Source organism: Ruegeria marisrubri, assembly GCF_001507595.1.
In the GTDB taxonomy this organism is placed as follows: Bacteria; Pseudomonadota; Alphaproteobacteria; order Rhodobacterales; family Rhodobacteraceae; genus Ruegeria; species Ruegeria marisrubri.
Genome location: NZ_LQBQ01000001.1, coordinates 169,689 through 225,086 on the forward strand (window position 1 = coordinate 169,689; position 55,398 = coordinate 225,086).

Here is a 55,398-nt window from a genome sequence, read left to right on the forward strand (position 1 = left end):
CTTTCCTTGATGTCACAGACGAAGCGGTCGATGCGGGTGATCGCCTCGGCGGTGCTGGTGGCCTGATCCAGCCCCAGATCGGCCTCGAGCCCGATGGCCTGCGCCTCATCGCGGATATCGGCCTGCAGCCGGTCGCGCCGCTTGGGGTCCAGCCCGTCGGCGTTCGAGAACTCGTCCAGCAGAGATTCCAGCCGTACCAAGCGGTCGGGCGTGCTGCTTTGTTTGATCGGCGGCGGGATGTGGCCCAGCGTCACGGCCCCGATCCGGCGCTTGGCCTGCGCGGCCTCTCCCGGGTCGTTCACGATGAACGGATAGATCACGGGAAGATCGCCGATCAGCGCCTCGGGCCAGCATTCCGCCGACAGGGCCACCGATTTGCCGGGCAGCCATTCCAGCGTGCCGTGGGCGCCAATATGGATCAGCGCATCCGCCCCCAAGCCGTGACGCAGCCACAGGTAGAAGGCCACATAGCCGTGCCGCGGCGTGCGCGACAGGTCGTGATATTCGTCATCGCGGAATTCCGGCGTGCCGCGTTCGGGCTGCAGCGCAACCAGCGCCTTGCCGCGCCGCAGGGCGGTGAAGTGGAAGGCCTCATCGGCGCAGGCCGGGTCATCCTCGGGCGCGCCCCAGACGGTGTCCAGATCGGCGCGCAACGCCTCGGGCAGTTGTGCCAGCGCCGCGCGGTAGGCCGAGACCGGCCAAGAAATCCGGGCGTCCAGCAGCGTGTCTGCAATCGGCTCGGCGGGGGCGGTGTCATACCCCGCGCCCTGCAGGTCGGACAGGATCGCCTCGGCCGAGGCCAGCGCGTCCAGCCCCACCGCATGGGCCATCTGCCAGTCCTTGCCGGGATAGGTGGACAGGACCAGCGCGGGCACCTGTTGCGCCTTTGGTTTCTCGGCCAGGTCCACCCAGGCCATCGCCCGGTCGACGATGGCGGCGATCCGGTCGGGCTCGGGCCGGTGGGCGAAGCGGGAATATTCCAGGTGCGGGTCGCGCTTGCCCGGTTCCTTGAACGAGGCGACACCGGCCGAGATGCGCCCATCCACCTCGGGCAGGACCACATGCATGGCCAGATCGGCGGGGGACAGGCCCCGTTCGGCCTCGGCCCAGGCCTTGCGGCGCGAGGTCGCCAGAGCGACCTGGAACACCGGCACGCCCGCCACGTCCAGGGGCGATGTGCCCGACGCGCCTTTGCCCGAAAACGAGGTGGCGTTGATGATCGCCGAGGGTGCCATCGCGGGGATGTTCTCGGCCAGCCATTCCGCCGCCGCTGGTGCCTTGAGCGAGGGTGCGAACAGCCCCACCGCCTGATGACCCCGCGCACGGATTTCCCGGATCAGGGCCGCGACCGGCGCGGTATCGGCCGAGGTCAGGTAGGCGCGGTAGAAGGTCACGATGATGCGCCGGCCTTCGCCTGCGAAGGCGTCCTCGGGCGCGATCACGCCGCGGTCGGGGCACCACGCGCCGCAATCGGGCAAGGTCTTGGCCCCCATCACCGGCCCGGCATAGAGCCCCGCCGCCAGCGCCATCTGCGCCAGCGCCGCCTGCGCCGCGACCTCGCCACCGGTGTCGCACAGATGCGCCAGCCGCCGCAGGGTCGAGACCGGCAGGGTCGAATACTCGTCCAGCCGCGTATCCTCGCGCCCGTCGGCGGGCAGCACCGCCAGCGCGATGCCCTTGGCCTGCGCCAGCGCCAGCACCTGCTGCAACCCGTAGGACCAGTAGGGCACGCCGCCGATCAGCCGTATCAGGATGCCCTTTGCACCCTCGAGCGTCTGTTCGACATAGGTATCGACCGACAGCGGGTGCTTCAGCGCCGTCAGGTTGGCCAGCCGCAACGAAGGCATCCGCCCTTCGGGCCCGCCGCCGCGATGCCAGCCGGCCGCGAAAGCACCCAGATCGCTGTCCGAAAAGGACAGCACCACCAGATCCGCCGGGCTCTGGCCCAGATCGGTCGGGGTCTCGGTTTCTTCGAGCCCGTGGCTTTCGCGGAAGACGACGTGCATCGGAGCTTACTCGGCGGCCTCGGTGACGCCCGTCAGGATGCCCCGGATCGCGTCGGCGTCGATGTCGTCATGCTCGGCGATGACCACAAGGCGCGAGCGGCGCTCCTCTTCCGGTTTCCACGGGCGGTCATACTGATGTCGGACCCGCGCGCCGACCGCCTGGACCAGCAGGCGCATCGGCTTGCCCTGAACGGCGGCATAGCCCTTGACCCGCAGGATGTTCAGCTCGTTCGCCAGACGCTCGATATTGGCGACCAGCCGCGCCGGGTCGGTCTGTTCGGGCAGCTCGACCACGATGCTTTCGAAATCGTCATGTTCGTGGTCGTCATGGCCGTCGTGATGCGAGGGGCGGGCGTCCATGTCGTCCTCGGCCGCCGCCTCGAGCCCCAGCACCACGCGCACGTCCACCGCGCCTTCGGCCACTTCGACCACGGGCAGGGGGCGGGGTGCCTCGGCGGCGATGATCTCGCGCGCCCTGGCCACGCCTTCGGGACCGGCCAGGTCGGGCTTGGTCAGCAGGATGATGTCGGCGCACGAGATCTGGTCCTCGAACACCTCGGACAGGGGCGTTTCGTGGTCGATCGAGTCATCGGCCATGCGCTGGGCGTCCACCGCCGCGACATTCGGGGCGAAGCGGCCCGCGGCCACGGCCTCGGCATCGGCCAGCGCGATCACGCCGTCCACGGTGATCTTGGAACGGATATCGGGCCAGTCGAACGCCTTGAGCAGCGGTTTCGGCAGGGCCAGACCGCTGGTTTCGATCAGGATGTGGTCGGGGCGCGGGTCCAGCGCCATCAGCGCCTCGATGGTGGGGATGAAGTCATCGGCCACGGTGCAGCAGATGCATCCATTGGCCAGCTCCATGATGTTCTCCGCCGGGCAGTCGGGGATGGCGCAGCTTTTCAGGATCTCGCCATCGACGCCCACATCGCCGAATTCATTGACCACCACGGCCAGGCGTTTGCCCTGCGGGTTCTGCATCAGGTGGCGGATCAGCGTGGTCTTGCCCGAGCCGAGAAAGCCGGTGATGACGGTGACGGGAAGTTTTTCGAGGGTGCTCATGCTCAGGCTCCAATCGGGGGAATGCGGGCGGCGCAGTTCTTGCGGAAATGTTCGGGGCGGTCGCGCCATTTCACAAGGCCATCTTCGGTGGCCAGGTACTTGGTCGCGCCTTCGACGATGATCTCGACATGGTCGGATTCGTTCAGGTTCTCATAGACGAAGGTCCAGCGAGACGGCCCGCCGCGCAGCACGATCGAGCAGCCCTGATCGCAGTTCGACAGGCATTCGACCGGCTTCAGGGTGATGCCCTCGGGCAGGTCGGCTGCGGCCAGCGCCTTGTGCAGCAGCGTGCCTGGACGCTGGGCGTCGTCCTCGACGGGCAGCCCGCGGCGGCAGGTGGTGCAGACCAGCAGTTCGACTGGTGCGGTCTCGGTCACGTCTCTCATCCCCCTTTGCAGGTTCTGGGGAACGGGGTCTCATTCGGGCCGCGGCCCGACACCGGAACACCCCGTCCGGTTCGTCTTCGGGCGTTGGCAGGTCTCCCGGCTTGCGGATGTTAGAGCGGGGCTCTGTCGGATGTCCCGCCTTCCCGGCCATTGGCCAGTGGCATTTGGGCACCCTCTCCGGTCACGGTCGCGGGGGCGGCTGCGTTTGACGGAAAACCGCTGACGCATTCCCTTTTCATCTGCTTTCGCAGACACCAACGGGCCGGACATGCGGCATGGGCAGGGGCCTTGTCAAGCACGGCAGCGGCGCAGAAGCGAGCCAGACAGGAAAAGCGACCCGACGCGGTCAATCCGCGGCATCCGCAGCCAGGCGATCGCGCAGCCAGGCCTCGAACAGGCGGGCCGATCCGGTCGGGGGCTGGGCGCCTTGCGGGCGGATCAGGTAGTGCGACTGGGCAAAGGGAATCGGCGGCCCTGCGATCTGCAGCGGCGCGCCCTGCGCGATGGCGTTTCGGGCAAAGCGGCTGAGCACGGTCGCCAGTCCCGCCCCGGCCATCACCATTTGCAGGGCGGCGACCGTCGTGTCGGCCGAGTGGCGAATGGCATTCTGGTCATGGGTCAGCCCGTGCGCCTCGAAGTATCGCGCCCAGTTGTCCTCGTAGCCGAGGATGTGGATCAAGGGGGCCGAGGGCATCCGGTTGAGGTTTGGGGCAGGGCAGTCTGCCCGGCAGACCGGAACGATGGTTTCGTCGCATAGTTTCTCGGCGATCACGCCCGGCCAGTCTCCGTATCCAAGGCGGATTTCCACATCCACATCTGCGGGGCCGGGTCTGTCGTTCCAGATATGCGAGACCAACCGCACCGGGATGTCGGGATAGAGGCGACTGAACTCCGGCAGTTCGGTGGCGATCCAGTAGGTCGCCGTGGAAATCGCCGCGCGAATGGTCAGGGTCTGGTGCGTTGCGGGGCCGAACAGGCTGTTGGTGCTGAGAGCGATATCCGCCAGGGCCCGCCGGACCGTCAAGCCATAGGACTGGCCCAACTCGGTCAACTCGATCCGCCGGGCCGCCCGGGTGAACAGCTTTGCGCCAAGTTCCTCCTCCAGCGAGCGGATGTGGAGGGACACCGCCGTCTGGGTCAGCCCCAACTCGCGCGCGGCCGAGGTGAAGTTCAGATGCCGGGCTGCCGCCTCGAAGGTGCGCAGCCAGGTCGGGTTGGGCAGGCGGTCCATGTATCATCAAATATTTTTGACCATAATTTCCGGTTTTATTCATTTCTCTTTGATTGGTCCAAGAGGAATACTTTCGCCGTGAATCATTTTCGCGGGTATCGGACCTGCAGGGGAGGAGACAGCCATGAAAGTCGGCTTCATCGGTCTGGGCAATGTGGGCGGGAAGCTGTCCGGCTCGCTATTGCGCAACGGCATCGACCTGACCGTTCACGACCTGAACGAGGAATTGGTCAATGCCTTCGTCGAGCGCGGCGCGAAACGGGCCGAAAGCGCGGTGCAGATGATGCGCGACTGCGATGCAATCATCACCTGCCTGCCGTCGCCCGCCGCCTCGGACGCGGTGATGCAGCAGATGCTGCCCGAGGTTGGCCCCGGCAAGATCTGGATGGAGATGTCCACCACCGACGAGGCCGAGGTCAAGCGGCTGGGCGCCGAGGTCATCGCGCGTGGCGGCGCGGCGGTGGATTGCCCGGTATCGGGCGGGTGCCACCGCGCGGCAACCGGCAATATCTCGATCTTTGCCGGGTGCGACCGCGCGACCTTCGAGCGGATCCTGCCCTTCCTGACGACCATGGGACGCCGCATCCTGCACACCGGCGAACTGGGCTCGGCCTCGGTTCTCAAGGTTCTGACGAACTATCTGGCCACAGCCAACCTGGTGACCTGCTGCGAGGCGCTGGTCGTGGCCAGGGCTGCGGGCATGGATCTCAACACCGCGTACGAGGCGATGAAGATTTCCTCGGGCACGTCCTTCGTGCATGAGACCGAAAGCCAGGTGATCCTGAACGGATCCCGCGACATCTCCTTTACGATGGACCTGGTGAAAAAGGACATCGGGCTGTTCCAGGAGGTCGCCGACCGGGCCGACGTTCCGCTCGAGATCAACCCGGTGCTGATCGACATCTTCAATGACGGCATCGCGCGCTATGGCGAGCGCGAGCTTTCCCCGAACATCATCCGGCGGCTCGAGGATGCGACCGGCCTTGATATCCGTGCGCCCGGCTTTCCGGCAGAAATGTCGGATGACGAACCCGAAGAGCCGGGCTATGAGGTCATACCTCAGGGCAAGGAACTGGAAGCGGCAGAGTGATCGGCGCTGGAACCGGAGCGATCCGGGGTGTTGCGGTGACTTCGAGGCCGCGTCTTCTTCCATGTTCACGGTTGGCGATGTCAGGAGCAGGAGGCGTTTGATGACATGCTTTCGTTTGATTGCCGGTCTGCTGCTGGTCTCCTGTCTGGTCGCATGCGAGCAAGTCAAACCCGGTGCAGGAAATTCCGAAGTGTTGCAATCGGACTACGAAAGGCACAAGGCCAATCGCGAGGCTTACATGTATCAGGGCCTCTGAGACCGGCAGGAGCTTTCCGGCTTGGCAAACGCTCCGGTAGGTGCGGTGGCGGCGGCCGGGGACAGGCTTGTCAACGCTGGGCTCCTGACGCTTCGATTCGGAGGCGAACTGCCGGGGCGCTATGCCACAATCTGTCTGGCGCGCGGACGCGGGTGTCGAGGGGGTGGCGTGGGTCGCCTGGAATTTTCAGGCAGATAACTGGTTGAATTTGGTTTGTTTATTTTCGCGACCATGGCTGTTGCCCGGCCCGCTTCATGCCTGCGGCAAGGCTGGTTGAAAACCGCTGCGGCTGGCCGGTGGGCGATTTCGGCGTTGCCAGTGGCCCGCTATTTCGCAACCGGATCCGGGGCGGGCTGACCGCGGCTGGCCCGGCGGCGCAGGCTCTCCCGCCTGTCCTGTCGAGTGAGACGCCAAGAGGCGCGCGCCTTCCCGCCACAGGACAGATTCATTCTTGCTGCTTTAGCATGGGTTGCGAAACCAATTTTCACAACCCTATCGGGAAATCGCGCCCGAAGTGGTATGATGAGGAACAAGCTGCTGAAATAGCAGCAATAAACAATTCTTGATTAGAAACACCTCAAGTGCAGCCCCATGTATTCGTATGGGGGTCCAGGAGCGCAACGAACACAGGAAGGAGCGGTGCACGCCAGGACTGAAGACCGGCTTGAACAGGGCAGGAGGGGCCCAAAGATGGAGATTTTCAACCAGTTCACAGAAGCATACGAACGCAAAAAAGTCGTCGAGATGAGCTTGCAGGACTACCTGCTGGGCTGTCGGGATGATCCCTTGATGCGCGCCACGGCGGCCGAGAGAATGGTCGCCGCCATCGGCGAGCCGGAACTCGTCGACACCAGTCAGGATCCAAGGCTCGGCCGGATCTTTCTCAACCGGACCATCAAATGCTATGAACCGTTTCGCAACCTCTACGGTATCGAGGAAACGGTCGAGCGCATTGTCGGTTTCTTCCGGCATGCCAGCCAGTGGCTCGAGGAAAGCAAGCAGATCCTTTATCTTCTGGGCCCCGTCGGCGGCGGAAAATCCACGCTGGCGGAGATTCTGAAGCGGCTGATGGAAGAACAGCCGATCTATGCGCTCAAGGCGGGCGATACGATCAGCCCGGTCTTCGAGTCTCCCCTCGGGCTGTTCGACCGGCGGCGGATGGGCGACGTGCTGGAAAACAAGTACAACATTCCAAGACGCCTGCTGACCGGACTGATCTCGCCATGGGCAGTCAAGCGGTTGGAGGAATTCGAAGGCGACATTTCGAAGTTCTCGGTTGTCAGGCTGTATCCCTCGCAGCTGAACCGGATCTGCGTCGCCAAGACCGAGCCCGGGGACGAGAACGTTCAGGACATATCCTCGCTTGTCGGCAAGCTCGACATCCGCAAGCTCGAGGATTTCAGCCAGGACGACCCGGATGCCTACAGCTACTCCGGCGCACTGAACCGGACGACCCAAGGCCTGATGGAATTCGTCGAAATGTTCAAGGCGCCGATCAAGGTGCTGCACCCTCTGCTGACCGCGACGCAGGAAGGCTCTTATGTCGGCACCGAGAACATCGGCGCATTCCCCTATCAGGGGATCATCGTGGCCCACTCCAACGAGGCCGAATGGCGCCAGTTCAAGAGCAACAAGAACAACGAGGCGTTTCTTGACCGGATCAGCGTGGTCAAGGTGCCGTACTGCCTGCGGGCGACCGAAGAGGCCATGATCTATGACAAGCTGCTGCGGGAAAGCACCCTGAGCGACGCGCCCTGCGCCCCGGAAACGCTCGAGACCTTGGGGCGTTTCAGTGTTCTGACACGGCTGCGCGAGCACGAGAATTCGCCGCTCTACTCCAAGCTGCGGGTCTATGACGGTGAAACGCTGAAGGACACCGACCCCAAGGTGCGCTCGGTGCAGGAATATCGTGATGCCGCCGGTGGCGATGAGGGCATGACCGGCACTTCGACCCGTTTCGCCTTCAAAGTGCTGGCGGAGACGTTCAACCACGACACCGAAGAACTGGCGGCCGATCCGGTTCACCTCTTCTATGTGCTCGAACAGACGATCAAGCGTGAGCAGTTCGACGAAGAGACCGAAGGCCGGTATCTGGGCTTCATCAAGGACGAGCTGTCGCCGCGCTACGCCGAATTCATCGGCAACGAGATCCAGAAGGCCTATCTCGAATCCTATACGGATTACGGACAGAACCTCTTTGATCGCTACATCGCCTATGCGGATGCGTGGATCGAGGACCTGGACTACAAGGATCCGGACACGGGCCAGATGTTCGACCGGGAAATTCTCGAGAAGGAACTCGCCAAGATCGAGAAACCGGCCGGTGTCGCCAATCCCAAGGACTTCCGCAACGAAGTGGTGAAATTCGTCCTGCGTGCGCGGGCGGCAAACGACGGCAGGAACCCGGATTGGCGCAAATATGAAAAACTGCGCCGGGTGATCGAGAAGCGCATGTTCGGTCAGATCGAAGATCTGCTGCCGGTGATCAGCTTTGGCGCGAAGCGCGACAAGGAAACTGACGCCAAGCACGAGGAGTTCGTCGATCGGATGGTCGAGCGCGGTTACACGCGGCGGCAGGTCCGGCGGCTGGTCGAGTGGTACATGCGTGTGAACAAGGCGGGGTGATTCAAAGGAGGCGACGAGCAGAATGGGCCATTTCGTCGACCGGCGGCTGAACCCAAAGGACAAGAGCCTCGGCAATCGTCGCCGTTTTCTCCGACGCGTTCGCAACATTGTAAAGCAATCCGTCCTGGAAAGCGTGCGCCGGCGGGCCATTGCGGATGTCGATCAAGGGGAACAGGTCAGTGTCCCGGCAGGCGGAATTTCCGAGCCGAGTTTCCGTCACGCGAGTGAAGGCGGCCGGCGGGAACGGGTTCTACCCGGCAACAAATCGTTCCGGGTCGGGGACCGGATCGCCAAGCCCAAGGGCGGCGCCGGGCAGGGCGGTCGTGAGGGCTCCGCCGAAGGCGAGGGCGAAGATGACTTCGTTTTCATGCTTTCGCGCGACGAATTCCTCGATATCTTTTTCGACAATCTGGAACTGCCCGACCTGGTCAAGCGGAACCTCAAGGAAATCCACTCAACCAGACCCCGCCGGAAAGGGTTTGCCGTTACCGGCACCCCTGCGACCCTGAGCGTCGAAAGGACGATGCGGACCGCGCTCGGGCGGCGCATTGCGCTCGGGCGGATCGGCAACAGGAAGATGCGAGAACTCGTGGCGCGGATCCGCGAACTCGAAGCGCTGACGTCGCCGACACCCGCGCAGCTGGCGGAGTTGGCGGAATTGCAAGGGCAACTCAAAAGGGTCCGTCAGCGCCGCAGGCTGGTTCCCTTCGTCGATCCGCTCGATGTCCGCTACAAGCACTATGTTCAGGAACCCGAACCGTCCGCCAATGCGGTCATGTTCTGCCTGATGGACGTGTCCGCTTCGATGGGCCAGCGCGAAAAGGATCTGGCCAAGCGGTTCTTCGTGCTGCTGCACCTGTTCCTGCGCCGGCGTTACGAGCGGACCGACCTCGTGTTCATCCGTCACACTCAGGTTGCCAGTGAAGTTGACGAGGAAACGTTCTTTCACTCGCGGGAAACCGGGGGAACGGTCGTCAGCTCGGCGCTGGTCAAGATGAAGGAGATCATCGAGGAAAGGTATCCGCCTTCGGATTGGAACATATACGCCGCCCAGGCCTCTGACGGAGAGAATTTCGGCGGTGACTCAAAGACTTGTGCAGAGATCCTTGATTCGCAGCTGATGCGGCTCTGCCAATATTTCGCATATATCGAGATCATCGACGAAAAAGAGGCCGAGTTGCTCACCAGCGAAGACAACGGGATGGAGCTGTGGCGCGCCTATCTCGGCGTGTCGAAGCTCTGGCCGCAATTCGCGATGAAGCGCATTGCCGGGCCGGCGGATATCTATCCGGTATTCCGCGAGCTTTTCGAGAAACAGCGCGAGAAGGGTCATGGCTGAGGTGAGAAACGAAAAAACCCTCTTCGAAGGGACCGAATGGGACTTCGATACGCTGCACCGCACCTATGACGCGATCGAACGGGTCGCTCTCGATGACCTCGGGCTGGATGTCTACACCAACCAGATCGAGATCATCTCCTCCGAGCAGATGCTTGATGCCTATTCCTCCACCGGCATGCCTCAGATGTACCGCCACTGGTCATTTGGCAAGCATTTCATCCAGCACGAGCAGCTCTACCGCAAGGGCGCCCGCGGTCTCGCCTACGAAATCGTCATCAATTCCAACCCCTGCATCAGCTATTGCCTTGAGGACAACACGATGGCCCTGCAGGCGCTGGTGATCGCGCATGCCGCCTTTGGCCACAATCATTTCTTCAAGAACAATCACCTGTTCCGGCAATGGAGCGATGCCGAGGGTATTCTGGACTACCTGGAATATGCGCGTGACTTCATCGCGCGGTGCGAGGAACAGTATGGCGAGCGCGAGGTCGAAGAACTGCTCGACGCCGCCCATTCGCTCATGCCGTCCAGCGTTTTCCGTCACCGACGTCCGATCGAGCCCTCGTTGCGGGACAAGACCAGGCGCCTTCGCGAGAGGCAGGCCGAAGAGGAGCGGGCGGTGTATTACCTGTGGGAATCCATTGACCGCGACCGACCCACGGCCCAAGCCGACGAAGAGGTCCAGACCCGCAAGCGCCAGATGGGGCTGCCCGAGGAAAACATTCTGTATTTCGTCGAGCGCCACAGTCCGAGCCTGAAACCATGGCAGCGCGAGATCCTGCGTGTTCTGCGCAACATCGCCCAGTACTTCTATCCTCAGCGCCAGACCAAGATGATGAACGAGGGCTGCGCCTGTTTCGTGCACTATCACATCATGCAGACGCTGCATGCGGCCGGTCGGATCAACGACGGCGCCATGTTCGAGATCCTGCACAACCACACCAACGTGCTGACCCAACCCGATTTCGACGATCCGCGCTTTTCCGACCTCAATCCCTATGCCATCGGGTTCGCCATCATGCAGGATATCCAGCGGATCTGCGACGATCCCACCGAGGAAGATCGGGAATGGTTCCCCGACATCGCCGGGTCTCGCGACTGGCGCAACGTGCTCAAGGATGCGTGGGCGAACTACCGGGATGAAAGTTTCGTGCAGCAGTTTCTGAGCCCCAATGTCATCCGGCGGCTCAAGCTGTTCTCGCTCGTCGACGAGGAGGGATCTCCTTACTATACCGTCGACGCGATCCACGACGAACGCGGCTACAGGAAGATTCAGGAAGTTCTCTCCCAGAACTTCAGCGTATCCATGATGGATCCCGACATTCAGGTCGTCGATGTGGATCTGGCGGGGGACCGGTGCCTTCGGCTGCGTCATTTCAAACGCCATGGCATTCCGCTCGATGAAAAGACACGCGAAAAAACCCTTGCCAATCTCAGGCACCTCTGGGGCTATGACGTCGAGATTGACGATGCCGATGCTGACGGATGACGCTGTGACGACGGTATTCGCCACCATCGCAACTGCGCTGTACGGATTGCCTCAGAAACGGACGCTTCGGGCTTCGTGACGAGCACGTGTGTTGCATCAAAAGAGGGCGCCGAGAAACGGCCGTCACGATGGCGTCACTTATTCCGATCTGGCCCCGCCATTCCTTGCGGCAAGCTGTGCAAAAGGGGATCCTCATGCCATGCATAGGGAAACCGTCGGACCACAGTGCAAAAAACACATGCAAGTCTAGGCGATGCGATCTGGCTGAGATGTTGGAGGCGAGTACCGGACCCGCTACCATTTTTCTAAGCCATTGAATAGGCCGGACAATCAAGAGCGAGGTTGGCTCGTGTGTCTCACTTTCTGTCACACAACGTGGAGAAAGCCGCCACGACTGTCAACTGTATCCGATACCGATAAATCGGAAATAGCGTAGACACCGGCACCGATTGGGCGTCAAACCCAGTGGTTTCTCTGTGTAGGAGGGGATAAGGAAAGCCGCAAAGGTGACGGCGGAGGCAGAGGGCCTATGGGGGAAAATGGGAACACGGCACATGTAGATGCCCGCTCGAAAAAATGTACCGGATTTTTACGATGACATTCGAGAACGAATACCTCTCCAGCTTTCTGAGTGACGAGCAAATCGTTGCACTACCGGATCAGGGCGCGGGCCAGACTTGGGCCTTTGAGCCTTTCTTGCGACTGCGACACAAGAGCACGCAGGCCAAGCTAGACCTTGCACTAGATGACTTTGCGTGGCTTGGCAAGCAAGCTATCAACGTAAACGCAGTTCGGACGAGCAAGAGCGGTTCATGGCGTGCTGTCGCGTCGTCTTGGTTAACCTGCTTAGGGCACACGTCAAGCGCAACGGCATGTCAGTTGGCATAGGAAGGCAAAAGCAACGCCTTGACCGCGAAAGCCGCTATAGGCCGGAATACATGACGGCTCACCTGGAGTTGCCCCCTGAAAGTGGTCCACCAACTGGGATAGATTTGTCCCGCAATTGGAGGATCAGCGATGGCTGGAAAACGAGAGAAGGCCGAAGAGATTGTATCGAAGCTTCGGCAAGTTGAAGTTCTGCAGGGACAAGGCGCGACGGTCGCCGAGGCCGTGCGCCAGATCGGTGTGACGCAGCAGACGTTCTATCGATGGCGGAAGCTCTATGGCGGGATGGGGCGATCTCAGCTCACCCGCCTGAAAGAGCTGGAGAAGGAGAACCAACGGCTTCGGCGGGCGGTGTCGGACCTGACGCTGGACAAGCTCATTCTGACAGAGGCAGCAAAGGGAAACTTCTGAGCCCTTCGCGTCGCCGCAAGTGTATCGACCATGTGCGGCGGGCGCTTGGCGTATCGGAACGCCGCGCCTGCCGCACGCTCGGGCAGCACCGGTCCACGCAACGCAAAGCTCCGCAAGGACGTGCCGACGAAGAGCGTCTGACCGACGACATCATCGAGCTGGCCCACCAATACGGGCGCTATGGATATCGCATGGTGACCGGCTTGCTGAACAATGCAGGCTGGCATGTGAACCACAAGCGGGTCGAGCGCATCTGGCGACGTGAAGGGCTGAAGGTTCCGCAAAAACAGAAGAAAAGGGGGCGGCTTTGGCTGAATGATGGCTCCTGCGTGCGTCTGCGGCCGGAACGTCCCAATCATGTCTGGTCTTATGACTTCGTCCAGGATCGCACTGCAGACGGGCGCGTTTATCGGACGCTCAACATCATCGATGAATACACGAAGGAGGCACTTATGATCCGCGTTGATCGAAAGCTCAATTCCACGGATGTGCTCGATGCTCTGACGGATCTGTTCATCCTGCGTGGCCCGCCGAAATACATAAGGTCGGACAATGGGCCGGAATTTATCGCCCGGAAAGTGCGGAGCTGGATCACGACCGTCGGCGCCAAGACGGCTTACATCGAGCCAGGATCACCTTGGGAGAACGGATACTGTGAAAGCTTCAACGCCCGCTTCCGCGACGAGCTGTTGAACGGCGAAATCTTCTACAGCCTAAGGGAGGCGCAAATCCTGATTGAGCAATGGCGTATCCACTACAACACCGTCAGGCCGCACAGCGCTCTGGGCTACCGCCCGCCCGCGCCGACAAGCATCGTCCCGGTGGACCAGAGACCCACGAGGCACTAACAATCAAATTGGACCACCTAATAGGGGCAGACCAAAGTATTCGACAAGGATATTCAGGTATGCACGGTTCTGGCCGATCGTTTTGCCAGCCCATTGGCGGGAATGCTCTGCGATGAAATCATCTACCGCCGCACCCAAGGGCGATGAGGCTGATAGAACGGTCGCAGGAGTAGTTGAAACCACGGCAGGGGCTTCTCCATAGGAGTAGTGCTCAAGGCGCTCAGCGGCCTTCAGAATGGCTCTGAGCAAGTCGCGCCGTCCCTTGCGGAGTTCAATGCCAATGTTGGGGCTGCTGTCTTCCCAGTCTTCCTTGGAGACGCCCATCTTTCGTTGGAACGGCCCAATCGGTAGCCATTGCGGATGATCAGACGGCGGGTCGAGGAATGTCTCATGGTCCAGCATTTCGCTTCGAGCATCTTCAAGGGCGTTGGGGGAAAGCCCATGATTGTCTAGCCATGCCATGTACCGGTCGAGTTGGGCTTGGAAGTACGCCCCGACGAGTTCCCGAATTTGATCTTGCCTGAGCCTTGCCAACGCTCTGTTGTCCCGAGTTACTTGGCCGCAAGATGCAAGATGGCGAGCGAGAACGCCAGCCCGATCCGGGCAGCGAGTACGTAGCGACAACCGGATGGTCTTGCGGGGTTGGCCTTTTTCGTGTGGCAAGGGCCAACGGAAGTAGAAAACGCCGTGGCGAGAAAGGCTTAGGTAGGCTGACAACTTCATGGGCTTGTGCTCCACTTTGTGTCGCACTTGACCGTCCAGATGCTAAGCCGCTGATTTAGAAAAAAATGGAGGCGAGTACCGGAATCGAACCGGTGTACACGGATTTGCAATCCGCTGCGTCACCACTCCGCCAACTCGCCTTTTCAAGTGAAATCAATCACTTGTTGTGGTGTGGGCGGTTTTCTATCAGCTTTCGCCGGGGACGTCCAGAGGCCCGTTTCAGAAATCTGCGCCAGCTCTGCGGAAAGCGAAGCTGGCCGCCCGACGGCCCCAGGCAAATTTGCCCCCGCGACGGGATTACGCGCCAAGGGACGTTGCCGGGCTGTGCGGGATGTGGCAAAAGCCGGATAACCGAGGGAACATCAAGAGCGATCAAATGAACGATTTCGCAACCCGCCGCCGTGTAATGGTCGATACGCAGATCCGGCCTTCAGACGTGACCAAGTTTCCGATCATCGACGCCATGCTTTCGGTGCCGCGCGAGCGGTTCGTTCCCGACGCGCAACGCGAGGCAGCCTATGTCGGCGACCTTATGGACTTGGGCAATGGCCGCTACCTGCTGGAACCCCGGACGCTGGCCAAGATGCTCGACGGCCTGAATATCTCGAGTGACGAGGTCGTGCTCGACGTCGCGCCTGGGCTGGGCTATTCCACGGCGGTGGCGGCACGGATGGCGCAGCTGGTCGTTGCCGTCGAAGAAGACGAGCAGATGGCGGCAGAGGCGCAGGAGCTGCTGCTGGAATCCGGGGCGGACAACGCGATCGTCCATACCGGCCCTCTTGCCGAGGGGGCTGCGGAACACGGCCCTTATGACGTGATCATGATCCAGGGCGGGGTCGAGCGTGTGCCGCCGGCGCTGTTGGATCAGTTGAAGGAGCATGGCCGCATCGCCTGCCTGTTCATGGAAGGCGAGTTGGGAACCGTGCGTATCGGCCGCAAGGTCGGCGACCGGGTGACGTGGCGCCACGCGTTCAATGCAAGCGCCCCCGTCCTGCCCGGCTTCGAAGCGGAACGTGCATTTTCGCTATAGTTGCGCATCGGGTGCGCCCAATGTCTTGATTAGTTGAAAACAAAGGCGCAAACTGTCTCCGAGGCAGGAAAAATTAATTTGAGGGGAATAGTATGCGCACAGCCACGCGAGGCAAACTGGCGCGGGCGCTTGCACTGACGGTCGGAGTTGCTCTGACATCGGTGGTGGCCCGGCCTGCATCCGCCGACAACCTGACCGACGCCATGATTGGTGCCTACAATACCAGCGGCCTGCTGGAACAGAACCGCGCGCTGCTCCGCGCCGCCGACGAAGATGTGGCCATCGCCCTGTCGGCGTTGCGTCCGATCATCGACTGGACCGTGCGGGTCACGCAAGACTACAACAAATCCCGAACCAGCGGAGTGGTCACGGACAACAGCCCGTCCAGGTTTTTCACGGGCGTTTCGCTGAGTCAGTTGATCTATGACGGGCGTGCCAGCCTTTTCGGCAAGCAATCCGCCCAGGAAACGGTGCTGTCGACCCGCCAGGCGCTGCTGCAGGTCGAGCAGCAGGTTCTTCTCCGCGCGGTTCAGGCTTATCTGAACGTGCTCCTGGCCGAGGAAACCGTCGCCATTCGCGAAAACAACGTGCGCCTTCTGGGTGAAGAACTGCGGGCGACACAGGACCGTTTTGACGTGGGCGAAGTGACGCGCACGGACGTGGCCCTGTCTGAATCGCGTCTGGCTCAGGCCCGCGCAAACCTGTCGGACGCGCGTGGCAACCTGAGCACCGCGCAGGCCGAGTATGTCAATGCGGTCGGCAGGCAACCGGGGCGGACCGCGGGGCAACCCAGCCTGCCGAAACTGCCGGCGTCGGAGAACGAAGCCGTCAACCTGGCCGCACGCAATCACCCGTCGATCCTGTCGGCGCAACATCAGGTCAAGGCACTTGACCTCTCGGTCGCGCAACAGCGAGCCGGGCTTGGGCCATCGGTGCGGTTGTTTGCGGATGTGGGCATCGTCGAGGATTTCGATGACGATGACTATTCCAATGATGCAAGGCTCTCGCTGGAGTTCCGCCAGAACATCTATGCCGGCGGACGGTTGGCCGCGCAGGTCCGCAGGGCCATGGCGCAGCGTGATGCGTCCCGCGCCAACCTGCTGAACGTTCAGAAGGACATCAGGCAGGGTGTCGCGGATGCCTACGCCAGATTCCAGACTGCAACTGCCAGCCTGACCGCTTCAACAGAGCGGGTGCGCGCCGCGCAGGTCGCCTTTGACGGTATCCGCGAAGAGGCCACTCTGGGCGCACGGACGACGCTGGACGTTCTGATCGCCGAGCAGGATCTGCTGGATGCGAAGCTGTCGGAAGTCGGGTCGCGGACCGAACGTTCACTGTCGGCCTATCAATTGCTGGCGGCACAAGGTTTGTTGACGGCAGAACGGTTGGGTCTGGCGGTTCAGATCTATGATCCGACGCTGTATTACAACCTGGTCAAGAACGCGCCTGCTCAGCTTAGCAAGCAGAGCCGCGACCTTGATCGCGTTTTGAAAGCTCTGCACAGGGACTGAGACGTCGCTCTGTCTGTTGTGGGAAGGCAATAGTTTGGCTACACTCGATCCCGAGGGCAAGAGCGGTAGAAACTAATGTCAGATCGAGTCGCAAAATCTGAAATCGAGGACGTTTTGTCCTCGATTCGACGCTTGGTGAGCGAGAAGGGCCACAAGCTGCCGCTGAAGCAGATGGCCACCTCTGTTGCCAAGCCTGATCGTCTGGTTCTGACACCCGCGCTGCGTGTGGGCGAAACTGCCGAAACCGCTGACAAAGAGCCTCCGATGCACGGGGCGGTCGCGCGTGATCCGGAAAAATCCCGCGAACTGGAAGCAGGGAAAACCCCGGGCGCGCCCGCCAACATGGATGCGGAAGCGGCGCCCAAGGAGTCTGGCGGCGCCCAGGCGATGGTTCTGAGCTCGAACCATCTGGTGAAGTCCGAGAGCGCACCGGCACGGGGTGCGGCGAATGTCGAACCCGAAGTTGCGTCTGCCCCAAAGCCGGTAACTGCCGGCGGGATTGGCAAATCAAGAATCGAACCGCTGAAAGAAGAGCTGGCCGACAGTCTGAGTGCCAAGATCGAAGCACTGGAAACGGCGATCGCGCAGACCGAAGACCAATGGGAACCGGACGGCGACAGCGATGACGCCTATGCGGGAACCCGGGTGCGCAGGATCACTCTGCGCCTGACCGATGAGCCGCCCGAGGTCGCCACGGATCCTGAGGGCGCCGACCAAGAGGCGCTGAAGCAGGGCGAAGAATCCGGGGCCGGGGCCGAGGATGCGCCGCACGTGGCAGAGGAGGCGGACGCGCCGCAATTCGTGCACATGCCCTCGCCAGAGGAACGCGCGGCGCCCGCGGGCGCCGATCGCGAAGGCGGTCAGAAAGGTGTGGAAGGCGCACCTGAAACCGGCGAGAATGATCTGGACCTGCAAGAAGCAGGTCTCGACGAAGAGGCGCTGCGCCTGTTGGTGGCCGATATCGTCCGCGAAGAGTTGCAGGGGGCTCTGGGCGAGCGGATCACGCGCAACGTGCGCAAGCTCGTCCGCCGCGAGATTCAGATCGCGCTGGCCGCCCGCGACCTGAAATAGCACTCAGCGCCGGCAGGGCTCTTCCGCCAGAGACAGGATCAGGTCCAGATCCATGTGCCGTTCGAGGTGATCGGCAAGCGCGTCCAGCGCATTTTCCACGCCATCATCATACGCTGTCGTCGAGGCGACCCCCAGGCTCGCCAGGTAGCTGGCTCGAAACGGATCCGACGTGAACAGGCCATGCAGATAGCTGCCACGGATGCGCCCGTCTGCGCTTGCCGCGCCCTCGGGGCGTCCGTCGATCTCCAGCCAGGCGCGCGCGCAGTCGGGGCCTTCGGTGCGGCCCATGTGGATCTCGTAGCCCGACACCGGCTCGCGGCCGGGCAGGGCGGTCGCGTGGCGCAGCGTGACCTGCTTTTCACCCGCCATGACCGTCGAGACATCCAGCAGGCCCAGCCCGTCCACCTTGCCGGGTTTTCCGTCCACGCCCTCGGGGTCCGAGATCGTTTTCCCAAGCATCTGGTAACCACCGCACAGGCCCAGAACGTGCCCGCCGCGTCGCACATGGGCATAGAGGTCGATATCCCAGCCCTGCGCCCGGAAAAAGGTCAGATCCCCGATGGTGGACTTGCTGCCCGGCAGCAGGACCAGATCCGCGTCGCCCGGCAGGGGACGTCCGGCGGCAACGATCTCGACGCTGATACCGGGTTCGGCGGCCAGCGGGTCGAGGTCGTCGAAATTCGCCATCCGTTCCAGTTGCGGCACGACGACCTTGCATGCACCGCCGGTATGCGAGCGAATGTCCATCATGTCCTCGGCGGGCAGCTTCCACGCGTCGTTGAACCACGGCACGACGCCAAGGCAGGGCCAGCCGGTGCGCAAGGCGATGTCGTCGCGGCCTTCGTCGAACAGGGACACGTCGCCCTTGAAGCGGTTGATGGCAAAGCCGCGAATGCGGGCGAGGTCGGCGGGGTCCAATACGGCCTGCGTTCCGACGATCTGCGCGATGACGCCGCCGCGATGAATGTCACCGACCAGAACCACCGGCACACCCGCCGCGCAGGCAAAGCCCATATTCGCGATGTCGCCCTTGCGCAGATTGGTCTCGGCCGGGCTGCCCGCGCCTTCGACCAGCACCAGATCGGCATCCGCGCAAAGCCGGTCGAAGCTTTCCAGCGCCGCGCCCAGGAGTTTCGATTTGTCCTTGCGGTAGTCGCCGGCCCTCATCGTGCCAGCGCGGTGGCCTTGAACGATGATCTGCGCGCCGGTGTCGGTTTCGGGCTTGAGCAGGATCGGGTTCATGTCGGTATGACTCGGGCGTCTGGCGGCCCGCGCCTGCAGCGCCTGCGCACGTCCGATCTCGCCGCCGTTTTCCGTCACGGCGGCGTTGTTCGACATGTTCTGCGGCTTGAACGGGGCAACCCGCAGGCCGCGCCGCGTGTAGGCGCGCGCAAGCCCTGCGACCAGAATCGATTTTCCGACATTGCTGCCGGTGCCCTGAATCATGATGGCGCGCGCCATGGACTTCCTCCTGCTTTCGCGCGCAGATGACCCGATTTGCACTTGGATGGAAAGTCCCCGACGGTCCGATTTGATCGCGAAACCGACATGGAACGGGCCATTGCAACGTCATGCGGGCAACAAAAAAAGCGCGCCGCCAAACGGGACGCGCCTTTTTCAGAGGTTGGAAACGGTGTCAGGCCGCTTCGGCCTGCTGCGCAGCGTTGCGGCGCTCGCTTTCCTCGCGCGACAGCGCAACCGAGGTCCGCACACCGCGGCCCACGAATTCCATCAGGCCCTGAACGACACGCTCGTTCGGGTCGATACCGGCACAGGTCAGCACTTCGCGGCCGTCGCGCGAGCGTGCCCAACGGGCGATCTGTTCGGGGCCGTTGCCGTATTTCTTGTCATCGGCAATGGCGTCATCCAGCGCGGCCAGTACGACAGCCGCAAAAAGCTTACGAGCGCGGTTGCCCTGCTCGTTGTTATAGGCGGTGCCGTCAACGAAATCTCTCATCTCGTCTTCCTTGTTTTTCTTGCTCTTGCAATTTTCGGCGTGGCGGTCCTTATGACCGATATGGCGCGATTCGGATACACCTAATTTGCATATTTGCGTTGCGTCAGGTGCATAGCTTTCTGCGATTGCAGCACTAGGTGTCGTTGTCTTGCCAGGTTCGGTCCCGCCAGATATAGGGTCGCCGAACGGTGCATCAACCCAGTGTGAAGGAATAATGTCATGCCCAAGATCAATGGGAACGAAATCCGCCCAGGCAATGTTCTGGAGCACAATGGCGGTCTTTGGGCTGCAGTGAAGGTGGAACATGTGAAGCCGGGCAAGGGCGGAGCGTTTGCGCAGGTCGAACTGCGCAACCTGCGCAACGGCACCAAGCTGAACGAACGTTTCCGTTCGGCCGACAAGGTCGAGCGTGTGCGGCTGGAGCAAAAAGACCAGCAATTCCTGTATGAAAGCGACGGAATGCTGGTGTTCATGGACACCGAAACCTACGAACAGATTGAATTGCCGGCAGAATTGCTGGGCGATCGTCGGCCCTTTTTGCAGGATGGCATGACCATCGTGGTCGAGTTCTATGAAAACGAGGCGCTGAACGCGACGCTGCCGCAGAAGGTGACCTGCAAGGTGGTCGAGACTGAGCCGGTGGTCAAAGGGCAGACCGCGGCCAACTCGTTCAAGCCGGCGATCCTGGACAACGGCGTCAAGATCATGGTTCCGCCCTTCATCGCGCAGGACGAGATGGTCGTGGTGAACACCGAAACCATGGAATATGCCGAGCGCGCGTGACGTGACGTCCTAAGTCGGGCGCAGCTGCCGAAACAGGGAAATGGGCCGTTTTGTACTGGTGCAAAGCGGCCCTTGTTCCGTTTTGTACAACGGCCTTCAGCCCGGCGCCCGGCGGCGAGCGGGCTGATCGCCGAAGATTTCCAGCAGCAATTCGTACTTGATCCGGTTCGCGCTGACCTGACGGTAGAACGCGATGAGGAAGGCGGTCGGGCCCTGGATGCGGCCAAGGCCGCTGGTCGCCGCCACGACCGTGCCGACATCCGTCTTGCCGTTCAGAACCAGCCACCCGCCCAGCATCAGGACGCCGACCGTGCCGGCCCCGTTGATGGTGCTGAGAAGAAACTTGGCGGACAGTTTCCAGATGAACATGCGGCGGCGGGTTTCATAGATCTCGTCGAACTTTGCGTTGACCGCCTCGGTCACGGCTTCGATGTCCTGCATCGCCAGTTCATCCGTGGCCGAGCGCAGCACGCGGACGCGCTCGGCGATGAACACGTTGACCTTGCGCTGTGACACCAGAACGATGACGATCTGTGGCACGATCATCGAAATCGCGATCAGGCCCAGCCCCGGCTGGGTCGCCGAGATGTAGCCGATCACGCTGATGAGCGTTCCGATCTGCACGACCGGATCGGAGAAGGCGCCGCCGGCGAATTTTCCCAACTCTTCGGCCTCGGCCGATACGGCGGTCGTCAGGGTGCCTCGGCGGACATCCTGGCCTTGCTCGTCCACCTCGACGGCGCGGGTCAGCAATCTGCTGCGGATCATGCGAATGACGTCTTCGCCCAGGGTTCCGGCGCGGAAGCCCAGAAGCCATTTCAGAAACAGGCTCAGCAGGATGACAGCCATCATTCCGCCGCCCAGGGCAAAGAGATAGTCCTTGTCCAACTCCTCTTCGGTGAGCAGGTTGATGATGTCGCGCTGGAATTCCAGTGGAACCGCGGCGAGGGCCGCAATGGCCAGCGACAGAAGGATCAGGATGATCTGGCGCCCGGAACTGACGCGCCAGATTGCGGCATAAAGCTGAAACATTACGGCCCCGTCACTGGTTTAGCAGAAGCCTTGCGCGGAGAAGGGGGCAAGGCAATCACAAAAATGGATTTCACATCCGGTCCCGTGCCGCCCGGGTCACAGGGTCAGGGGCTGCGCAGGCGAGGGTGGACGGTAATCCGCATCCCGGGGCGCAGAAGTTCGTTGGGATTGTCGACCCGGGCGCGAACCGTCAGAGTTCCGGTTTCCGCGTCCACCTCGGCCGACACGTTTGTCGGGCGCGCCGGCAGGGGGTAAACCCAGTCCTCCGATATCCGGAGTTGCAATTCGACGCTTTCCAGAAGGCTCTCGGGAAAGCGCATGTCCTCAAGGTTCAACTCGTCCAGCCGCTGAACATAGGGGATCTCGTAGCTGAGCCCGATGGGATCAAGCTGCACGATCTCGGCCAGCGGGTCGCGGCCTTTCTTGACATACTCTCCGACGCTTACCATCGGTGCGCCGATCACGCCGGAAATCGGTGCGTGGATCCGGGTTCTCTCCATGTTCAGTTCCGCGGCGCGCAGCTTGGCCTGGGTTTCGGCCCGCACCGCATCGGCAAAGGCCTGCGCCACCTCGGCCTTAAGCAACTGCACCCCGGTCGCCGATCCGCGTGACTCCAGGTGCTTCAGCCGCTCGTAGTCCGAGCGGGCCGAGGTCAGCGTGGCCTCGGCCCGCAGCACGTTGGCCCGTTCGGTCGCCAGCGCCAGTTCGAAATCGGTCGCATCCAGCGTGAACAGCAGATCGCCCTCGCGCACCCTCTGGCCCGGCTCGAAATGGATGCCGATCACGGTGCTGGCGATGGCGTTGGAGACGGCGGCCTTGTTGAGCGCCTCGATCCGGCCCGAAAACACAGGGGCATCCTGCGCCCGGAGCGGGGGCGCGACCAGGGTCAGAAACAGGAAAACGACAATGCGCAACATGATGACCCAATGCTCGGGTCCGGCGCGCGCAAAGTCAATTCCCGGCGGACACCTTGGCGTCGCCGGCAACCATGTCCTCGCCCGCGCGGTCAAAGCGCAGATAGGCGATGCCCCGCCCGCCATGCTGGGTATAGAGCACGCCCGCGGGTTTGCCGCCCGAGGTGATCTGGGTGCCGACGGGGGCCTCGCCCTCGACGGTGACGCGGCGCAGGCCCTTGCGTAGCTCGGTCTTGTGCTTCATCCGCGCGGTGACTTCCTGACCGACATAGCAGCCTTTCTTGAAGTCCACGCCGTTCAGGGCCTCGAAGCCCGATTCCAGGATGTAGCTGTCGGGTGTCAGCTCGATGCCGGTTTCGGGGATGCAATGGGCGACGCGGATCGCGTCCCAGTCGGTGCCGTCGTCGCTTTCGGGTTCCGGCGAGTAGCGGCGCCAGCCCAGTTCGGGGTGGCGCGGGTCGGGCAGGGCGCCGTCGGGGGCGGGGCCGGTGCCGCGTTGCAGGTGCAGCCCGCTGTCCGCGATCGTCACGTCGGCGCGCAGCTTGTACATGCTCAGCCGTTTGATCAGGGTATCGGCCAGGCCTTCGGCCACGTCCAGCAGCACCGAGTCGCCGTCGCGCAGCAGGAAGAAATCCGCGATATACTTGCCCTGCGGCGTCAGCAGGGCGGCATAGACAAGGCCCTGATCCAGACGCTTGACGTCATTGGTCACAAGCCCCTGCAGAAAGCTTTCGGTATCCTTGCCGGACAGTCGCAGAACGCGGCGGGTGGGCATTTCGTGGTCCTCGTCAATTCACCTGGCACCGTGATATAGGAGATCGTACAGGCAAGACCAGAGGTGAGATAGGTGCCCGCCCCGATCAGCATCGTCATCCCGACCCTGAACGCGGGCGACAGCCTGCCCGAGACGCTGGCCGCGCTGTTCGAGGGGCTGCAGGCGGGGCTGATCCGGGAACTGGTGCTCAGCGATGGCGGCTCGGCCGATCACACGATGAAGATCGCCGAGGAGGCGGGGGCGGTTGTCGTCTTTGGCCCGGCCTCGCGCGGGGGGCAGCTGCGGCGCGGCTGTGCCGAGGCAAAGGGCGATTGGCTGCTGGTGCTGCATGCCGACACGGTGCTGGAGCCGGGCTGGAGCGAGGCGGTGGCGGCGCATCTCGAGGCCGGGCAGCAGCCGGCGGCGTTCCGGCTTGGGTTCCGCGCCTCGGGCTTCTGGCCCGGCTGGGTCGCGGGCTGGGCCAACCTGCGCAGCCGGCTGTTCGGGCTGCCCTATGGCGATCAGGGCCTGCTGGTGCCGCGCGCCGTCTATGACGCGGCCGGAGGCTATCCCGACATACCGTTGATGGAGGACGTGGCGCTGGTGCGCGCCCTGCCGCGGGTGGCGCTGCTGCGGCCGCGTGCGCTTACGAGTGCCGATCGCTATCTGCGGGCGGGCTGGCTGCGGCGGGGGGCTCGGAATCTGTGGACTCTGCTGCGGTATCTTCTGGGGGCCGATCCGGAACGGCTGGCGCGGGACTATCGGCGCTGAGGCTGTTGCGCAGTTCGACCAGCGACCGGCCCAGCCGGAAGGGCGCGGCAAAGCTGACGAGGCAGAGCGCGAGCACCTGATAGGCCAGGATCCGGGCATTGGCCTGGAGATATTCCCACTCGGTCTTGAGCTTGCCGACCTGTTCGATCAGGTCGTCATAGCTCTGGGCGAGGATCAGGTAGTCGCCGGCGATGGCGGCCACCTTGCGGCGCATGTTGTCGATGGCGGCCTGCGTCTTGGCGTCGAGCGTGGTGAAGACGAGGAACTGCTCGATCTCGAAGGCGTCCGCCCGGGCGGCCATCTTGCGCATCTCCTGCTCGCTTTCGCGGTCGCGCCCGCCGAACAGGAAACGCAGGCCCTGCAGCGGCGCGACCTCGCCGGTGACGGCGATGAACAGGGGCAGGTCGGCATTGCTGGCGGTCGAGGCCGAGAGGAACTCGACCTTTTCGCACAGCACGGCGGTGTCGGGGTCATAGGCCGGGTCGCAGAAGCGCAGCCGGAACCGCGCGGCGTCGCGGTCAAAGGCCTTGGTGGCGGCATAGGCCAGGTCGATCTGCCGGTCGAGCCGCGAGCTGTCGGTGGTGTAGAGCCCCGCGATGATCGCCACCAGCGCGCCGACGCCGCCCAGCACGACCCAGACGAGATCGGCCAGTTTCCACGCCGGATTGTCGGCGGGGAGGCGGAAGAGAAAGGCGGTGCCGATGCAGCCCGCCGCGAAGAACAGCAGGATCAGCGGAAGCTGGTGGTCGGCGATGAAACTCATGCGGCGAGTCTACGGGGCCGGGGGGCGCAGGCAATGGGGCTCACGAAGATGTAGGGTTGGGTGATTTGGGGGCGGTTTGTTCATCCTAATGCATGATGCAGAGCATCATGCATGCGCCCGACCCGCCCCCATGGGCGGGCGCGTTCTGCACCCACCCTCGGGCCGGGCGCGAGGACTATTTTTGCGCTTGATCGTGAACCTTTTTTGATGTCTGGAAACAGACAGAAACAGCGAAAACCAATCGCCAAACTGGCATTTGGCGAACTTGCATTTCACCATGCCACATAGGTAGCCAGATACTCGTGAATAACAGTTTTGACTGTTACACCGCCTTCGAACTCCAAACGGTAACGATAAACACCCGGTTGAAGAACATAAAAGCCGTCGTTGTCAAAACATGGCTCTCCGACCATTCTCTGCATCCATCTGCTTCCCACTTCTGGCCATACAGCGAGCCCGTCTAAACCGTTAAAGAAAGAGCCCAATTGCTCATCTGAGGCTGTTGCAAGGGGAAACACGGCTACCGCTCTGGGCTCGTCAAACATAGGCTCACCGTTTTCATAAAACGCGTGACCTTTGGCGTTCTTGATAACGACTGAATGGATACGGTCAAGTTCTGGGTTCCAAACCACATTGGTTTGACCACCATAAGTTTGATACTCACGCTTGTTGCGTTCTACGCGCCGCCTAAGTGCTTTGTTGCGGGCAAAGATACTTGTTCCAGCTTTCAAAACTTGTGCATTCGGATCAGTTGAGCCAGTCAATACCGCTGACAAAAAAGCGATGAAGTATTCTTCGTCTAGTGAATGCTGTTCATTGCATCTGGCGCACACTTCTGCGACAGGCAAATTCGCAGGATAAGGCTTAGCAAGAATACTCTTCGTCGGAATATGTTCGCGGTTTGTTGAGTTTACGCCGAGAGTTACTGTGCAGTGGTAGCACCATGTCTTATTTCTTTCGTCGCTGAAATCATGAAAGAACTGCAATAGAATTCCACCTCAAACATCCAACTCCTCCACGAACCGGGCGTTCTCCTGAATATACTGGAACCGCAGTTCGGGTTTCTTGCCCATCAGGCGCTCGACCAGGTCGCCGGTCTCGCCGGGTTCGTCCTCGTCGATGGTCACGCGGATCAGTTTGCGTGACTTGGGGTCCATCGTGGTTTCTTTCAGGTCCTTGGCGTCCATCTCGCCCAGACCCTTGAAGCGGCTGACGTCGATCTTGCCCTTGCCACCCAGTCCCTTTTCCAGCCACATGTCGCGTTCGGCCTCGTCCAGGCAATAGACGCGCTTGGCGCCTTGGGTCAGGCGGTAGAGCGGCGGGCAGGCCAGGTACAGGTGGCCCGCGTCGATCATCGGGCGCATCTGGGTGAAGAAGAAGGTCATCAGGAGCGAGGCGATATGCGCGCCGTCCACGTCGGCGTCGGTCATGATGATGACCTTGTCATAGCGCAGGTCGTCGATGTTGAACTTGCTGCCCAGCCCGACGCCAAGCGCCTGCGTCAGGTCGTTGATCTCGGCGTTGGTGCCCAGTTTCGATGAGGCCGCGCCCAGCACGTTCAGGATCTTGCCGCGCAGGGGCAAGAGCGCCTGGGTCTTGCGGTCGCGGGCCATCTTGGCCGAGCCGCCGGCCGAGTCGCCCTCGACGATGAACAGCTCGGTGCCCTCGCGGTTGGTGGCCGAGCAATCGACCAGCTTGCCGGGCAGGCGCAGTTTCTTGGTGGCCGATTTGCGGGCGGTTTCCTTTTCCTGGCGGCGGCGCAGGCGTTCCTCGGCCCGCAGGATCAGGAAGTCGAGGATGGCGCCGGCCGATTTGGTGTCGGCGGCCAGCCAGTTGTCGAAATGGTCGCGGACCGAGTTTTCCACCAGCCGCTGCGCCTCGACCGTGGCGAGGCGGTCCTTGGTCTGGCCCACGAATTCGGGTTCGCGGATGAAGCACGAGACCAGCGCGCAGCCCCCGGTGATGAGGTCTTCGCGGGTGATCTGGGCGGCCTTCTTGTTGCCCACCAACTCGCCATAGGCCTTGATGCCCTTGAGGATCGCGGCCCAGAAGCCTGCCACATGGGTGCCGCCCTCGGGCGTCGGCACGGTGTTGCAGTAGGACTGGATGAACCCGTCGCGCGAGGGCGTCCAGTTGATCGCCCATTCGACCTTGCCGGGGGTGCCGAATTTCTCGTTGAAATCGACGGTGCCGGCAAAGGGCTGGTCGGCATAGGTCGAGGAGCCGTTCATCGTCTCCTTGAGGTAGTCCGACAGGCCGCCGGGGAAGTGGAAGGTGGCCTCGGTGGGCGTCTCGCCGTCGTCGATGGCGGATTTCCAGCGAATCTCGACGCCCGAGAACAGGTAGGCCTTGGAGCGGATCGACTTGAACAGGCGCGCGGGTTTGAAGCGGTGGTGGCCGAAGATCTGGTCGTCGGCGTGGAAGGTGACGGTGGTGCCGCGCCGGTTGGGGGCGGCGCCGAGCTTTTCGACCGGGCCCAGCGGGATGCCGCGCGAGAATCGCTGTTCGTAGAGTTCCTTGTTGCGGGCCACCTGCACGACCATCGAATCCGACAGCGCGTTGACCACCGAGGCGCCCACGCCGTGCAGGCCGCCCGAGGTCTGGTAGGCCTTGCCCGAGAACTTGCCGCCCGCGTGCAGGGTGCAAAGGATCACCTCGAGCGCGGATTTGTCGGGGAATTTCGGGTGCGGGTCGATCGGGATGCCGCGGCCGTTGTCGCGGATGGTGACCGCGAAATCCTCGTGCAGTTCCACCTCGATACGGTTGGCGTGGCCGGCCACGGCCTCGTCCATCGAGTTGTCGAGGATCTCGGCCACCATGTGGTGCAGCGCGCGCTCGTCGGTGCCGCCGATATACATGCCCGGCCGCTTGCGGACGGGTTCCAGACCTTCGAGAACCTCGATCGAGGAGGCGTCATAGGTGGTGGAGGAGGCTCCGGTCAGAAGATCTTCGGGCATGGGTGCTGCTCTTGTTCTTGGGTTTGGCCCATTATGGCAGGTGATGTGGGTCGGGGAAAGAGGGGGGCGAGGTGTTGTGGGTAAAGTCGGGGGCGGGCGCTTTGGGTGCGAGGGGCGCTGCCCCTCGCGCTCCCCGGGATATTTGAGGCCAGATGAAGGACTGGGTCAGGTTTTGTCGGCCCAGTCGAGGATGGCTTGCGCGACCTTTTCGGGGTGCTGGTGGTGCAGCCAGTGGTCGGCGCCGGGGATGGTCACGCGGGTGAGGTTTGGGGCGAAATCCTCGAGCCCTTCGGTGGTTTCCGGCAGCAGGGCCTTGTCCTCGGGGCCCCAGATCAACAGGTGCGGGCAGGCCACGCGCAGCCGCTCGGTGGGCAGTTGCGGCGGGTCAGCCAATGGCTTGCCGGGGTCGGCGACCTGCAGGGGCGAGGCGCGGTACCAGTTCAGCATGGCGTCGAGACGGCCGGGGCGGGCCCATTTCGTGCGATAGGCCTGGATCTGGTCGGGCGTCAGCCAGTCGGTGCCCATGCCGTGCCGGAAGAATTGCTCGAGCTTCGCGAAATTGTCGGCCGCCAGCCAGTCGGCCGAGTTGGGCGCGCGGAGCTGGTTGATGTATTGCGAGGCTTGGGACTGCGCGCCGCCCTTGGCCATCTCGCGCTGGAAGGGGTAGGGGTGGACGCCGTTGGCGATGATCAGGCGGCTGACCAGTTCGGGGCGGAACATGGCGAGGCCATAGGCCACCGATGCCCCCCAGTCGTGGCCCAGAACGGTGACCGGTGCGCCGACCTGTTCGATCAGGGCGGCCATGTCCGAGACGAGCTGTGACAGGACGTAGTTCTCGGTGCCTTCGGGCGCCCAGCTCTGGCCATAGCCGCGCTGGTCGGGGGCGATGCAGTGAAAGTGGTCTGACAGGTGCGGGGCGAGGTCGGACCACGCGCTGCCGTATTCCGGGAAGCCGTGCAGCATCAGCAGCGGTGGCAGCGTTTCGTCCCCCCATTCGCGCAGGAAGAAGGGCTGCCCGTTCAGGTTGGCTGTTCTTGTTCTCATGATGTCTCCTCTGGTGCCGAGCATGCACCGGACGGGCGCGGCGATCCAGAAAGCAAGGGAAATCCGGGGGAATTGTGACGCTACGTTGATGCGGATCAACGCGCAGTCGGGGGTTTTCTGCTAGCCGTTTCGCGACAGCAACAGAAAGGAGAATGAGTGGATGGAGGACATGCCCCGGACCGATGCGGTCGCCCCCGAAAACCAAGTTGCCGAAAAGGCGTCATCAGCGGCCTCGGAGCCGAGTCCCGAGAAGATCCGGCAGGCCTTTGAGAGCGGGAAGTATCCTTATTCTCGAAAGATGCCCCGCCGCGCCTATGAGGCCGAAAAAGCCAAGCTGCAGGCCGAATTGCTGAAGGTACAGCTTTGGGCCCAGGATACGGGACAGAAGTTCGTATTGCTGTTCGAAGGGCGCGACGCCGCGGGCAAGGGCGGCACCATCAAGCGGTTCATGGAGCACCTGAACCCGCGCCAGGCCCGCGTCGTGGCGCTGAACAAGCCGACCTGGGAGGAAAAGGGACAGTGGTATTTCCAGCGCTATGCCAGGGAATTGCCGACGGTGGGCGAGATGGTCTTCTATGACCGCTCCTGGTACAACCGGGCGGGTGTGGAGCGCGTGATGGGGTTCTGCTCGCCCAATGAGTATCTGGAGTTCATGCGCCAGGCGCCGGAATTCGAGCGGATGCTGGTGCGCTCGGGAATCCGGCTTTACAAATACTGGTTCTCGGTCACGCGCGACGAGCAGATGCGCCGCTTCAAGAGCCGCGAGACGGACCCGCTGAAACAGTGGAAACTGTCGCCGATCGACAAGGCGAGCCTGGACAAATGGGACGATTACACCGAGGCGAAGGAGGCGATGTTCTTTTACACCGACACCGCCGACGCGCCCTGGACGATCGTGAAGTCGAATGACAAGAAACGCGCGCGCATCAACTGCATGCGGCATTTCCTGTCGACGCTGGACTATCCCGGCAAGGATCACGAACTGGTGGGCGAGCCCGACCCTCTGATCGTCGGGCAGGCGCATCATGTCATCCACCGGTCGGATCACATTCTGGGCACGTCGCTGCATCCCGATGCGCGGGTGAAGTAGCCGGATCCGGCCCCGCCGGGCTTTTGCCTGACAGGCAGCTTTTCTGCCCTGCCTTGCCGGACCGGCGGGGCGGGCATTTCCGGTTTCGAATATGTGATTGATGCGAAGCGGAAAGATCGGCTCTTGTAAGTGTTTTCACCCGGCCCTAAGCCTGTCGGGTGAGCAAGGCGATGACATATGGCGCGCATGTCCGCGCGGTGGCGGTGCTGGGCCTGCCGCTGGTCGGCGGCCATCTGGCGCAGTTCGCGATCGGCCTGACCGATACGGTCATGCTGGGGTGGTACGGAGTCGAGGCGCTGGCCGCGGTGACGCTGGCCAGCAGCTTTTTCTTCGTGCTGTTCCTGTTCGGCGGCGGATTCGGCCTGGCGGTGATGCCGATGGTGGCCACCGCCGCGGCCGAGGAGGACGAGACCAGCATCCGCCGCAGCACCCGGATGGGGATGTGGCTGTCGCTGCTGTACGGGCTGCTGGTCATGCCCCTGCTGTGGTGGTCATACCCGATTCTGATCGCCACCAAGCAGGACCCCCAGGTGGCCCAGACGGCCTCGGACTATCTGCGGGTCGCCGGGTGGGGGCTGTTTCCGGCGCTGTTGGTCATGGTGCTGAAATCCTATCTTGCGGCGCTGGAGCGGACGCAGGTCGTGCTGTGGATCACCGTCGCGGCGGCGGTGGTCAACGGGCTGACCAACTATGCGCTGATCTTCGGCAACTGGGGGGCGCCGGAACTGGGGGTGATGGGCGCCGCCATCGCTTCGGTCGTCACACAGACCGTGTCGCTGGTGGCCGTGATCGTCTACGCGCTGAGGGTTCTGCCGCAGCACAACCTGTTCCAGCGGTTCTGGCGCCCGGACTGGGAGATGCTGTTCAACGTCCTGAAACTGGGTGTCCCGATCGGCCTGACCATGCTGGCCGAAGTGTCGCTGTTCGCCACGTCGGCCTTCATGATGGGGTGGATCGGAGAGGTGCCGCTGGCGGCGCACGGGATCGCGCTGAACCTGGCCTCGGCCACCTTCATGGTGCATCTGGGCCTGTCCAACGCGGCGACGATCCGCGCCGGCAATGCGCTGGGCCGAAGGGATCGCGCGCATCTGGAAAAGGGGGCGATCACTGTTATCGGCATGTCTCTGGCCGTGTCGGTTCTGACGATCACCCTGTTCCTGACCTGCGCCGAGCCGCTGATTTCTCTGTTCCTGGAGCCCGATGACCCGCAGCGCCCTGATATCCTTGCGATCGGGGTGGGGCTGCTGGCGATGGCGGCGCTGTTCCAACTGGTGGACGGGGCGCAGGTGATCGCGCTGGGCCTGCTGCGCGGATTGCAGGACGCCAAGGTGCCGATGGTCATGGCGGGGCTGAGCTATTGGGTCGTGGGAATCCCGGCCTCGTATTACTTTGGCTTCATCCGCGGGATGGACGGGATCGGAGTCTGGCTGGGATTGGTGCTGGGCTTGGCCTCGGCCGCCGTCCTGCTGATGACGCGGTTCTGGACGCGCTCGGTCAAGGCGGTGGGCGTGCCGGCCGAGTGAGCCCGGCCTAGCCCTTGTTCATGCGGTCCGCTTTCTTGCGCACCAGAACCGAGCGCAGGTCGTGCATGGCCAGCAGCAAGGCGTCGGTGACCTGCTCGAGTTGTTCGTGAGTTGCCTTGGACTGTGCCCAGTGGGTCGTGAGGTTCAGGTGATCGACGGTGCGCAGGATGTCGTCGATGTCGCGCCGGGCCAGGGTTTCGCGGCGCTCGGCCATCCAGCGTTCGATCTCGGCCATGTCCTGCGGCGATAGCGTGCGGCCGCCATGCGGCTTGATCTCGCCGTTGCGGATGTTGACGACGGCGATCTGCTGCATCTCGATCCGGCGCTGGCGGTTCTCGGTGTCCAGCCGGAACACGAAGGCCCCGTTTTCACGGACGCGGAAGTAATAGTCTGGCAGGTCCGGGGTCATGGTCACGTTCTCTATTTCAGCGCGGCGCAGAAGCGTTGGATGCGGGTGCAGGCTTCGGTCAGGGCCTCGTCCGAGGTGGCGTAGCTGACGCGGAAATTGGGGCTGAGGCCGAAGGCCGCGCCGAACACCACAGCCACGTCGGCCTCTTCCAGCAGGGCGGTGGCAAAAGCCTCGTCGCTGTCGATGCGGGTGCCCGCGGGTGTGGTCTTGCCGATCAGCCCGGCGATCGAGGGATAGACATAGAAGGCGCCCTCGGGGGTGGGGCAGGTGAGGCCCTCGATCTGGTTCAGCATCTCCACGACCAGATCGCGGCGGCGTTTGAAGATCTCGGCATTGGAGGCAAGGAAATCCTGCGTGCCGTTCAGCGCCTCGACCGCCGCCCACTGGCTGATCGAGCAGGGGTTCGAGGTGGATTGCGACTGGATCTTGCGCATGGCCGCGATCAACTCGACGGGGCCGGCGGCATAGCCGATGCGCCAGCCGGTCATGGCATAGGCCTTGGAGACCCCGTTGCAGGTGAGCGTGCGCTCGTAAAGCCCCGGTTCGACCTGCGCGGGCGTGCAGAATTCGAACCCGTCATAGGCCAGGTGTTCATACATGTCGTCGGACATGACCCAGACATGGGGGTGACGCATCAGCACGTCGGTCAGGGCCTTGAGTTCGTCCCACGAATAGCCCGCACCGGTGGGGTTCGAGGGCGAGTTGAAGATGAACCACTTGGTATTCGGCGTGATTGCCGCCTCGAGCCGTTCGGCGGTCAGCTTGAAGCGGTTTTCCAGCGTGGTTTCCACCGGCACCGGGGTGCCGCCCGCCAGCAGCACCATGTCGGGATAGCTGACCCAGTAGGGGGCGGGGATGATCACCTCGTCGCCCGGGTTCAGCGTGGCCATCAGCGCGTTGTAGAGCGTCTGCTTGCCCCCCGTGCCGACCGAGACCTGCGCGGGCGTGTAGTCCAGCCCGTTGTCGCGTTTGAACTTGGCACAGATCGCCTGTTTCAGTTCGGGGATGCCGTCGGGGGCGGTGTATTTCGTCTTGCCCGCGGCTATGGCGGCGACGGCGGCGTCCTTGATGTTCTGCGGCGTGTCGAAATCGGGCTCGCCCGCGCTCAGGCCGATGACGTCCCGCCCGGCGGCCTTCAGCTCGGCTGCCTTGGCTGTCATCGCGATGGTGGGAGAGGGTTTGACGCGCGACAATGTCGCAGACAGGAAACTCATGACGGCCTCGGTTTGTATGTTCAGCCCGTCTGTCATAGGGTGCGCCCGAATTGTGATCAAGCGATATGGAAAAAGGGCAAAGGAGACCCGGATGGACGAGAACACGGACTGGTTCGGACCAGATGCAGCCACTTTCGGAGACCGCGTCGCCGGCGCGCGCGAGGCGGCGGGAATGACGCAGTCGCAGCTGGCGCGTCGGCTGGGGGTCAAGAAGGCGACGATCGTCTCGTGGGAGGATGACCTGTCCGAGCCGCGCGCCAACAAGCTGTCGATGATGGCCGGGATGCTGAACGTCTCGATCAAGTGGCTGCTGACGGGCGAAGGAGAGGGCACGGATGCTCCGCTGGATGTGGGAGAAGAAGCCGCCGATCTGAAGGCCATCATGGCCGAGCTGCGTTCGCTGCGGGGCGAGATGCGCGCCAGCGCCGAACGGGCCGCGCGGCTGGAAAAACGCATTCGCAAGATGATGGAGCAGCAGGGATGACCGAAACGCGGGAAAACCGGATCAAGCGGATGAAGATGCGGTCGATGCGGCGCGGGATCAAGGAGATGGACCTGATCCTGTCGGCCTATGCCGAGCGCAGTCTGGACGCGATGGATGACTCCGGGCTGGACCTGTATGATGCGTTGCTGCACGAGAACGACCAGGATCTCTATCAATGGGTCACCGGGCAGGCGAAAACGCCCGAACCCTTTGCCGGCCTGATCGCGGAGATCTCGCAGACCTTTCAGAAATAGGTCCAATCCGACTTAACCGATTCTTCGCGATTTCCGCGCATCGTGGCCCCAGAGCACGAGTCAGTCGGAGGATCGGATGAGCATGGAGACGCGGGTCGTTGCCGCCGGCAACAAAGGTTTCATGACCGGCTATCTGGACGCGCTGGCCTTGGTGGAACGTCTCCACCGATTGCTGCTGGACGTGATCAAGGATGAGTTCGAGCGGGTCGGCATTCTGGATATCAACGCGGTGCAGGCCCTGCTGCTGTTCAACATCGGCGACCACGAGGTCACGGCGGGAGAGTTGAAGACCCGCGGCTACTACCAGGGCAGCAATGTCAGCTACAACCTGAAGAAGCTGGTCGAGATGGGCTATATGCACCATCAACGTTGTGAAATCGACCGGCGGTCCGTCCGGGTGCGGCTGACGCAGCGCGGCAGAGAGATCCGGGAGGTCGTGGCGGATCTGTTTGCCCGTCACGCCGAAGGGTTGCAGGCCAAGGGCGTTCTCGGAGCAGATGGGATCGAGGACATCACCCAGGCGCTGCGCCGTGTCGAGCGGTATTGGACCGACCAGATCAGGTATATCTATTGACCGTCCGCGCCGCCGGCGGCCTGAACGGGATGCGCCAGGCGGGACAGGGACGGGCTCTCCAACTCGCGTTTCAGTTTGCGCACCATGGCGGCTTCGTAATCCTTGAAGCCCAGGGCGACCTCGACGAAGGCGCCGGGGCCGAGAATGACCCAGGCGGAATAATAGGCGGACAGCTCTCCGATCTGGACCTGGCGCTTGTCGTCCGCGCGCGGGTCGTCGGCACCGATGACAAGACCGTTGATGGTGATCCCCGACTCCAGCAGCCGCGTTTTCACCGCGCTGGGATGGGGGCCGAGGTTGTGCTTGCCGTCGCCCGACAGATCCAGGGTGTGCTTCCAGCAGTCAGGTTGTTCCCTCAGCCGCTCGACCCCGTAGAGCATGGCTGATCCCACGGCGGTTCCGGCCGGCCCGGCGGTGCGCTGAGTCGTGCGCAGAAGGGCCGAAACCTGCTGCAGGACCGTTTCGTTGGAAATTTCTGTCCACGGCAGCAACAGGCGTTGGTGCCCGGCCTCGCTCCATTCGAAAATCGCAAGACGCACCGGCGCCGAGGGGTTTGCCAGGAACAGGGCCACGACTTCCGCGTCCTGCATGGCGTTGGCCAGGCCCAGCAACTGCATCTGGTATTCGCGGCTGTCGACCGAGCCCGACACGTCCAGCCCCAGCGCCAGCGCCTGCCGGCACTGGGCCGATAGCGGCGAGGCCAGCAGGCACAGGCAAAGGGCAAGATGCCGGATCATCCCGGGCCTGCTGCCGTGCGCAGGCCGTTGCAGGGCGCAGGCATCACCAGTGCCCGGTGCTTTCCATGCTGGCCCAGGGCTCTTTCGGTTCCAGCGCCTCGCCATTCTGCAAGAGCTCGATCGAGATGTTGTCGGGCGAGCGGACAAAGGCCATCCGGCCGTCACGCGGCGGGCGGTTGATGGTAACGCCATTGTCCTGAAGGTGCTGGCACATCTCGTAGATGTCGTCGACGCCAAAGGCCAGGTGGCCGAAATGGCGGCTGTCGCTGGGCAGCCCCTCGTCTCCGTCCCAGTTGTAGGTCAGCTCGATCGGGGCCTCCTCCTGCCCCGGCGGGGCCATGTAGACGAGGGTGAAGCGGCCTTCCTCGCTGTCGTAGCGGCGGATCTCGCGCAGGCCCAGCAATTCGTAGAAGGCCATTGATTTTTCGAGATCCTTCACCCGGACCATCGTGTGCAGATACCTCAGCGGCATGACTTCCATCCTTCGTTCAGAATTGTCTGACGGCAAGCTTAGCGCGCTGGGCGCGCGAGTCGAGGGGGCAGGCGGCAGGGCGATCATGAAGTTGATTTGCACCTTATATCGCGGTTCCTGTCCGCGCCTTGTCGATATATAGTGGCAGGCGACTCATTCCAGGAAAGGACCCCGCCATGCCGCTTTCTCCCGAGCAACGAGCCGAGATCGAGGCTCAGCGTGCGCAGTCGCAGCCGACGCGCCGTGTCGTCGCGCCGGGAATGGAGGAGCATCTGTACACCGCCTATCCGGTTCTCGATCACGGTTTCGTCCGGGTAATCGACTATATGGGCGACGACGCCGCGATCTGTCAGGCGGCGCGGGTCTCTTACGGAAAGGGCACCAAGTCGGTGCAGAATGACGAGGGGCTGATCCGCTACCTGATGCGGCACTGGCACTCGACCCCGTTCGAGATGTGCGAGATCAAGCTGCACGTCAAACTGCCGGTCTTCGTTGCCCGCCAGTGGATCCGCCACCGCACCGCCAACGTGAACGAGTATTCCGCGCGCTATTCCATCCTCGATCGCGAGTTCTACATCCCGGCGCCCGAGCATGTGGCGGCGCAGTCCGAGGTCAACAACCAGGGCCGCGGCGCGACGTTGCAGGGGGAAGAGGCGGCGCGGGTGCTGGACATCCTCAAGGCCGACAGCGCCCGCTGCTATGACAATTACGAGGCGATGATCAGCCAGGAGGGCCAGCAGGGGCTGGCGCGCGAGTTGGCGCGGATGAACCTGCCCGCCAACATCTACACGCAGTGGTACTGGAAGGTGGACCTGCACAACCTGTTCCACTTCCTGCGTCTGCGCGCCGATGCCCATGCGCAATACGAGATCCGGGTTTACGCCGAAACGATCTGCGACATCGTGGCGGACTGGGTGCCGTTTGCCTACAAGGCGTTCGAGGACTACCGCCTTGGCGCGGTGAACCTGTCAGCGCAGATGGTCGATGCGCTGCGGCGGATGCTCAAGGGGGAAGAGGTCACGCAGGAAAGCTCGGGCCTGTCGGCGCGCGAATGGCGGGAGTTCGAGGCGATCATCCGCGAGGGGTGAGCCCGAACGCGACTAAATGCAATCGGTGGCCGGAACGTTCGGCCACCGATCAGATTTTTCATCTGTACTGGACGCAGTCGTCTTTACAACGTTTTCAAATCCCCGGCCATCTGCCGGCCGTCACGTCCGTCCTGAAGCTCGTACGAGACTTTCTGGTTGTCAGCGAGTCCGGTCAGGCCGGATCTTTCTACGGCCGAGATATGAACAAACACATCTTTGCCCCCCTCGTCGGGCGCAATAAAACCATAGCCTTTGGTCGTATTAAACCATTTCACGGTGCCGGTTGGCATTTCCCGTGTCTCCTTCTACTTGCACGTTGCCCCAATAATCGTTGGGGTAGCGATCGACGAAGGCCCACGAAAAGCCGAGCGGCATGATGCAACTCGGCCTGGATGGCGGGTTTCGTCTTTTTCACAATTGCACGGTAAAGTAAAAAATCAAGGATAACGCGCGGCAAAGCCGGGAAATGCCGGTTTTTCTGCAACCATCGAGGGAGTGCTCATGCGCCTTTTTGGCCTGAAAACCTGTGACACATGCCGAAAGGCGTTGAAGTCTCTGCCGGAGGCCGAGTTCGTGGACGTCCGATCGGACGGCGTGCCGGAAGAGGTGATGCAGCGCGCCCTTCGCCTGTTCGGGCAGGCTCTGCTCAACACCCGCTCCACGACCTGGCGCGGTCTGGACCCGGCCGAGAGGGAGCGGTCGCCGCTCGAGCTTCTGGCTGAAAACCCGACCTTGATGAAGCGGCCCCTGATCGAAAGCGAAGGGGAACTCTACCTGGGCTGGACCGGTGAAACCCGCGCCGCCCTTGGCGTTTCATGATCCAGTGACTATCTGCGGGTCAACGCAGACGGAGAGAAAGAATGCGAAACGCCGCCATGGTTCTGGGTGTCATTGCCGGTCTGATCGGGATGATCGTCGGGTTTTTCGGTTACGGCTATGTCGAGTTTGTGAACACTTTCGGTGAGATCGAGGGGATCGCCGAGCAGGTCGAGAATGCGGATTTGATCCAGTTGGTGTCCATCCTGGCGCCGATGCTGGCCATTGCCGGTGGCGCCATTTCTCATGCGCGGGCGTTGTGGGGCGGGGCCATGCTGATCGCTTCGGCTGCGGGCATGTATTACGCGTTCGGTTTCAACGTGTTCACGATGTTCCCGATTGCATTCGCCGCAACCGGCGGGGTGCTTGGGCTGGCGGCCGGCAAGCCGGACCAGCCCAAGGCGCATTTCTGATCTCAGGGGAGGCGCAGGATCCGGTCGAGAGAGATCGGCCCGGCACCTTTCACCACGATCACCAGCAGCAGGAAGGTCCACATCACCCGCTGGTCCAGCAGCGTGTAGGTGTTGTCGAACAGGCTGCCCAGGGCGACGCCGTGTCCGGTCACGTCAACCAGTGTCTGGACCCAGACGAAGCCGATCATGGCCAGCGCGGCAAGCCGGGTGAGCAGGCCGACGAGGATCAGGGCCGGCAGGGCGAACTCGGCGATGGTGCCGAAGAAAATCACGATGCGCTGGAAGAATGTCATCTGGGTGACGTCGTACAGGACGGCCTCGGCGGCCTTGGGAAAGATCTGGCCGAAGGCGCCTGCGGAGGGCGAGAAGATGGAGCCGTCGATCTTCAGCATCGCCGAGTTCCAGTAATAGAACAGAAGAACCGCCGCGAATACCAGCCGCGCAAGGGTGGGGGTCAGGATCTCGGAACTGCGGTCGAGTTTTTCCGCGACGCTGTTGTGCAGGGCGATCAGTGCGGTCATGGTTCCAGCCTTTCGGTAGTCACGGAGGTAATTGCGTTGCCCCGCAGCAGCAGGGCGAGTGTCGCGCCGAGGTCGAACCCCTCGGCTGCGGCAAGAGCGGTTTCATGGGCCTGCCCAAGGGGCTGGCCGGCCTGCATGGCCTGTATCCAATCGGCGCCGCCGGCCGGCAGCAGCTGGGGCTCGGGATCGAATTCCGCGCGGGTGATCAGTACGTCCTGCGCGCCCGGCTGCGGCTTCGGGGCGTCGTCCTGGGTATTGAACAGCCAGATGGCATGGATCGGCCACGGCGAGCGAACCAGTTCCATCGAAGGGGCGAAGGTCAGCCGCGCGTTTACCAGCTCTTCCGGGGGCAGGGCCAGCGCCTCGGGCGCGATGGGGGTGCTGTCGGCGGCGTGGTAGGAGCGGCGCAGGGCCAGTTCCAGCCGCGCCACGTCGGGCAGGTAGCCGAGATGGGCCAGTTGTTCGGTGTTTTGCAGGAAATCGGGGAAGGCCTCGCCATAATGCATCATCAGCGGCGATGCGGGCGGGTGCTGGCGCAGGAAGATGCCCGCAAGCCCGTCCATGTTCTGCTTGCCCAGCAGCTTGGCGATCACCGGAAAGGCCAGGTGCATCGCCTCGGTCAGCGACACGGCGACATTGTTGCGATAGACGCTGAAGCGGCGGCCCGCCGGGCGGGCCTGCCCGTCGCTCAGGCCAAGCGGGATCGGTTGCGCTGCATCCAGCAACGCATCGTGGAATGTCGACTGCGATGTGGTCATGCGGGTATTCGCTCCAGTGCTACCTGCGCGCGAGTGGCCTCTTGGCGCAGGGTTGGCCAGTCTGGCACGTCCGTGTCCCACTCGATCAGGACGGGCTTGGGGCCGGTCCGTTCGAGAACATAGTCCAGCAGGGTCCAGACCGGGTCGACGACCTCGCGCCCGTGGCTGTCGATCAGCAGCGGGCGGCCGTGGTCGTCCTCGTCCTCGTCATGCCCGCCCAGATGGATTTCCTCCACTTTATCAAGCGGGTAGGCATCGATGTAGCCTTGCGGTGAGAAGTCCAGATTGGTGGCCGAGACAAAGACGTTGTTCACGTCCAGCAACATGCCGCAGCCGGTGCGGCGCGAAATCTCGCGCAGGAAATCGGGCTCGGACCATGTGCTTTCGTCAAAGGCGAGGTAGCTGGAGGGGTTTTCCAGCAGCATCCGCCGGCCGAGCGTATCCTGCACCTGATCCATGTGCTCGCAGATCCGCGCCAGCGTGGCGTCGGTATAGGGCAGGGGCAGAAGGTCGTTGAGGAAATGGCCGTCATGGGTGGACCATGCCAGATGTTCCGAGAAGCTGGCCGGGTTCAACCAGCCGACCAGATGCTGAAGGCGCGCAAGGTGCTCGGGGTCGAGCTGTGCTTCGCCGCCGATCGACAACCCCACGCCATGAACCGAGATCGGGAAGCGCTCGGACAGGTGGCGCAGCTGCGCCAAGGGGCGTCCGCCGTCGCCCATGTAGTTCTCGGCATGGATTTCCAGCCAGCCGACGGGGCCGGGGTCGGCAAGGATATCCGAATAGTGCTGGGGCTTGTAGCCAACCCCCGGCGCTGCCGGCAGGTCATTCGGGCCTCGTGCACGATCCAACATCAGACATCCTCCTCAAGAGACGAAAACGGGGCGTGAACGGAGTGTCCGCGCCCCGAATGTCCAAGATTGATTATGCCGGCAGGTCGCGTTCGAGCGGTTCGAGAGACCCCTTGCGCGGGGTTCCGTCCGCCTGTGCCGGCAGCTCGATGCTTTCGCAGGTACCCGCGTCGACCAGTGTCCAGGCATTGCCTTGGTAGTCCACCGTCGAAGTGCCGGCGCAGGTGGTACCGGGGCCGGCGGCACAGTCATTCTGCCCGGCCTTGGAAATGCCATAGCACTTCTCTTTGGCTTGCGCGCTTGCGGTGGTTGCGGTTCCGGCGATCGCTGCGGCGACGGCGCTGGCGATGACCAGGGTTTTTGCGGTGTTCGACATCTCGGGAATCCTTTTGGTGATTGCGTATGTCTTGCTGTGACACTGACAAGTTAGCGAATGGGAGCCGCCCGTTGAATTCACGAGGATGTGCCTCACAGGCCTGTCAGGGTTCGTCATAGACCCTGACATGGTAACACATTGGTTTTGTGATGAAAATTTTTTTCATGTTTCAATCCGGCCCCCGCCGTGAGGGCCGGATTGATGTTTTTCGGGGCCGAATGTTACAGCAGATCCGGCGGGGTGGCGGCCTGGGCCAGCTCTTTTGTTACATCGTCAAGCGACTGAACCGAGGTCTGTTTTTCGCCCAGGCGACGGACGCTGACGGTGCGCTCCTCGACCTCGCGGTTGCCGACGGCCAGAATGACCGGCACCTTGCCGACCGAGTGTTCGCGCACCTTGTAGTTGATCTTTTCATTGCGCGTATCGGCCTCGGCCCGCACGCCCTCGGCCTTGAGGGCGTCCACCACCTCGTGCACGTAATCGTCGGCCTCGGAGGTGATCGACGCCACGACGACCTGCCGGGGCGCCAGCCAGAAGGGCAGCTTGCCGGCGTGTTCCTCGATCAGGATGCCGATGAAGCGTTCGAACGAGCCCAGCGTCGCACGGTGCAGCATGACCGGGCGGTGCTTGGCGCCGTCGGCGCCGATATAGGTGGCGTCCAGCCGTTCGGGCAGCACGAAATCGACCTGGAAGGTGCCGCATTGCCAGTCGCGCCCGATGGCGTCGGTCAGCACGAATTCCAGTTTCGGACCATAGAAGGCGCCTTCGCCCGGGTTCAGCTCGGGCTCGATCCCGGCGGCGCGGGTGGCCGACAGCAGCGCCTCTTCGGCCTTGTCCCAGACCTCGTCCGAGCCGGCGCGGGTTTCGGGGCGGTCCGAGAATTTCACCGAGAAGTTCTCGAAGCCCAGATCCTTGTAGATCACGCTGAGGAAGCGGATGAACTCGGCGGTCTCGGATTCGATCTGATCCTCGGTCGCGAAGATATGCGCGTCGTCCTGCGTGAAGCCGCGCACGCGCATGATGCCGTGCAGCGCGCCCGAGGGTTCATAACGGTTGCACGAGCCGAACTCGGCCATGCGCAGCGGCAGGTCGCGGTAGGATTTCAGGCCCTGCTTGAAGATTTCCACGTGACAGGGGCAGTTCATCGGCTTGAGCGCGTTGATCGCCTTTTCGCGGGCGTGTTCTTCGTCGACTTCGACGATGAACATGTTTTCCTGGTACTTGTCCCAGTGGCCCGAGCGTTCCCACAGCTTGCGGTCCACCACCTGCGGGGTGTTGACCTCGACATAGCCGCCGCGGCGCTGCTGGCGGCGCATGTAGTCCTGCAACTGGGTGTAGATCGTCCAGCCGTTGGGGTGCCAGAAGATCTGGCCCGGGGCCTCTTCCTGCATGTGGAACAGGTCCATCTCCTTGCCCAGCTTGCGGTGGTCGCGCTTGGCGGCCTCTTCCAGCATGTGCAGATAGGCCTTGAGCTTTTCCTTGCCGGTGAAGGCCACGCCATAGATGCGCTGCAGCATCGGGCGCGAGCTGTCGCCGCGCCAGTAGGCGCCGGCGATGGACATCAGCTTGAAGGCATCGCCGGGCAGCTGGCCGGTGTGCTGAAGGTGCGGGCCGCGGCACAGGTCCTGCCAATGGCCGTGCCAGTACATGCGCACCGGCTCGTCGCCGGGGATCGCCTCGACCAGCTCGACCTTGTAGGGTTCGTTGTTGGCCTTGTAGAACGCGATGGCGCGCTCGCGGTCCCAGATCTCGGTGGTCACGGGATCGCGCTTGTTGATGATCTCTTTCATCTTTTTCTCGATGAGGCCGAGATCCTCGGGCGTGAAGGGTTCTTCGCGGTCGAAGTCGTAATACCAGCCGTTCTCGATGACCGGGCCGATGGTGACCTTGGTGGCCGGCCAGATTTCCTGCACCGCGCGGGCCATGACATGGGCGAAGTCGTGGCGGATCAGTTCGTTGGCCTGGGCCTCGTCCTTCATCGTGTGGATGGCGATTTCGGCATCCTGTTCGATGGGCCATTGCAGGTCCCAGTGCTGGCCGTTGACGGTGGCCGAGATGGCCTTTTTCGCCAGCGAGGTGGAGATGTCGGCAGCGACCTGCGCCGGCGTGACGCCTGCCGCGTAGGATCGGGAATTGCCATCGGGGAAGGTGAGAGAGACGGATTTCGTATCCAGGGCCATGATCTGGCTCTCCTCGTCGGTTTGGCGCCCACAGAACGCCCGGTTGCGGGTTATGGTGTCGGGCCCGTGTGGCAGGTGGTGGTGTCTGTGTCAAGGGTGGGAGCGAGGGGCGCTGCCCCTCGCGCACCCCGGAATATTTGGGGCCAGATGAAGAGGGGGCGGGAATTGCACTTGGGCGCGGCGCGTGCATGATGCTGGAAAAGCAAATGAGGGTTTCATGGCAGCGACGACATTTCTGGAAACGCCGCAGGGGCGGCGGCTGGCCTATCACAAGAGCGAAGGGGCGGGGTCCACGGTTGTTTTCCTGGGTGGGCTCAAGTCGGACATGGAGGGCACCAAGGCGGTGCATCTGGAGGACTGGGCGCGCGCGCGTGGCCAGGCCTATCTGCGGTTCGACTATTCCGGGCATGGGGAAAGTTCCGGCCGGTTCGAGGATGGATGCATCGGGGACTGGCACGAGGATACGGTTGCGGCGGTTTCCGCGTTGACCGAGGGGCCGTTGATCGTGGTGGGTTCGTCCATGGGCGGGTGGCAGGCGTTGCTGCTGGCGCGGGCGATGCCCGAGCGGATCGCGGGGATGGTCACGATCGCGGCGGCGCCGGATTTCACCGAAGACGGCTATTGGGCCTCGTTCACCGATGCGCAGAAGGAGGCGCTTGAGACGGTCGGGCATGTGGAGCTGCCCTCGGACTACATGGAGCCCTACATCATCACCAAGCGGATGATCGAGGATGGCCGGACGCGGCTGGTGTTGCGGTCGCCCTTGAACCTGCCGTTTCCGGTGCGCTTCCTTCAGGGCACCGCCGATACGGCGGTGTCAACCGAGACGGCGTTGCGTCTGCTGGAGCACGCGCAGGGCAGCGACATGCACCTGTTGCTGGTCAAGGATGCCGATCACCGGTTTTCGGACGGGCCTTGCCTGGGCCTGATCGAACGCGCCGTTCTGGAAGTGATGGGCGCGGCCTGATGCGCGCTTTGGGGCGACTCCTCGGACGCATCCTGCTGATGGTGTTGATCGCGGGCGGGGCGCTGTGGTGGTTCGGGCCATATGAAGAGGTGGATCTGCATCCGGCATTCGAGCCACGCCGGTTCGGGGAAGGGGTGCAGGTCTATTTCGAGAGCGTCGAGTCCCGGTTCGATGACATCACCCCCGGCGTGGAAAAGCGCGTGATCTGGCAGCCGGGGGCGAAGGAGCAGCGGACGCCTTACTCGGTGCTGTATGTTCACGGGTTCTCGGCCACCTCCGAGGAGATCCGGCCGGTTCCTGACCGGGTCGCAGATGCCCTGAGGGCGAACCTTGTCTATACGCGCCTTCAGGGGCATGGCCGCGGCAGCGACGCGATGGTCGAGGGAACCGCCTCGGGTTGGATGCGGGATGTGGCCGAGGGGCTGGCCGCCGCGCGGGCGGTCGGGGATCGGGTCGTGGTGATCGCGACCTCGACCGGGGGGATGCTGGCCGCCGCGGCGGCGCTGGATCCGGCGCTGAGCGAGAAGGTCGCGGCGATCGTGTTCGTCTCGCCCAATTTCGGTATCAATTCCAAACTGGCCTGGCTGCCGAGCCTGCCCGGCGCCCGATACTGGCTGCCGCCTCTCATGGGCGGCGAGCGGGACGTGACGAGCGACGACCCGGCCAAGAACACCTACTGGACGCTCAGGTATTCGTGGGAGGCCATCGTGCCCATGTCGGCTCTCATCCGCGAGGTGATGCGGCTGGATTTCGCGCAGGCGCGCATCGCGGCGTTGTTCTGGTTCTCGGAGGACGACCGGATCGTGCGCCCGGACAGGACGCGCAAGGTGGCGGCCGAGTGGGGCGGGCTGGCAACCGTGCATCTGGTGACGATGGGGCCGGGGGACGATCCGTCATCCCATGTGGTGGCCGGGGACATCATGTCGCCGGGGCAGACGGACAGCGCCGTGTCCGGCATTCTGACCTGGCTGAAGGGCCAGGGGATCGAGTGATGCGCAGGCCGGGCAGCATGCGAGGCCTAGAAACCTTGGGCCGCGTGCGCCTGTCGCGCCATTTCTACATGCGGGATTTTCTGTATTCCGAGATCGGGAATTTTCACCAGAAACAGAACATTCCCGAACACCCGGACCTAGCGATAGAGACCGGCAGCGCCCTGTGCCGGACCTTGCTTGACCCGTTGGAGGAAACCTTTGGCCGGATCGCGGTCCGGTCGGGCTATCGGTCGCCCTCGCTGAACCGGTTCGGCAACGAAAACAGGCTGAACTGCGCGCGCAACAATCACCCGTTGGAGTGTCACATCTGGGATCGCGCAGAGGGCGACGCGCGGATCGCGGGGGCGTCGATCGTGATTCCGTGGTTCGCCGATCGCTACGCCGAGGGGCGGGACTGGCGCGATCTGGCGTGGTGGCTGCATGACCACCTGGACTATTCCGAGATCTGGTTCTTTCCCAAGCTGTGCGCGTTCAACCTGGTCTGGCGGCCCAAGCCGCTGCGCCGCATCGACAGCTACATCGCGCCGCGCGGCTGTCTGCTGGCGCCCGGGGCCGAACCGGAAGAGCCATTTGCCGCGCGACGCAGAAGGTATGCGGATTTTCCGCCGTTCAGGGGGATCCGGTATCCCTGAAGGCCGGTATCAGTCGTAAAGAGCGGCGCGTTCGTCCTTGGTCGGGATCGTGGCCTGGGCGACGGGCGCTCCGGTTTCCGGGTCGAAGAACGGGTTCTGCCGCCAGCGGCCGGACAGGCGGGCCGCCAGCCCCCGTTTCAGCACGCCGACAACCGCGCGGCCGACATGTTCATGGTGGCTTTTGCCGTTCCCGTCCTGAATGTTGGCCTTTGTCACGATCGGACCGAGCGGTTCGGGATCGGCGATCCGTTTCGCGATGATGCCGGCAAAGGGCAGCTTGGGCGTTTTCAGAGTGTTGGCGATGGGCGCGTTGCAGCAGCTGGCGTACCAGCGAAACACCCCGTTCGGGCCAAGGCGCATGAGCGCAAGGTTTTCCTTGCCCTTTTCGATGACGATCGCATCGGGGCTGAGTTGAAAGATGTCCACCGGATCCGGAGCCGGATCAGGCTGTCCGAAATACAGCTCGGCCGCTCGGCAGTCCGGGCAGAAGCAACATACATGGGTGCCGGTCCTGACGCCCCGTTCGGTGATGTAGCCCGACAGCTGGCCGCAATCGCACGAGAACTTCAGCGATCCGGCCGGAGCGTCGGGCATGGATCAGGCCGCCGAGTTCTTGTTGGCGGCCTTGCGCCTGGCCGGTTTGCGGGCATTCGCGTTCATGAACTCGATGACCAGCGGGCGGATGTTGTCGCGCCAGCTGCGCCCGGCGAAGATTCCGTAATGGCCGGCGCCGGGTTCCACATGGCTGGCCTTCTTGCTGTCGGGCAGGCCGGTGCACAGGTCCAGCGCGGCGATGCACTGGCCCGGGGCCGAGATGTCGTCATTCGCGCCCTCGACCGTCTTGATGGCGACATCGGTGATCTTGGCCATGTCCACCTTGTGGCCGGCGACGACGAATTCGTTCCGCGCAATCTCGCGGTTCTTGAACACCCGCTCGACGGTGGACAGGTAGAACTCGGCGGTCATGTCCATGACGGCCAGGTATTCATCGTAGAAGCGGTTATGCGCATCGTGGTCCGAGGCCTCGTCGCGCATGACGCGCTGGATCTGGTCCGAGAAGGCCTTGGAGTGGCGTTCGGCGTTCATCGACATGAACGAGGCCAGCTGCAGCAGGCCCGGATAGACCATCCGGCCGACGCCCTTGTACTTGAAGCCGACGCGCTGGATCATGGTCTCTTCGAGCTGGCCCATCGTCACGCGGCGGCCGAAATCGGTGACTTCGGTCGGGGTGGCGTCGGGATCGACGGGGCCGCCGATCAGTGTCAGACTGCTGGGCTGCGCCTTGGGGTCCAACTCGGCCAGGTAGGCCGTCGCCGCCAGAGTCAGCGGGGCCGGCTGGCACACGGCGACCACATGGGTGTCGGAGCCAAGCTCTTTCATGAAATCGACAAGATAGAGCGTGTAATCCTCGACATCGAACTTGCCGGCGGAAACGGGAATGTCGCGCGCATTATGCCAGTCGGTGATGTAGACTTCGCAGTTGACCAGCAGGCTCTTGACGGTCGAGCGCAGCAGGGTGGCGTAGTGGCCCGACATCGGCGCAACCAGCAGAACCTTGCGGGGCTGTTCCTCGCGGCCATTGACCTTGAAATGGATCAGGTCGCCGAACGGGCGCTCGACGATGGTCGTGATCTCGACCAGATGGTCCTTGCCGTCCTCGCAGGTGAAGGTGCGGATGCCCCAGTCGGGCTTGACCACCATGCGCTGGAACGTGCGTTCGGTCACCTCGCCCCAGGCCGCCATCCAGTTGATGACGGGGTTGGGGATCATCGAAAACTGCGGGTAGGACGCCATCGCGCTGGCCGTCGCGCCCAGCCACTGATTGGTGTTGCGGGCGGTTTCCATCAGGTCGTAGGTCAGCATGTAGCGCATGAAATGGGCCTCCTAAATCGCACCCTGTTGAGTTCGGACGATTCGCCGCTTTGCCCCCCGCACCCACGACGTTATTCTGCATAGCGGCGAGGTTAGGAGGGATTTGTTAAAATGACAACTACTGAAGGCAAGACGCCGGAATTGACCGACGAACATATTGAACGGCTTAAGGAAAACATGGAGAAGGTCGAAAAGCTCTCCAAACGCCTTGTCGAAATCATGGCCGGCAAAAAGCCGCACACGCCGGCGCTCGATGCCCCGAATCACGAGCTTTTTGCAAAAGCAGCAACGGCCTATTGGACCGAAGTGATGCAAAACCCCGCAAAGCTGCTGGAACAGCAGCTCGAATACTGGGGCAAGTCGGTGATGAATTTCGCCGAGGCACAGAAGGCTCTGATCGGAGGGGAGGCTGCCAAGGATGAGGACGGGCCAAAGGACCGCCGGTTTTCCAATCCCCTGTGGGACAGCAATCCATACTTTCGGCTGATCAAGCAGCAATACCTCACCAATGCCGAAGCCCTTGCCCAGGCCGTGGAGTCGGTCGAGGACATCGACGAAAAGGACCGGCGCCGCCTGAAGTACTTTTCACAGCAGATCATCGACATGATGGCGCCGACCAATTTCCTGGCGACCAACCCCGACGCCCTGGAAAAGGCCGTCGAGACCGAGGGGCAGTCCCTGATCCAGGGGCTGGAGAACCTGGTGGCCGACCTCGAGGCCAATGACGGCGAACTCGTGGTGCGCCTGGCCGACGAAAACGCTTTTGAAGTCGGGGGCAACATCGCCACGACGCCGGGCGACGTGGTCTATCGCAACCGGATGATGGAGCTGATCCAGTACAAGCCGGCGACGGAAACGGTCCATGAAATCCCGATCGTGCTGTTCCCGCCCTGGATCAACAAGTTCTACATCCTTGACCTCAAGCCCCAGAACAGCCTGATCAAGTGGATCACCGAGCAAGGCTATACCCTGTTCGTGGTCAGCTGGGTCAACCCGGATCCGAGCTATGCCGAGGTGGGCCTGGAGGATTACATCGAGGAGGGGTTTCTGACCGCGATCGAAGAGGCCAAGAAGATCTGCAAGGTCAAGCAGGTCAACGCCGTGGGCTATTGCATCGCGGGCACCACGCTGAGCCTGACCCTGTCGCTGATGAAACAGCGCGGCGACAAGTCGGTGAAGTCCGCCACCTTCTTTACCGCACTCACCGATTTCGCCGATCAGGGCGAGTTCACTCCGTTCCTGCAGGACGACTTCATCGACGGGATCGAGGATGAGGTCAGCAAGGAGGGCGTGTTGCGGTCCTGGATCATGGCGCGCACCTTCTCGTTCCTGCGCTCGCGCGACCTGATCTATACCCCGGCCATCCGCAGCTACATGATGGGCGAGACGCCGCCCGCCTTCGATCTGCTCTACTGGAACGGCGACGGCGCCAACCTGCCGGCGAAGATGACGATGCAGTATCTGCGCGGCCTCTGCCAGCGCAACGAATTCGTCACCGACGGGTTCGAACTGCTGGGGCACAAGCTGCATGTGCGCGACGTGGACGTGCCCCTGATGGCGATCACCTGCGAGACCGATCACATCGCGGCGTGGAAGGATTGCTACCGCGGCGTGCAGCAGATGGGTTCAAAGTCGAAATCTTTCGTGGTTTCCGAGTCCGGCCATATCGCCGGCATCGTCAATCCGCCCAGCAAGAAGAAATACGGCCACTACACAAATCCCGACCTGACGCTGGATGCCGAGACCTGGTTGAAACAGGCCGACTACCACGAAGGGTCCTGGTGGCCCCTGTGGGAGGCGTGGCTGAAGAAACGCTCGGGCAAGCAGGTTCCGGCGCGTGATACCGGCGATTCGGAGCATCCCCGGCTGGCCCCGGCCCCCGGAACCTATGTGGTGGCCAAGGTAAAGGACTGATTTTTCATAGAAAACAAAAATTTTCTGCGGCGCAGCAACAAAAATCTTGAAATGCTGCGCCGCAGAAAGCATATTCCTCTCAAGCCGATGGAAACCGGGGTGGGCCCGGAGCCGGCAAAGAGGATTGAAACAATGGCAAAGACCCAAGACTTTACCACCGTCATGAAAGACGTGATGGGCGCATTCCCGGTGGACGCCGCAGCCCTGGAAGACGCCTTCAAGACCAGCGCGACCCTGAACGAAAAACTGTCGGGCGTTGCTCTGGAAGCGGCCAGCAAATCGGCCGAGATCTCGAACAAGTGGACCAAGGACACCCTGGCCAAGCTGGCGGAAGTTTCCAAGGCAAAGGCCGAGCCGGCCGACTACGCCAAGGCCGCAACCGACTTTGCTTCGGCTTCGGCTGAAGTTGCCGCCGAGAACATGGCCGCATTCGCGGAGATCGCCAAGAAAGTGCAGATCGAAACCGTCGAGCTGCTGATGGCCGCTGGCAAGAACTTCGGCGAAGACGCTGCTGCCGCCATGAAGAAAGCCACCAACGAGGTGACTGCCGCAGCCAAGAAAGCTTCGGCTGCCAAGTAAGAAAGAACGACCGCGAAACTGCACCCTCTCCTCCCAATCGGTGCAATCGCGAAGGGCAGATCGCAAGATCTGCCCCTTTTTTGTGTGGGCAGGTCTCGTCGCCGCCCGAGGCCTTTCCCAAGGGCCGCGCGCCTTGGTCGTCCGCTGTGCTATTCTGGCCTCCTGAACGGGAGGCTGAGATGATCCTGGTGAAGAAGCTGGTTCACGGGTTGGTGGGCCTGGGAACCGAAGGACAGGACTTCACGCATGCGCGGCGCCTGCAGATCCTGAACATCGTGGCAGTTCTCGCGGCGCTGACCTCGCTGATCTATTGCGCGTTCTATGCAATCTACGACTGGCGCCACTTCTGGCGAGAGATCGCCTTTCTTCCCCTCGTCTCGGCTCTTTACCTTTCGGTCCTGTTGGTCACCCGGCAGGGGCGCGCGACCCCGGCGATGTGGGTTCTGGTCGGCGTTGCCGTGTTTCACCTTGGCGTCATCTCGTGGATGCTGGGGGCAGAGTCGGGGGTGCTGAGCTATCTGCTGATCGTCCCGTTCGTTCTGGCGCTTCTGATGGCGGAACAGGACAGGCTGTCGGTATGGCCGATCGCCCTTGCGGTGGGGCTTCTGTTCGTTCTGGTCAGCCTCGGGGCGCAGTCCGGGAGTGTTTCTCGGCTGCCGGAGGGCATGCAGGTCTGGATATTTCTCTTCAATTCTTTCGGTGCGATTCTTCTGTCCTGCGTCATCGCCGTTCTCTTTCGGTGGTTGATTCACAAAACCGAGGCCGAGTTGGAGGCTGAAAGAGCGCGCAGCGACCGCCTGTTGCGCGCCATTCTGCCCGACTCGGTCATCCGTCGGCTGAAGGGGCGGCGCGATGCGATCATCGCGCAGGACATTCCCGAAGCCACCGCCGTGTTCGCCGATATCGTCGGGTTCACGGGCTGGGCCATGCGCACGCTGCCTTCGGATGTCGTTGCGGAACTCAACCGGGTGTTCAGCCGGATGGACGAGTTGTGCCGCGACAGGCAACTGGAGAAGATCAAGACGATCGGGGACGCCTATTTTGCCGTTTGTGGCGCGCCTGATCCTGTCGAGGATCATGCCGAGCGGGTGGCGGATTTCGCCTTCGATCTGATGGACGAAGCCGCATCCTGGGACTCTGACACCCTTGAAGCCCTGCGTTTTCGCATCGTCATCGCGACGGGGCCCATGGTTGCCGGAGTCATTGGCCGCAGCAAGTTCGCCTATGATGTCTGGGGAAATACCGTCAATCTGGGGGCGCGGATGGAAGAGTTTTGCCGGCCCGGTGAAATTCTGGTCTCAAGCTCTACCGAGGCAAAGCTCCCGCCGCGTTTTGCCCGTGAGACGATGGGGGTCTGCGACATCCGCGGGCAGCAGCCGACGGAGCTGTTCCGGCTGCTGGCGCGGGCGTGACGTCACCGTCCGCGTGGGGCGTTGTTCAGCCGTCGGCGACGCAACCCTTTCTTTTTCTTCTGCACTCGCATAACTTGTGCTGCAACGCATCATCCTTGGGGAGGGAAGAGGGTGTCGGAAAAAGAAAAACCGCTTCTGATCAAACGCTACGCCAGCCGCAGGCTGTACAACACCGAAACCAGCGACTACGTCACGCTCGAGGATATTGCGGGGTTCATCCGTGACGGGCGCGAGGTGCAGATCATCGACCTCAAGACCGGGGATGACCTGACGCGGCAGTATCTGCTTCAAATCATTGCCGAACACGAAAGCCGGGGCGAGAACGTGCTGCCGGTCAACGTGCTGAATGATCTGGTGCGCAGCTACATGATCCCCGGCGGCGGGATGATGCCGCAATTCCTGCAAAGCTCGTTCGACATGCTGCGCGAGAGCCAGGAAAAGATGATGGAGAACATGAACGCGATGAACCCGATGGCGCAGATGCCGGGGTTCGAGGCGCTGCAGGCGCAGCAACAGGCGTTCCTCAAGGCGATGACCGGCGGGCTGTCGGGCAGCTGGTCGGGGCCGAAACAGGGCGAGGATGAGGCCAGTTCCGAGCAGGGCGAGGACCTGGAGGACATCAAGAAGCAACTCGCCGAGTTGCAAAAGAAACTGTCCAAGCTGAGCTGACAGCGACGCAAGAGGCTGATGCCGGTCAGGGGCGCGCGGAATGCGCCGCCTCCGGTTTGCGGGCGCAAACCGCCCGACGCCGGCCATTTCAACAGAAATTCCCCGTTTTGCCTACTGCCAGGGCGAGGGGCTCAGGTGCCGAAGGCGCGCGCCGGGCCGGTCACCTCTTCCATGGCCGACAGCAGGATCTCGGCGGTCACGTCCAACTCGTCGCGCGTCAGGTGGACCGGCAGCCGCACGTCGCAGGCGCGCATCAGCATGGCGCGTGTCCGGGGCAGTTCGATCTGCTCGGGCAGGAACTCCCAGTTCCAGAAGGCACGGGCATTGTCCTCGCTCAGGCCGAAGACCTGCACCTTGACCCCGCGCTCGGCGGCGGAGTCGGCAAAGGCGCGGACCTCGCCCTCGTCAAGGCCGACGAGGTTGAACTGGATCGAATCCGGGGCGCGTTTCTCGGGCTTCAGCGGCGCCGGAACGTGGATATGGGGCGAGCGGTTCAGCCGTTCGGCAACGTAGTCGTGATTGGCCAGCCCATCGCGCACGCGCCGGGCCAGTTCCGGCAGTTGCGGGCGGATCACCGCCGCGCTGAGGTTGCTCATGCGCAGATTGTAGAGCGGCAGCTTGTTCTGCCAGCGGGCAAAGGCCTGTTCCAGTTCGGGCACGTTCTCGCCGCGCGGGCCCTTGTGCTTTTTCCAGTTGTGTTCATAGGCGCCCGACATGATCACGGCGCGCGCCACCAGATCGGCGTCGTCGGTGATCATGATGCCGCCTTCGCCCGCGTTGATCATCTTGTAGGACTGGAACGAGAAACAGCCCACCTTGCCGATGGTGCCGATGTTGCGCCCGTTCCAGGTGGTGCCCAGCGAATGGGCCGCGTCCTCGACCACGGGGATGTTGCGGGCCTCGCACAGTTCCATGATCGCGTCCATGTCCGAGGTATGGCCGCGCATGTGGCTGATGATGACGGCCTGCACGCCGTCCAGCTTGGCGGCGAAATCGTTCAGGTCGATGCGGTAATTCTCGCCGACCTCGCACAGGACGGGGATGCAGTCGGCATGCACGACCGAGGAGGGAACGGCGGCAAAGGTAAATCCGGGTATCAGCACCCGCGCGTCCCGCGGCAGGCCCAGCGCCTTGAGCGACAGGAACAGTGCCGCCGAGCAGGACGACACCGCCAGCGCGTATTTCGTGCCCAGAAGTTCGGCGAATTCGGCCTCGAGCAGGGCCACCGGGGCGTCCTGCGGTGCGGTGTATCGGAACAGGTCCCCGGACTGCAGCAGCACGTCGATCGCCTCGCGCGCGGGGGCGGGGATGGGTTCGGCGTCATGAACGTTGGGCGGCAGGGTCATATTTGGCAATCCTGAAAACTAACTTTCGCAAAACTAAAGTCACGCGCCGGATATGCCAAGCCCAATTCCGGTGTTCCCGGAAAATTTCACAAAACTTTCGTCTGTTGCGATCAGATCCCCAGCCGGTCCCTGAGCGAGAACCACGTCATGGCCAGCACCAGCAGCGGGCTGCGCAGGGCCGGGCCTCCGGGGAAGGGTGTGGCCGGAACGCGGGCCATCGTGTCGAAGCCCTCGGCCTGGCCCTGAATGGCCAGCGCCATCAGTTGCCCGGCATGGGTGGCGGTGCCGACGCCGTGGCCGGAATAGCCCGAGGCCGACAGGATGTTGGGCGCCAGCCGCGCCAGATAGGGCATCCGGCGCATGGTGATCGCCAGCGTTCCGCCCCAGGCGTAGTCGATCCTCACGTCCTTGAGATGCGGGAAGATCTCGGTCATCGGCTTGCGCACCTTGGCGGCGATGTCGGCGGGGAAGCGGTAGCCATAGCTTTCGCCGCCGCCGAACAGCAGGCGCCCGTCGGAACTGAGGCGGAAGTAGTTGATCACGAATTTCGTATCTGCCACGGCGACGTCGCGGGTCAGAACGCGGGCGGTTTCCTTGCCCAAGGGTTCTGTCGCCGCGATGAAGTTGTTGATCGGCATGACCCGTGCCGCGACCTTGCGGTTCAGGCTGCCCAGATAGCCGTTGCAGGCGAGGATGACATGCTCGGCCACCACGCGGCCCTTGTCGGTTCGGACGACGGCCGGTTGGCGCTCTTCGATGTGGTGCACCTCGGTCTGCTCGAAAATCCGCACCCCCGCGGCCTGTGCCGCCCGCGCCAGACCCAGCGCATAGTTCAGCGGGTGCAGGTGGGCGGCGCCCATGTCCAGGTATCCGCCCTTGTAGGCGGGCGAGGGGCACAGCGCGTGGCCGGCCTGCGCGTCCAGCTTTTCGATCTGGTCATAGCCATAGCGGTTTTGCAGGTGGTCCGCATGTGCATGCAGGTCGCGGCATTCGGCATCGCTGAAGCCGAGATTGGCAATTCCGGGCTTGAGGTCGCAGTCGATCCCGTGCCTGGCGATCAGGCTCTTGACGAGATCCTTTGCATCCTCGGCCAGATCCCACAGTTTCGCGGCATCGCCATCGCCGACGAGTCGCTCCAGATCCTCCTGATCCATCCGCTGCGCGCTGCCAAGCTGGCCGCCATTGCGCCCCGAAGCGCCAAAGCCCACGCGGTGCGCCTCGACCAGCACCACGTCCAGACCGGCCTCGGCCAGGTGCAGCGCCGCCGACAGGCCGGTGTAGCCGCCTCCGACGACGCAGACATCCGCCTTGGTCTCACCCCGCAGAGGGGGGCAGGGTTCGAGCGTATGCGCGGTTGCCGCATACCAGCTGGGCGGATACTCGGCCCGCCGGTCGTTGGAATAGAGCAGATTCATCCGGCCCTCCTGCCTTGTGCCGGCGCGCCGCGCCGCAGTTGCCTGCCTCAGACGTTGAGCAGCAGGTGCTCGCGCTCCCACGGCGAGATGACCTGCAGGAATTCCTCGTACTCGGATCGTTTGACGATGCCGTAGACCCGGGCGAATTCCGGCCCCAGAACCTCGTGCAGGGCCTCGGCCCCATCGAACAGGTCCAGCGCCTGGCCCATGACCTGCGGGATATCGCCGTCGCCCTCGTAGGCGTCGCCATAGAACTGGCGGCGCGGGCGCTGCTCTTGCGTCAGGCCGAGATAGCCACAGGCCAGCGAGACCGCGATGCCCAGATAGGGGTTGCAGTCCATGCCGGCGATGCGGTTCTCGATGCGGCGGCTTTCCGGCCCCGACAGGGGGATGCGGATGCCGGTGGTGCGGTTGTCGCGGCCCCATTCCAGATTGATCGGCGCGGCGTGGTCCTTCACGTAGCGGCGATACGAGTTCACATAGGGCGCCATCACCGCCAGACCGGCCGGCAGGTGGTTCTGCAACCCGGCGATGAAGTAGTAGAAGGCATCCGTTTCGCCGCCCTGCGGGCCGGAAAAGATGTTCTTGCCGGTTTCCATGTCCACGATCGAGTGGTGGATATGCATGGCCGAGCCCGGCTCGTCCTCGATCGGCTTGGCCATGAAGGTGGCAAAGCAGTTGTGACGCAGCGCCGCCTCGCGGATCAGGCGTTTGAAATAGAACACCTCGTCGGCCAGTTTCACCGGATCGCCGTGCCGCATGTTGATTTCCAGCTGACCGGCGCCGCCTTCCTGGGTGATGCCGTCGATCTCGAAGCCCTGATGCTCGGCGAAATCATAGATGTCGTCGATCACCGGGCCGAATTCGTCCACCGCCGTCATCGAATAGGCCTGCCGCGCCGC

General features: G+C 62.9%; 54 protein-coding genes, 1 tRNA gene and 1 riboswitch (2 of these 56 running past the window's edge). Of the genes, 26 read left to right on the top strand and 29 right to left on the bottom strand.

What is annotated here, in order from left to right; translation table 11 throughout:
* The 4 genes from cobN to AVO45_RS00800 form a co-directional block, all read right to left on the bottom strand.
* Positions 1-2,006: the 5' portion of a cobaltochelatase subunit CobN gene (gene cobN / locus AVO45_RS00785; RefSeq protein ID WP_068343395.1), read on the bottom strand. 1,288 nt of this gene lie to the left of the window's left edge; only the first 2,006 of its 3,294 coding nucleotides appear in the window; the start codon lies at positions 2,004-2,006; the stop codon falls past the left edge of the window.
* A gap of 6 nt (positions 2,007-2,012) precedes the next feature.
* Positions 2,013-3,068, bottom strand: a complete 1,056-nt coding sequence (gene cobW / locus AVO45_RS00790) for a cobalamin biosynthesis protein CobW (protein WP_068343396.1) — start codon at positions 3,066-3,068, stop codon at positions 2,013-2,015.
* 2 nt (positions 3,069-3,070) lie between these two features.
* Positions 3,071-3,454, bottom strand: coding sequence for a DUF1636 family protein (locus AVO45_RS00795; protein ID WP_068343397.1), 384 nt, complete (start codon positions 3,452-3,454; stop codon positions 3,071-3,073).
* 69 nt (positions 3,455-3,523) lie between these two features.
* Positions 3,524-3,728: riboswitch (cobalamin riboswitch) on the bottom strand.
* 72 nt (positions 3,729-3,800) lie between these two features.
* Positions 3,801-4,685: a LysR substrate-binding domain-containing protein gene (locus tag AVO45_RS00800; RefSeq protein ID WP_068343398.1), complete on the bottom strand. Its 885-nt coding sequence runs from the start codon at positions 4,683-4,685 to the stop codon at positions 3,801-3,803.
* A 124-nt stretch (positions 4,686-4,809) separates the two neighbouring features.
* On the opposite strand from AVO45_RS00800, the gene AVO45_RS00805 reads away from it, so the two are divergent.
* The 6 genes from AVO45_RS00805 to AVO45_RS00835 all read left to right on the top strand — a co-directional run bounded on the left by AVO45_RS00805 (position 4,810) and on the right by AVO45_RS00835 (position 13,628).
* Positions 4,810-5,775, top strand: coding sequence for an NAD(P)-dependent oxidoreductase (locus AVO45_RS00805; protein ID WP_068343399.1), 966 nt, complete (start codon positions 4,810-4,812; stop codon positions 5,773-5,775).
* 100 nt (positions 5,776-5,875) lie between these two features.
* Complete coding sequence (locus AVO45_RS19605) at positions 5,876-6,031, top strand: hypothetical protein (RefSeq protein ID WP_157770072.1); 156 nt, start codon at positions 5,876-5,878, stop codon at positions 6,029-6,031.
* Positions 6,032-6,721: 690 nt separating this feature from the next.
* The gene (locus tag AVO45_RS00810) at positions 6,722-8,656 is read left to right on the top strand and encodes a PrkA family serine protein kinase (RefSeq protein WP_068343400.1); all 1,935 of its coding nucleotides are present in this window, start codon (positions 6,722-6,724) and stop codon (positions 8,654-8,656) included.
* A 22-nt stretch (positions 8,657-8,678) separates the two neighbouring features.
* Complete coding sequence (locus AVO45_RS00815; protein WP_068343401.1) at positions 8,679-9,995, top strand: YeaH/YhbH family protein; 1,317 nt, start codon at positions 8,679-8,681, stop codon at positions 9,993-9,995.
* A complete protein-coding gene (locus AVO45_RS00820) occupies positions 9,988-11,484 on the top strand; it encodes a SpoVR family protein (protein WP_068343403.1) in 1,497 nt (498 codons plus the stop codon). The genes AVO45_RS00815 and AVO45_RS00820 overlap by 8 nt, the downstream gene beginning before the upstream one ends.
* A gap of 1,017 nt (positions 11,485-12,501) precedes the next feature.
* Positions 12,502-13,628 (top strand): IS3 family transposase gene (locus tag AVO45_RS00835; RefSeq protein WP_099045701.1). Its coding sequence is split into 2 segments (ribosomal slippage): positions 12,502-12,766 and positions 12,766-13,628, totalling 1,128 coding nucleotides; the frame shifts between segments, so codons are not numbered across the junction.
* Positions 13,629-13,631: 3 nt separating this feature from the next.
* Here AVO45_RS00835 and AVO45_RS00840 read toward each other — a convergent pair.
* Complete coding sequence (locus AVO45_RS00840) at positions 13,632-14,030, bottom strand: hypothetical protein (protein WP_157770073.1); 399 nt, start codon at positions 14,028-14,030, stop codon at positions 13,632-13,634.
* Positions 14,031-14,417: 387 nt separating this feature from the next.
* Positions 14,418-14,491, bottom strand: a tRNA-Cys gene (locus tag AVO45_RS00845).
* A gap of 236 nt (positions 14,492-14,727) precedes the next feature.
* Here AVO45_RS00845 and AVO45_RS00850 point away from each other — a divergent pair.
* From AVO45_RS00850 to AVO45_RS00860, 3 genes are all read left to right on the top strand, one after another.
* Entirely contained in the window at positions 14,728-15,381 is a 654-nt protein-coding gene (locus AVO45_RS00850) for a protein-L-isoaspartate O-methyltransferase family protein (protein WP_068343411.1), read from the top strand.
* Positions 15,382-15,473: 92 nt separating this feature from the next.
* Positions 15,474-16,892: a TolC family outer membrane protein gene (locus tag AVO45_RS00855; RefSeq protein ID WP_068343412.1), complete on the top strand. Its 1,419-nt coding sequence runs from the start codon at positions 15,474-15,476 to the stop codon at positions 16,890-16,892.
* Between the two features lie 135 nt (positions 16,893-17,027).
* Positions 17,028-17,963 carry a hypothetical protein gene (locus tag AVO45_RS00860; RefSeq protein ID WP_157770074.1) on the top strand — a complete coding sequence of 312 codons (936 nt, stop codon included), beginning with the start codon at positions 17,028-17,030 and terminating at the stop codon, positions 17,961-17,963.
* 3 nt (positions 17,964-17,966) lie between these two features.
* Here the strand turns inward: AVO45_RS00860 and AVO45_RS00865 are convergent, their stop codons facing one another.
* Together AVO45_RS00865 and AVO45_RS00870 are read right to left on the bottom strand one after the other, a co-directional pair.
* The gene (locus tag AVO45_RS00865) at positions 17,967-19,424 is read right to left on the bottom strand and encodes a cobyric acid synthase (RefSeq protein ID WP_068343415.1); all 1,458 of its coding nucleotides are present in this window, start codon (positions 19,422-19,424) and stop codon (positions 17,967-17,969) included.
* A 175-nt stretch (positions 19,425-19,599) separates the two neighbouring features.
* Entirely contained in the window at positions 19,600-19,920 is a 321-nt protein-coding gene (locus tag AVO45_RS00870; RefSeq protein ID WP_068343418.1) for a DUF6280 family protein, read from the bottom strand.
* A gap of 219 nt (positions 19,921-20,139) precedes the next feature.
* Between AVO45_RS00870 and efp the strand changes: the two genes are divergently transcribed.
* Complete coding sequence (gene efp / locus AVO45_RS00875) at positions 20,140-20,703, top strand: elongation factor P (protein WP_068343420.1); 564 nt, start codon at positions 20,140-20,142, stop codon at positions 20,701-20,703.
* Positions 20,704-20,799: 96 nt separating this feature from the next.
* On the opposite strand, the gene AVO45_RS00880 is transcribed toward efp, so the two are convergent.
* The 3 genes from AVO45_RS00880 to ygfZ form a co-directional block, all read right to left on the bottom strand.
* Entirely contained in the window at positions 20,800-21,735 is a 936-nt protein-coding gene (locus AVO45_RS00880) for an ABC transporter transmembrane domain-containing protein (protein ID WP_068343423.1), read from the bottom strand.
* 104 nt (positions 21,736-21,839) lie between these two features.
* Positions 21,840-22,649 (bottom strand): efflux RND transporter periplasmic adaptor subunit, encoded by an 810-nt coding sequence (locus AVO45_RS00885; protein WP_157770075.1) that lies wholly within the window; start codon positions 22,647-22,649, stop codon positions 21,840-21,842.
* Between the two features lie 37 nt (positions 22,650-22,686).
* Positions 22,687-23,424 carry a CAF17-like 4Fe-4S cluster assembly/insertion protein YgfZ gene (ygfZ, locus tag AVO45_RS00890; protein ID WP_068343428.1) on the bottom strand — a complete coding sequence of 246 codons (738 nt, stop codon included), beginning with the start codon at positions 23,422-23,424 and terminating at the stop codon, positions 22,687-22,689.
* A 72-nt stretch (positions 23,425-23,496) separates the two neighbouring features.
* Here ygfZ and AVO45_RS19280 point away from each other — a divergent pair, with 72 nt between their 5' ends.
* Complete coding sequence (locus AVO45_RS19280) at positions 23,497-24,174, top strand: TIGR04283 family arsenosugar biosynthesis glycosyltransferase (protein WP_082688615.1); 678 nt, start codon at positions 23,497-23,499, stop codon at positions 24,172-24,174.
* Positions 24,175-25,209: 1,035 nt separating this feature from the next.
* Here the strand turns inward: AVO45_RS19280 and AVO45_RS19610 are convergent.
* The 3 genes from AVO45_RS19610 to AVO45_RS00910 all read right to left on the bottom strand — a co-directional run bounded on the left by AVO45_RS19610 (position 25,210) and on the right by AVO45_RS00910 (position 28,938).
* Positions 25,210-25,923, bottom strand: a complete 714-nt coding sequence (locus tag AVO45_RS19610; protein WP_157770076.1) for a hypothetical protein — start codon at positions 25,921-25,923, stop codon at positions 25,210-25,212.
* 12 nt (positions 25,924-25,935) lie between these two features.
* Positions 25,936-27,894, bottom strand: a complete 1,959-nt coding sequence (gene parE, locus AVO45_RS00905) for a DNA topoisomerase IV subunit B (protein WP_068343437.1) — start codon at positions 27,892-27,894, stop codon at positions 25,936-25,938.
* A 165-nt stretch (positions 27,895-28,059) separates the two neighbouring features.
* Positions 28,060-28,938: an alpha/beta fold hydrolase gene (locus tag AVO45_RS00910; RefSeq protein ID WP_068343439.1), complete on the bottom strand. Its 879-nt coding sequence runs from the start codon at positions 28,936-28,938 to the stop codon at positions 28,060-28,062.
* Between the two features lie 169 nt (positions 28,939-29,107).
* Between AVO45_RS00910 and ppk2 the strand changes: the two genes are divergently transcribed.
* Complete coding sequence (gene ppk2, locus AVO45_RS00915) at positions 29,108-30,028, top strand: polyphosphate kinase 2 (protein WP_420819924.1); 921 nt, start codon at positions 29,108-29,110, stop codon at positions 30,026-30,028.
* Positions 30,029-30,198: 170 nt separating this feature from the next.
* Positions 30,199-31,551: an MATE family efflux transporter gene (locus tag AVO45_RS00920; protein ID WP_068343443.1), complete on the top strand. Its 1,353-nt coding sequence runs from the start codon at positions 30,199-30,201 to the stop codon at positions 31,549-31,551.
* 7 nt (positions 31,552-31,558) lie between these two features.
* Here AVO45_RS00920 and AVO45_RS00925 read toward each other — a convergent pair whose 3' ends face one another.
* Together AVO45_RS00925 and AVO45_RS00930 are read right to left on the bottom strand one after the other, a co-directional pair.
* Positions 31,559-31,960 carry a hypothetical protein gene (locus AVO45_RS00925; protein ID WP_068343446.1) on the bottom strand — a complete coding sequence of 134 codons (402 nt, stop codon included), beginning with the start codon at positions 31,958-31,960 and terminating at the stop codon, positions 31,559-31,561.
* Positions 31,961-31,971: 11 nt separating this feature from the next.
* The gene (locus AVO45_RS00930) at positions 31,972-33,174 is read right to left on the bottom strand and encodes a pyridoxal phosphate-dependent aminotransferase (protein WP_068344658.1); all 1,203 of its coding nucleotides are present in this window, start codon (positions 33,172-33,174) and stop codon (positions 31,972-31,974) included.
* A 91-nt stretch (positions 33,175-33,265) separates the two neighbouring features.
* Between AVO45_RS00930 and AVO45_RS00935 the strand changes: the two genes are divergently transcribed.
* The 3 genes from AVO45_RS00935 (at position 33,266) to AVO45_RS00945 (ending at position 34,486) form a co-directional block, all read left to right on the top strand.
* Positions 33,266-33,658, top strand: a complete 393-nt coding sequence (locus AVO45_RS00935; RefSeq protein WP_068343449.1) for a helix-turn-helix domain-containing protein — start codon at positions 33,266-33,268, stop codon at positions 33,656-33,658.
* A complete protein-coding gene (locus AVO45_RS00940) occupies positions 33,655-33,912 on the top strand; it encodes a succinate dehydrogenase assembly factor 2 (RefSeq protein WP_068343453.1) in 258 nt (85 codons plus the stop codon). The genes AVO45_RS00935 and AVO45_RS00940 overlap by 4 nt, the downstream gene beginning before the upstream one ends.
* Before the next feature lie 76 nt (positions 33,913-33,988).
* Positions 33,989-34,486: a MarR family winged helix-turn-helix transcriptional regulator gene (locus AVO45_RS00945; protein ID WP_068343456.1), complete on the top strand. Its 498-nt coding sequence runs from the start codon at positions 33,989-33,991 to the stop codon at positions 34,484-34,486.
* Here AVO45_RS00945 and AVO45_RS00950 read toward each other — a convergent pair.
* Complete coding sequence (locus AVO45_RS00950) at positions 34,480-35,223, bottom strand: DUF1194 domain-containing protein (protein WP_068343458.1); 744 nt, start codon at positions 35,221-35,223, stop codon at positions 34,480-34,482. The two genes, AVO45_RS00945 and AVO45_RS00950, sit on opposite strands and share 7 nt — an antisense overlap.
* Before the next feature lie 43 nt (positions 35,224-35,266).
* Complete coding sequence (locus AVO45_RS00955) at positions 35,267-35,695, bottom strand: VOC family protein (RefSeq protein ID WP_068344659.1); 429 nt, start codon at positions 35,693-35,695, stop codon at positions 35,267-35,269.
* 176 nt (positions 35,696-35,871) lie between these two features.
* Here AVO45_RS00955 and thyX point away from each other — a divergent pair, with 176 nt between their 5' ends.
* A complete protein-coding gene (gene thyX, locus AVO45_RS00960) occupies positions 35,872-36,783 on the top strand; it encodes an FAD-dependent thymidylate synthase (protein WP_068343461.1) in 912 nt (303 codons plus the stop codon).
* A gap of 83 nt (positions 36,784-36,866) precedes the next feature.
* On the opposite strand, the gene AVO45_RS00965 is transcribed toward thyX, so the two are convergent.
* Positions 36,867-37,073: a cold-shock protein gene (locus AVO45_RS00965; RefSeq protein WP_068343464.1), complete on the bottom strand. Its 207-nt coding sequence runs from the start codon at positions 37,071-37,073 to the stop codon at positions 36,867-36,869.
* A gap of 211 nt (positions 37,074-37,284) precedes the next feature.
* On the opposite strand from AVO45_RS00965, the gene AVO45_RS00970 reads away from it, so the two are divergent.
* Both AVO45_RS00970 and AVO45_RS00975 read left to right on the top strand, forming a co-directional pair.
* A complete protein-coding gene (locus AVO45_RS00970; RefSeq protein ID WP_068343466.1) occupies positions 37,285-37,602 on the top strand; it encodes an ArsC/Spx/MgsR family protein in 318 nt (105 codons plus the stop codon).
* Positions 37,603-37,643: 41 nt separating this feature from the next.
* The gene (locus AVO45_RS00975; protein WP_068343469.1) at positions 37,644-38,012 is read left to right on the top strand and encodes a hypothetical protein; all 369 of its coding nucleotides are present in this window, start codon (positions 37,644-37,646) and stop codon (positions 38,010-38,012) included.
* Between the two features lie 2 nt (positions 38,013-38,014).
* On the opposite strand, the gene AVO45_RS00980 is transcribed toward AVO45_RS00975, so the two are convergent.
* From AVO45_RS00980 to thrS, 5 genes are all read right to left on the bottom strand, one after another.
* On the bottom strand, positions 38,015-38,533 hold the full coding sequence (locus tag AVO45_RS00980) for a DoxX family protein (protein ID WP_068343471.1): 519 nt from the start codon (positions 38,531-38,533) through the stop codon (positions 38,015-38,017).
* Positions 38,530-39,291 carry an HvfC/BufC N-terminal domain-containing protein gene (locus AVO45_RS00985; RefSeq protein ID WP_068343474.1) on the bottom strand — a complete coding sequence of 254 codons (762 nt, stop codon included), beginning with the start codon at positions 39,289-39,291 and terminating at the stop codon, positions 38,530-38,532. Before AVO45_RS00985 ends, AVO45_RS00980 begins: the two co-directional genes overlap by 4 nt.
* A complete protein-coding gene (gene bufB / locus AVO45_RS00990) occupies positions 39,288-40,145 on the bottom strand; it encodes an MNIO family bufferin maturase (protein ID WP_068343477.1) in 858 nt (285 codons plus the stop codon). Before bufB ends, AVO45_RS00985 begins: the two co-directional genes overlap by 4 nt.
* A gap of 70 nt (positions 40,146-40,215) precedes the next feature.
* Positions 40,216-40,518, bottom strand: coding sequence for a BufA1 family periplasmic bufferin-type metallophore (locus AVO45_RS00995; RefSeq protein WP_068343479.1), 303 nt, complete (start codon positions 40,516-40,518; stop codon positions 40,216-40,218).
* A gap of 221 nt (positions 40,519-40,739) precedes the next feature.
* Positions 40,740-42,698, bottom strand: a complete 1,959-nt coding sequence (gene thrS / locus AVO45_RS01000; RefSeq protein ID WP_068343482.1) for a threonine--tRNA ligase — start codon at positions 42,696-42,698, stop codon at positions 40,740-40,742.
* A 217-nt stretch (positions 42,699-42,915) separates the two neighbouring features.
* Between thrS and AVO45_RS01005 the strand changes: the two genes are divergently transcribed.
* Genes AVO45_RS01005 through AVO45_RS01015 form a run of 3 tightly spaced genes read left to right on the top strand, consistent with a single transcriptional unit; the run spans position 42,916 to position 45,289 of the window.
* Complete coding sequence (locus tag AVO45_RS01005; RefSeq protein ID WP_068343485.1) at positions 42,916-43,665, top strand: alpha/beta hydrolase; 750 nt, start codon at positions 42,916-42,918, stop codon at positions 43,663-43,665.
* Complete coding sequence (locus AVO45_RS01010; RefSeq protein ID WP_068343488.1) at positions 43,665-44,657, top strand: alpha/beta hydrolase; 993 nt, start codon at positions 43,665-43,667, stop codon at positions 44,655-44,657. The genes AVO45_RS01005 and AVO45_RS01010 overlap by 1 nt, the downstream gene beginning before the upstream one ends.
* Before the next feature lie 17 nt (positions 44,658-44,674).
* Positions 44,675-45,289, top strand: a complete 615-nt coding sequence (locus AVO45_RS01015) for a hypothetical protein (RefSeq protein WP_068344660.1) — start codon at positions 44,675-44,677, stop codon at positions 45,287-45,289.
* Positions 45,290-45,298: 9 nt separating this feature from the next.
* Here the strand turns inward: AVO45_RS01015 and AVO45_RS01020 are convergent, their stop codons facing one another.
* Both AVO45_RS01020 and phaZ read right to left on the bottom strand, forming a co-directional pair.
* Positions 45,299-45,883, bottom strand: a complete 585-nt coding sequence (locus tag AVO45_RS01020) for a DUF6151 family protein (RefSeq protein ID WP_068343491.1) — start codon at positions 45,881-45,883, stop codon at positions 45,299-45,301.
* Between the two features lie 3 nt (positions 45,884-45,886).
* Entirely contained in the window at positions 45,887-47,161 is a 1,275-nt protein-coding gene (gene phaZ, locus AVO45_RS01025) for a polyhydroxyalkanoate depolymerase (protein WP_068343494.1), read from the bottom strand.
* Positions 47,162-47,272: 111 nt separating this feature from the next.
* On the opposite strand from phaZ, the gene AVO45_RS01030 reads away from it, so the two are divergent.
* The 4 genes from AVO45_RS01030 (at position 47,273) to phaR (ending at position 51,735) form a co-directional block, all read left to right on the top strand.
* Positions 47,273-49,075, top strand: coding sequence for a PHA/PHB synthase family protein (locus AVO45_RS01030; protein WP_068343497.1), 1,803 nt, complete (start codon positions 47,273-47,275; stop codon positions 49,073-49,075).
* Positions 49,076-49,207: 132 nt separating this feature from the next.
* Entirely contained in the window at positions 49,208-49,654 is a 447-nt protein-coding gene (locus AVO45_RS01035) for a phasin, PhaP (protein WP_068344661.1), read from the top strand.
* A 179-nt stretch (positions 49,655-49,833) separates the two neighbouring features.
* On the top strand, positions 49,834-51,066 hold the full coding sequence (locus AVO45_RS01040; RefSeq protein ID WP_068343500.1) for an adenylate/guanylate cyclase domain-containing protein: 1,233 nt from the start codon (positions 49,834-49,836) through the stop codon (positions 51,064-51,066).
* 111 nt (positions 51,067-51,177) lie between these two features.
* Positions 51,178-51,735, top strand: a complete 558-nt coding sequence (phaR, locus tag AVO45_RS01045) for a polyhydroxyalkanoate synthesis repressor PhaR (RefSeq protein WP_068343503.1) — start codon at positions 51,178-51,180, stop codon at positions 51,733-51,735.
* A gap of 131 nt (positions 51,736-51,866) precedes the next feature.
* On the opposite strand, the gene AVO45_RS01050 is transcribed toward phaR, so the two are convergent.
* From AVO45_RS01050 to AVO45_RS01060, 3 genes are all read right to left on the bottom strand, one after another.
* Positions 51,867-53,081, bottom strand: coding sequence for a DegT/DnrJ/EryC1/StrS family aminotransferase (locus AVO45_RS01050; RefSeq protein WP_068343506.1), 1,215 nt, complete (start codon positions 53,079-53,081; stop codon positions 51,867-51,869).
* A gap of 110 nt (positions 53,082-53,191) precedes the next feature.
* Positions 53,192-54,496, bottom strand: a complete 1,305-nt coding sequence (locus tag AVO45_RS01055; protein ID WP_068343507.1) for an NAD(P)/FAD-dependent oxidoreductase — start codon at positions 54,494-54,496, stop codon at positions 53,192-53,194.
* 47 nt (positions 54,497-54,543) lie between these two features.
* A protein-coding gene (locus AVO45_RS01060) for a glutamine synthetase family protein (RefSeq protein WP_068343510.1) crosses the window boundary here: on the bottom strand, positions 54,544-55,398 show its 3' portion. The gene runs 504 nt beyond the window's last position; 855 of the gene's 1,359 nt are visible here — the last part of the coding sequence; the start codon falls outside the window, past its right edge; its stop codon occupies positions 54,544-54,546.

What these genes read in the sequence shown, in the direction of transcription:
- bufB (WP_068343477.1), bottom strand. Translation starts at nt 40,145, where the DNA reads ATGTTGGATCGTGCACGAGGCCCGAATGACCTGCCGGCAGCGCCGGGG.
- AVO45_RS00980 (WP_068343471.1), bottom strand. Translation starts at nt 38,533, where the DNA reads ATGACCGCACTGATCGCCCTGCACAACAGCGTCGCGGAAAAACTCGAC.
- AVO45_RS00940 (WP_068343453.1), top strand. Translation starts at nt 33,655, where the DNA reads ATGACCGAAACGCGGGAAAACCGGATCAAGCGGATGAAGATGCGGTCG.
- ygfZ (WP_068343428.1), bottom strand. Translation starts at nt 23,424, where the DNA reads ATGCCCACCCGCCGCGTTCTGCGACTGTCCGGCAAGGATACCGAAAGC.
- AVO45_RS00935 (WP_068343449.1), top strand. Translation starts at nt 33,266, where the DNA reads ATGGACGAGAACACGGACTGGTTCGGACCAGATGCAGCCACTTTCGGA.
- AVO45_RS00995 (WP_068343479.1), bottom strand. Translation starts at nt 40,518, where the DNA reads ATGTCGAACACCGCAAAAACCCTGGTCATCGCCAGCGCCGTCGCCGCA.
- AVO45_RS00970 (WP_068343466.1), top strand. Translation starts at nt 37,285, where the DNA reads ATGCGCCTTTTTGGCCTGAAAACCTGTGACACATGCCGAAAGGCGTTG.
- AVO45_RS01005 (WP_068343485.1), top strand. Translation starts at nt 42,916, where the DNA reads ATGGCAGCGACGACATTTCTGGAAACGCCGCAGGGGCGGCGGCTGGCC.
- AVO45_RS00795 (WP_068343397.1), bottom strand. Translation starts at nt 3,454, where the DNA reads ATGAGAGACGTGACCGAGACCGCACCAGTCGAACTGCTGGTCTGCACC.
- efp (WP_068343420.1), top strand. Translation starts at nt 20,140, where the DNA reads ATGCCCAAGATCAATGGGAACGAAATCCGCCCAGGCAATGTTCTGGAG.
- AVO45_RS00855 (WP_068343412.1), top strand. Translation starts at nt 15,474, where the DNA reads ATGCGCACAGCCACGCGAGGCAAACTGGCGCGGGCGCTTGCACTGACG.
- ppk2 (WP_420819924.1), top strand. Translation starts at nt 29,108, where the DNA reads ATGCCCCGGACCGATGCGGTCGCCCCCGAAAACCAAGTTGCCGAAAAG.
- AVO45_RS19605 (WP_157770072.1), top strand. Translation starts at nt 5,876, where the DNA reads ATGACATGCTTTCGTTTGATTGCCGGTCTGCTGCTGGTCTCCTGTCTG.
- AVO45_RS00870 (WP_068343418.1), bottom strand. Translation starts at nt 19,920, where the DNA reads ATGAGAGATTTCGTTGACGGCACCGCCTATAACAACGAGCAGGGCAAC.
- AVO45_RS00840 (WP_157770073.1), bottom strand. Translation starts at nt 14,030, where the DNA reads ATGCTGGACCATGAGACATTCCTCGACCCGCCGTCTGATCATCCGCAA.
- AVO45_RS00880 (WP_068343423.1), bottom strand. Translation starts at nt 21,735, where the DNA reads ATGTTTCAGCTTTATGCCGCAATCTGGCGCGTCAGTTCCGGGCGCCAG.
- AVO45_RS01055 (WP_068343507.1), bottom strand. Translation starts at nt 54,496, where the DNA reads ATGAATCTGCTCTATTCCAACGACCGGCGGGCCGAGTATCCGCCCAGC.
- cobW (WP_068343396.1), bottom strand. Translation starts at nt 3,068, where the DNA reads ATGAGCACCCTCGAAAAACTTCCCGTCACCGTCATCACCGGCTTTCTC.
- AVO45_RS00815 (WP_068343401.1), top strand. Translation starts at nt 8,679, where the DNA reads ATGGGCCATTTCGTCGACCGGCGGCTGAACCCAAAGGACAAGAGCCTC.
- AVO45_RS01015 (WP_068344660.1), top strand. Translation starts at nt 44,675, where the DNA reads ATGCGAGGCCTAGAAACCTTGGGCCGCGTGCGCCTGTCGCGCCATTTC.
- AVO45_RS00800 (WP_068343398.1), bottom strand. Translation starts at nt 4,685, where the DNA reads ATGGACCGCCTGCCCAACCCGACCTGGCTGCGCACCTTCGAGGCGGCA.
- AVO45_RS00805 (WP_068343399.1), top strand. Translation starts at nt 4,810, where the DNA reads ATGAAAGTCGGCTTCATCGGTCTGGGCAATGTGGGCGGGAAGCTGTCC.
- AVO45_RS00965 (WP_068343464.1), bottom strand. Translation starts at nt 37,073, where the DNA reads ATGCCAACCGGCACCGTGAAATGGTTTAATACGACCAAAGGCTATGGT.
- phaZ (WP_068343494.1), bottom strand. Translation starts at nt 47,161, where the DNA reads ATGCGCTACATGCTGACCTACGACCTGATGGAAACCGCCCGCAACACC.
- AVO45_RS00925 (WP_068343446.1), bottom strand. Translation starts at nt 31,960, where the DNA reads ATGACCCCGGACCTGCCAGACTATTACTTCCGCGTCCGTGAAAACGGG.
- AVO45_RS00910 (WP_068343439.1), bottom strand. Translation starts at nt 28,938, where the DNA reads ATGAGAACAAGAACAGCCAACCTGAACGGGCAGCCCTTCTTCCTGCGC.
- AVO45_RS01020 (WP_068343491.1), bottom strand. Translation starts at nt 45,883, where the DNA reads ATGCCCGACGCTCCGGCCGGATCGCTGAAGTTCTCGTGCGATTGCGGC.
- AVO45_RS01035 (WP_068344661.1), top strand. Translation starts at nt 49,208, where the DNA reads ATGGCAAAGACCCAAGACTTTACCACCGTCATGAAAGACGTGATGGGC.
- AVO45_RS01010 (WP_068343488.1), top strand. Translation starts at nt 43,665, where the DNA reads ATGCGCGCTTTGGGGCGACTCCTCGGACGCATCCTGCTGATGGTGTTG.
- AVO45_RS00930 (WP_068344658.1), bottom strand. Translation starts at nt 33,174, where the DNA reads ATGAGTTTCCTGTCTGCGACATTGTCGCGCGTCAAACCCTCTCCCACC.
- parE (WP_068343437.1), bottom strand. Translation starts at nt 27,894, where the DNA reads ATGCCCGAAGATCTTCTGACCGGAGCCTCCTCCACCACCTATGACGCC.
- AVO45_RS00850 (WP_068343411.1), top strand. Translation starts at nt 14,728, where the DNA reads ATGAACGATTTCGCAACCCGCCGCCGTGTAATGGTCGATACGCAGATC.
- thrS (WP_068343482.1), bottom strand. Translation starts at nt 42,698, where the DNA reads ATGGCCCTGGATACGAAATCCGTCTCTCTCACCTTCCCCGATGGCAAT.
- AVO45_RS00955 (WP_068344659.1), bottom strand. Translation starts at nt 35,695, where the DNA reads ATGCCGCTGAGGTATCTGCACACGATGGTCCGGGTGAAGGATCTCGAA.
- AVO45_RS00865 (WP_068343415.1), bottom strand. Translation starts at nt 19,424, where the DNA reads ATGGCGCGCGCCATCATGATTCAGGGCACCGGCAGCAATGTCGGAAAA.
- AVO45_RS00920 (WP_068343443.1), top strand. Translation starts at nt 30,199, where the DNA reads ATGACATATGGCGCGCATGTCCGCGCGGTGGCGGTGCTGGGCCTGCCG.
- AVO45_RS00950 (WP_068343458.1), bottom strand. Translation starts at nt 35,223, where the DNA reads ATGATCCGGCATCTTGCCCTTTGCCTGTGCCTGCTGGCCTCGCCGCTA.
- AVO45_RS00975 (WP_068343469.1), top strand. Translation starts at nt 37,644, where the DNA reads ATGCGAAACGCCGCCATGGTTCTGGGTGTCATTGCCGGTCTGATCGGG.
- AVO45_RS00985 (WP_068343474.1), bottom strand. Translation starts at nt 39,291, where the DNA reads ATGACCACATCGCAGTCGACATTCCACGATGCGTTGCTGGATGCAGCG.
- AVO45_RS01050 (WP_068343506.1), bottom strand. Translation starts at nt 53,081, where the DNA reads ATGACCCTGCCGCCCAACGTTCATGACGCCGAACCCATCCCCGCCCCC.
- AVO45_RS01040 (WP_068343500.1), top strand. Translation starts at nt 49,834, where the DNA reads ATGATCCTGGTGAAGAAGCTGGTTCACGGGTTGGTGGGCCTGGGAACC.
- AVO45_RS00820 (WP_068343403.1), top strand. Translation starts at nt 9,988, where the DNA reads ATGGCTGAGGTGAGAAACGAAAAAACCCTCTTCGAAGGGACCGAATGG.
- AVO45_RS00810 (WP_068343400.1), top strand. Translation starts at nt 6,722, where the DNA reads ATGGAGATTTTCAACCAGTTCACAGAAGCATACGAACGCAAAAAAGTC.
- AVO45_RS01030 (WP_068343497.1), top strand. Translation starts at nt 47,273, where the DNA reads ATGACAACTACTGAAGGCAAGACGCCGGAATTGACCGACGAACATATT.
- AVO45_RS00945 (WP_068343456.1), top strand. Translation starts at nt 33,989, where the DNA reads ATGAGCATGGAGACGCGGGTCGTTGCCGCCGGCAACAAAGGTTTCATG.
- thyX (WP_068343461.1), top strand. Translation starts at nt 35,872, where the DNA reads ATGCCGCTTTCTCCCGAGCAACGAGCCGAGATCGAGGCTCAGCGTGCG.